The organism is Bradyrhizobium sp. 31Argb (genome assembly GCF_043638955.1).
Classification (GTDB): domain Bacteria; phylum Pseudomonadota; class Alphaproteobacteria; order Rhizobiales; family Xanthobacteraceae; genus Bradyrhizobium.
This window is the reverse complement of the sequence record NZ_JBEGDB010000023.1, coordinates 1-54,585: the sequence shown is the minus strand read 5'-3', so window position 1 is coordinate 54,585 and position 54,585 is coordinate 1. Positions and strand designations below refer to the sequence as shown.

The window sequence follows — 54,585 nt, the reverse complement described above, 5'->3', positions numbered from 1 at the left end:
GGTCACTTTGGCGTAGAGCTCACCAGGCCGCCGCCCAGCGCGCGCACTTCAAAACAAAAAGACAACTGTAATGCTAGCGCAGGATCATGCGCCCTTGGGCGCGACAGCCAGCCGCAGGAAGCTCATTGCACTTCCGAGCACGGCAAATCCGGCGCCCAGCGCTAGCGCGTAGGTTGCGCCTTCGTGGCCGGCGATGGCAAAGCAGAAGGCCGCGAGCGCGGCGCCGATGGTTTGCCCGGTGAGGCGCGCAGTGGCGACGATGCCGCTGGCGCTGCCGCTGCGATGCGGCGGCGCGCTGCTCATCAGTGCCTTCATATTGGGCGTCTGGAAAAAGCCGAACCCGATTCCGCAGATCACCATGCGCCAGACGATATCGGGAATGCTGGGCGAGGCGGGCAGTGTCGCCAAGAGTGTCATGCCGAGGCCGAGCAGGATTAACCCGATACCGCCGAGAATGCCGACCGGGTAGCGGTCAGACAATCGGCCGCCGATCGGTGCCATGATTCCGACAACCAGAGGCCAGGGCGTCATGAAGAATCCGGTCTCGACCTGCGACCGCATCAGCACGGCTTCGAAATAGAACGGCAGCGAAACGAAGGCGAGGCCCTGGATCGCGAACGAGCAGACCGCGGTTGCCGCGGACAAGGCGAACATCGGCCGGCGGAACAGGTCGATCGGCAGCATCGGCGCCGGATGATCCCGATGCCGATGCATCAGCAGCCAACCCAGCACAACCGCGCCGACCAACTCAACCAACACCAATACCGGCGACGTCTTGTGCGCGGCGCTGCCGATGCCGATGATGAAGAGGCCGAGGCAGCCTGAGGCCAGCACTGCGCCGGGGAAGTCGAAGGCGTGCACGGCGCGCGGCGTTGGCGGCAGCGTCTTCATCCCGATGAACAACGCGATCAGGCCGAACGGGATATTGATCGCAAACAGCCACGGCCAGGTTCCGAACGCCAGGATGCCCGAGGCGATCGTCGGCCCGAGGGTAAAGGCAGTCGCGACGACCAGCGCGTTGTGGCCGAAGCCGCGGCCATGCATCCTGCTTGGGTAGACGTAGCGGACCAGCGCGGTGTTGACGCTCATCAGCCCGCTGGCGCCCAGCCCCTGCAGCGCTCGTGCAATGAGAAGGCTATCGAGCGACCATGCGAGCGCGCAGCCGAGCGAGGCGAGCGTAAACAACAGGAGGCCGCCGAGATAGATGCGCTCATGGCCGACGATTTCCCCGAGCGCGCCAAGCGGCAGCAAGGTCGCGACCAGTGCGATCTGGTAGACGTTGACGACCCAGACGACATCCGCCGGGCTGACCTGGAGATCGGTCGCGATCGCCGGCAGGGCGATATTGGCAATCGCTGTGTCGAGCGAAGCCATTGCGAGCGCGGTGAAGATCGCGGCAACGGCCCAGCGCCGCTTCTCCGGCGGCAAGCCGTCCATGACCGGCGCAACTGGCGCCCTCGCCACGAGCATGTCCATTGTGGTCAGATTCCCCAGAAGGGCGGGATCCCGCTCCGACCCATGTACTACGCGCGCGTGGGTTGCCACAGGCGTGCGGTTGCATGATGCGTATGCGCAATTCTGCCTTCCGGCCCCGCGTCAGCCGTGCAGGCGCGACAGATCAGGCGTTGGTGCTGAGCCCGAGCCGAGCATAGATGCGCCGGGCGTAGGCGCCGAATTCATCGGTGGTCTTGATCGGCAGCGCACGGGGCAGCGGCAATTCGATCGGGAAATATTCCGCCATCCGAGCGGGACCGGCGGTGAGCACGGCGCAATGGGAGCCCAGGAAGACGGCTTCCTGGATGCTGTGGGTGACGAAGATGATGGTCTTGCCGCTTTCGCGCCAGATCCTGAGCATCTCAAGATTCATCTGCTCGCGCGTCAGCGCGTCCAGCGCGCCGAACGGCTCGTCCATCAGGATCAGCTTTGGATCGTGGATGAAAGCGCGGGCGATTGCGGTGCGCTGCTGCATGCCACCGGAAAGCTGCTGCGGATATTTGTCCTCATAACCGGCGAGGCCAACCATTTTGAGCAGATCGCGGGCGCGCTCCCGTGCCGCCCTGATCGGCAGGCCGACGATCTCGGCCGGCAGCAACACATTGTCGAGGATGGTGCGCCATTTCAACAGCAGCGCCTGCTGGAACACCATGCCGATATCGCGCGCCGGATCGAACGGCGTCTTTGCGTTGCCGATCTTGATCGTGCCGCCGTCGGCGCCGTGCAGGCCGGCAAGAATCTTCAGTACTGTGGTCTTGCCGCAGCCGGATGGTCCAACCAATGCCACCAGCTCGCCCTCAGCGATGTCCATGGTGACGTCGGAGACGGCAAGGAATTCGGCTCCCTTGGACCGATAGACCTTGCGGACGTTACGCAAGCTGATGAAAGGCTCGGCTGTCATGCCAGCCATTTCTGCAGGTTCGCGGCGACGAAAGCATCGTCCGAGAGATCGGCGTGCTCGCGGCAGACGCGGTCGATCTGCTGCATCTGGCCCGGGCTGAGGCCTTCGTTGGGATCGAGGCACCCGATGCCCTCCATCAAGCCCTGGCGGCGGAGGATCTCGTGACAGCCGGCGATGCAGCCATGGAAATTGTTGGCAACGTCGAAGAACGCGCTGTTGCAATCGGTGACGCGGGCATCGAGCGCGAGCAGATCGGCGGGCACTGCATCCTTGTAGCGCGCGTCCCTGCACATCTCGAACTGCCGGATCGCCGTCTGCGTCCACACCGACCAGTGGCCGAGCAGGCCGCCCTTGAAGTAAGTGCGGGTGGTGACGCCGTTCTGGCGCAGGTCGAACGGCAAGGTGAGGTCGAGCAGGATGTGATCATCATTGCCGGTATAGAGCGCGACGCGGTCGAGGGCTCCGGCCGCGGTGACGCCGCGCAGCACATCGAGGGTGCGATAGCGGTTGAACGGTGCGATCTTGATCGCGATTACATTGTCGATCGCGGCAAAGCGCCGCCAGAAATCCGCGCTCAACACGACTCCGCCGACCGCCGGCTGCAGGTAGAAGCCGACCAGCGGGATTTCGCGCGCCACCGCCTGGCAATGCGCGATGATGTCATCTTCCGACGCGGTCGTCATCGCGGCGAGGCTGAGCAGGCCGGCGTGGTAGCCGATATCGCGCGCCGTGCGCGCTTCCGAGATAGCCTGCTGCGTCGGACCGGCGAGGCCTGCGACCAGCGCCAGTGGCCGCTTGGTCCAGTTCGCGGCCGTCTCGGCGGTGAGCTCCAGCACCGGTCGATAGAGACCAACCTCGCGGATTGCGAACTGCGTGGTGTGGACCCCGACTGCCAGGCCGCCGGCGCCGGCGTCGATGTAATAGCGGGTCAGGGCGCGCTGATGCCTCTTGTCGAGCGCGCGATTGGCGTCGAGCGCGAGCGGATGTGCGGGCAGCACGGTGCCGTCGGCGATCAGCTTGCGTATGTCGGATTTGATCTCGCTGTGGTGCATGGCCAATCCTATCCAAATTCTGGGCCGGCGACCGCGAAGGGAAGCTCTTCGCTTTGGGTGGTGGCGCGACCGAACCGCATGCGCTGGAACGGCCGCTCGATGTTCCAGCCGGCGCCGGCCAACCCGGCGATGAATGGTTCCTGCGACGCGATCGCGTCGATCAGGAGCGGACCGCTTTCGGTTCGGCTGATCGCATCGACCAGCACCAGCGCGTCAGCAGCGTTATCCGCGAAAAGTGGTCCGATGTGGCGCGCGGTGCGGCCGTCGCGCACGAGCGCCATCGCGTCGCCGTACGACAGAATGCGCGAGTTCGTGCGCGCGGCGAATTCGGTGAGCAGGGCGTTGCGCTCAAATCCCATGGCGCGCCGGTCGCGTGCGCTGAACGTATCGATATCGAAGGCCGCCAGCATCGCGGGCGCCTCCTGCGTCGGATGTTCGAGCCGCAAGCGCCGGAGCTGCAATGTCGGCGTGAAGCCGAGCGGGCCGTACACCGTGGCGCCTGCCGGCGTCGCGTCGAGCCAGGTGGTGAGCCCGCGCTGTCTTGCCGCGTCGAGACAGGCGTCGACGAGCCGGGTCGCGAGCCCGCGGCGGCGCCAGAGCTCCGTCACCAGCACCATGCTGATCCAGGCATTGCCGGCGGAATACGGCAGCAGCGCCGCGGTCGCGACCAAGTGCGTTCCGTCGCGGACGCCGAACACGATGCCGTTGGTCAGGAAGAAGCGCCAGTCGGCCTCGTTCTGGTTCCAGCGCGCTTCGGTCGACAGCGCAAGCCCGGCCGGTGCGTCGTCGACGCCGAGTTCGACGATGGCGACGGGCTCAGTATCGGCCATCGCGCACCTCATATTTGGTCGGCTTGCCGAGGCTCGGCATCGCGCGCGCCACCCAATCCGCGGTCCAGGCGATCAACTGCTCGGTGTCGACGACCGGCAGGCCAAACAGCTTGACCGCTTGCGATGTGTCGGTCAGCCACGCCGTCGGCTCTTCCTTGCCGACGATCACAGGCTCGCGGCCGAACCGCGCGCCGAACTTAGCGGCGAGATCGCGCACCGCGAGGATTTCATCGCCGCTGACATTGATCGGCGAAGTCGGCGTCGTGCAATGCGCCAGGCACCGCAACGCCTGTGAGGCGGCATCGCCCTGCCAGATGAAATTGACATGGCCGAGGCTGACGTCGATCGGCGTGCCCGAAAGCACCTTGGTCGCGATGTCGTGCAGCACGCCGTAGCGCATGTCGATCGCGTAGTTCAGGCGGAACAAGCGGCCGGGCGTCGAGAATTTCCTGGAGAAGTACTCGAACATGCGTTCGCGCCCGACGCAGGATTGCGCGTATTCGCCGGGCGGATTCGGCGCTATGTCTTCATTGGAGCCTTTGCCGTCGACCGGCACGAACGGATAGACGCAACCAGTCGAGAAGGCCACGATCCGTGAAGCGGGGAAGGCCTGCGCGACCAGTGCGGGAACATGCGCATTCATCGCCCAGGTCAGCGACAGGTCACCCTCGGCGCCGAATTTGCGGCCGGCCATGAAGATGATATTCGGCGCCTTTGGCAGTGTCTTGATCGCGGCCTCGTCCAGGAGGTCGCAATTGATGGTCTCGATGCCGCGCTGATCGAGCCAGTCCTTCACCGCGGGATCGCTGAAGCGGGCGACGCCGATGACGCGGCGGTCCGGTGCGGCGGCCTTGGCAAGTCCGGCCAGCGTCGGTCCCATCTTGCCGGCGACGCCGAGGATCATGATGTCGCCGTCGACCCTGCTGATATCGTCGATCAAGGCCTGGCTCGGCCGGCACAGCAAGTCGTCGAGCGCTGCGATATCCGGGATCGTCTTTGGCAAAGTCTCGCGCGTAAGCAGCATGGCTCTTCCCCTGGTTTCTTATTGCAGCCGTATGTCGGAGACCACGAACAGCCGTTCAAGGCCGAGCACCAGGCCGTAAAGCGCGACGCCGAGCAGCGTCAGCAGCACGACCGCCATCACCATGGCCGGCGTATCGAGCGAGGACTGTACCTGGATCATGAGGTAGCCGAGCCCGCGCTCCGAGGCGATGAATTCGCCGACGATGGCGCCGGCAACCGCGAGGATAGCGCCGACCTTCATGCCCGAAAACACGTAAGGTAGCGATCCCGGCAACTGGATCTTCCGGAACAGCGTCCAGCGCGAGCCGCGCAGCGATTTGACGAGGTCGAGCAGGTCGGGCTCGACCTCGCGCAGGCCGCGTGCGGTCGTCAGCAGGATCGGAAAGAAGCAGATGCTGAAGGCGATCAGGATGTTCGGAATGATGCCGTAGGAAAACCACACGATGATCAGCGGTCCCATCGCCACTTTCGGGATCATGTTCAGCGTCACGAACAGCGGCAGCAGCAACAAGCTCACCAGTGGCGACCAACTGAAGATGACGGCGAGCGCGACGCCGACCAGCGCGCCGAGGCAGAAGCCGCCGAGGATCTCGGCTGCGGTGACGAGCAGGTTCGACAGCCAGGCATATTTGGCGGAGCTGAGCGTGGCGACGGTTGCGAGCGGCGAGGGCAGGATGAACTTCGGCACCTGGAAGGCGTCGACCAGGACTTGCCAGAGCACGATCACGGCAAGATGCACGATCAGGATGATCGCGATGGACCGCGTGGATCGCCCGCCGTCACTGAACACCAATTGCTCCTTCCAAACGCCGGCCGCTCTCGGCGGCCGCCATCAGCCTAGCCCGCCTGCATCCATCTTTCAACCATCTGGTTGATTGGAGTGCCAGGACCCAGCCTCCGTCATTGCGAGCGCAGCGAAGCAATCCACGCCTCCACACGCGCGGAGAGAAATGGATTGCTTCGCTGCGCTCGCAATGACGGCTGTGGTAGCGGCTAACGCCGCAGCGACTGTAGCACCAGATCGGTCACGTGCCGCCGGCGGGCCCGCCGCGCGGTCGGGCTCGACAGGTCCTTGCCGAAGATCGCCGACAGCGTCGGCGTGTTGGAAAAGAAGAAGTAGCTCAGGGCCGCTATCGAGATATAGAGGTGCACCGGATCGATGCCGCGCCGGAACACGCCGGCGCGTACGCCTTCATTGAGGATCTTCGAGACCATGCTGACGAGCGGCGAGTGCATGGCCTCCAGCCGGCGGGAGCCGCGGACGTGCCGGGCGCCGCCGCGGTTCTCGTCGTTCAGGAGCACGATGAAGTCCGGGTGGGCGGCCAGATGGTCGAACGAGGCTTCGATCAGCTTCTTGATTGCCTGTTCGGGCGGCAGTCCCTCTAGGTTGAGCTTGCGCTCCTGCTCCCGGATCTCCTCATAGACCCATTCGAGCACGGCGAGGTAGAGCGCGTCCTTGTCCCCGAAATAGTGATAGACGAGCTGCTTGTTGACGCCGGCTCTGGCCGCGATCTCGTCGACCCTGGCGCCGGCAAGTCCGTTCTGCGCGAATTCGCGCCGTGCCGCGGTCAGGAGCTTCCGTTGCGTGGCGACCGGATCGCGCCGCTGCGGCTTTGTGTCGTCGGATCGTCGCTTCAGCATTTTCAACCAAACAGTTGACAACTACACCTGTCCCCTGTTGCATTGGTAACGTCACAAACGAGGTGCGACAAGGCCGGGTTGCACACGAGGAGAGTAGCGATGAAGGGTTTGAGGCTTGCGGCCTTGGCGCTGGGGTTGGCTCCGGCCTTGGCGTTTGCGCCGGCCGCATCGGTTGCGCCGGCGCGCGCTGCCGAATCCGTCAATCTGATCCTGAACTGGACGCCGACGGCTGATCATTCACCGTTCTATTACGCCAAGGCGCAGGGCTGGTACGAGAAGGCCGGCATCGATCTCACGATCGAGACCGGCAAGGGCTCCGGCGTCTCAGCGCTGAAGGTCGGCTCCGGTGGCTCGCCGTTCGGCATCGCCGACCTCGCGACCATGCTGGTGGCCAAGAGCAAGGGCGCCGACGTGGTGGCGCTGATGAGCATCTACGCCAATACCGGGCAGACCTTCTATTGGCTGAAGAGCTACAGCGTGAACGGGGTGAAGGATTTCCCCGGCCACAAGGTCGGCAATCCGCCGGGCGATGCCTCGCGCGTGATGTGGCCGGCTTTCGCCAAGGCGGCCGGGATCGCGCCTGACTCCGTCACTTTCGTCAATGTCGGCCCGACCGCGAAGATCGCGGCGCTGAAGAGCCACACGGTCGACATCATCAGCGACTTCTACAACGAGCACGATCTCAAGGCGATCGAGTTCGGCGCCGATCTCGGCTATGTCAACTGGAAGGACATCGGGCTCAATCCTTACGGCAATTCGCTGGTCGTCAATGGCGCATTCCTTCAGAAGAATCCGAAGCTGGTCGAGGAGTTCGTGCGGATCACGCAGAAGGCCTACGCCGCCTGCGTCGCCGACGTCGCGCCCTGCCTGAAGGCGCTGCTGGACCAGGTCTCCGGGCTCGACCGCGAGAACCAGGAGCGGCAGTGGGAGCGCATCAAGTTCCTGATGACGGACGAGTTCACCACGACCAAGGCGCTCGGCTGGATCGACGCCGAGCGGATGAAGAAGGATTACGATCTGGTGCACACCTATCTCGGCATGGAAAAGCCGTTCGACGTGAACACGGCGTTTTCGACCAAGATGTTGGATACCAGCATCAAGATGGACGCGAGCAAGGTGAAGAAGTAGCGACTCGTCGTCTGCTTCGTCATGGCCGGGACAAGCCCGGCCATGACGAGCATTTGACGACTGGAGCTATGCTCTCATAATCCCTCTCCATAGCCGCGGCCGGATCGGCCGGGCGGGGAGGGACCAGACATGACTGAGACAATCGCAGGCGAAGCTCCCAAGGACGCTTCGCCCTCCGTGCTAGCGCAGCACGCGGCGATGCTGGATGCATTGCCATTCTCCGACACCGCCGATTTCGACGACGCTGCGCGCGGCTTCCTTGGCACCATCGAAAACGCGCATATCACCACTGCACAAGGCAGGGTGGTCTGGAGCCTTGAACCTTATCGCTTCCTGACCTCGGAAGACGCTCCGCCCACGGTCAATCCCAGCCTGTGGCGGCAGTCGCGATTGAACATGCATCACGGCCTGTTCGAGGTGGTGCCCGGGGTCTACCAGGTGCGCGGGCTCGATATCGCCAACATGACGCTGATCGAGGGCGATAGCGGCGTGATCGTGGTTGATACGCTGACCTCGATCGAGGGCGCGCGTGCTGCGATGGAGCTCTATTTCAGGCATCGTGGCAAGCGTCCGGTCATGGCCGTGATCTTCACCCACACTCACACCGATCATTGGGGTGGCGCCCGCGGGGTGCTCGACGATGAGACATTGTCGAGCGGGCGGGTGCCGATCATCGCGCCTGACATGTTCATGGAGCACGCCGTCTCCGAGAACAGCATCGCCGGCCCGGCGATGCTGCGGCGCGCGCAATATCAGTTCGGGCCGTTCCTGGCGAAGGGGGCGCGCGGGCAGGTCGATTGCGGGCTCGGCAAGTCGATGGCGGCCGGATCGGTGGCGCTGCTGCGGCCGACCGATCTGATCATTGCGTCCGGCGACAGGCGCGTGATCGACGGCGTCGAGTTCGAATTCCAGATGGCGCCGAACAGCGAGGCGCCGGCGGAGATGCACTTCTACCTGCCGCGCTACAAGCTGCTGAACCTCGCGGAGAATTGCACCCACAATTTCCACAACCTGCTGCCGTTCCGCGGCGCCGACGTGCGCGACGCGCTGGCGTGGTCGAAATATCTCGGCGAAGCGCTCAAGATGTGGGGCGGCAAGGCGGAGGCGATGTGCGGTCAGCATCATTGGCCGGTGTGGGGGCGGGAGCGGATCGACACTATGATCCGGCAGCAGCGCGATCTCTACAAGTTCGCGCATGACCAGACCATCCGCCTGATGAACCATGGGCTGACCCCGAGCGAAATCGCGGAGACCATTCGCCTGCCGAAAAGCCTGGAAGGTGCCTGGCACGGGCGCGGCTATTACGGCCATATCAGGCACAATGTGAAGGCGATCTACCAGAAATATCTCGGCTGGTACGACGCCAACCCCGTCAATCTCGATCCGATGCCGCCGGTCGAGTCGGGCAGGAAATATGTCGAGTATATGGGCGGCGCGGATGCGATCCTGGAACGGGCGCGGAAAGATTTCGCCAACGGCGAATTCCGTTTCGTCGCGCAGGCGCTAAGCCATCTGGTATTCGCCGAACCGGAGAATCAGGCGGCCCGCGCGCTGCTGGCCGATACGTTCGAGCAGCTCGGCTATGCCGCGGAAAGCGCGACCTGGCGCAACAGCTATCTGTTCGGCGCGCAGGAACTGCGGCAGGGCATGCCGAAGGCGCCGGCGCGGCCGGCGATGCCGCGCGAAACGCTCGCCGCGCTGCGCACCGAACAGCTCTGGGACGTGCTCGGCATTCGCCTCAACGGCCCCAAGGCCGAGGGCAAGCGCATCGTCTTGAACTGGAAGTTCACCGACACCAACGAGGCCTTCATCCTTAACCTGGAGAATTGCGCGCTGACCTATGTCGCCGGTGCGCAAGCTGGGGACGCCGATGCAAGTTTCACGCTGGTGCGCAGCACGCTCGATGAAGTCATTGCGAAGTTGACCACGTTTCCGGAAGCGGTCGGCAGCGGCAAGATCAGCGTCACCGGCGATGCAATGCGGCTCACTGAGCTGATGACGCTGATGGACGAGTTTCCGCGAATGTTCGAGATCGTCGAGCCGAAGCGAACAGCGGTGAGTTGACTGGCGCGTAGGGTGGGCAAAGCGACGTCTTGCACCGTCGCTCGAACAAACGCGGGCGGAAGCGTGCCCACCATCACGGGCGGAGCGCGGAGAGGTGGGCACGGCGCTTGCGCGCCTTTGCCCACCCTACGGCACCTACGGCACGTTACTCCGCGCTTGCGACCAGCTTGATGCGCGGCTCGGCCGCTTCCATCAGGTCGCGATAGCAGTTGAGATAATCGAGCGCCATGCGGCGCGCAGTGAAGCGGGTCTCGAACCGCTTGCGGATCGTCTGCCGGCTCAGCGACGGAAGCCGGCCGACCGCACCGACGGCGCTGGTCTCATCCTCGACGATGAAGCCGGTCAGGCCATCCTCGATGATTTCCCGCACCGAGCCGCGGTTGAAGGCGATGACCGGCGTGCCGCAGGCCATGGCCTCGATCATCACCAGGCCAAACGGCTCCGGCCAGTCGATCGGCAGCAACAGCGCAATGGCACCGCTGAGGAACTCCGGCTTCTCGCGGTCACTGATTTCGCCGATGAAATCCACCAGCGGATTGTCCACGATCAGCGGACGCATGACCGCCTCGTAATATTCCTGGTCGGCGCGGTCAACCTTTGCCGCCATTTTCAAGGGGATGCCGCAGCGCATCGCGATCTTGATGGCACTGTCGACGCCCTTTTCCGGCGCGATGCGGCCGAGCACCGCCAGGTATGACGGATTGACCGCCTGCGGCGTCAGCAGGTTCTCCGGCAGGCCGTGATGGATCGTCCTCACCCAATTCGCCTGCGGCACCGGACGGCGCTGGGCGTTGGAGATCGAGATCACCGGCACCTCCGGGAAGGTGTCGAACACCGGCTGGTGCTCGGGAAGGTCCAGCCTGCCGTGCAGGGTGGTCACGAACGGCGTCGGCTGCCGCTGGAACAGCGACCACGGATAATAATCCAGATGGAAGTGAAGGAAGTCGAACTCCTCCTGATCGCATTTCTGTCGGACGCGCTCGAGCAGCACCATGTGCAGCGCGTTGGGATCGCGGACCGATCCGTCCAGGCGCAATGCTTTCGGCCAGGTCGCCTCCAGCTTGCCTGAGGTTTGCGAGTCCCCGCTGGCGAACAGGGTGACGTCGTGGCCTAGCGTGACCAGTTCTTCAGTCAGCCAGTGCACGACCCGTTCCGTCCCGCCATAGAGCTTCGGGGGAACAGCCTCCGTCAGTGGCGCAACCTGCGCGATGCGCATGCTTTCGTCTCCTCTGTGTGATGTGGGATAATCAAGCCCAACCCCATTTGTCCGGCACCGGCATGCCGTAACGGGAACGTTCCCGCACGTGCGAAGTTCCTTTGCTGTGCGGGTCGTTCTTTCTTCCTTCACAGTGTGGTCTTGCTGATGCCATCTGCCACGAACAAATTTTCGCAACTATCGGTGCTGCAGAATTGTTGCGCAGTGATGGCCTCGCCATACGAAACATCGATCGCTGTCCCTCACGGAATCGTGTGCGGGACGGTGCGCTAAGAAAATTCACCTTACTGCTCAACAGGTTTGCAGGCGCTCATGGACAATCTTTCAGGATACGCGCACCGCCCCTTTCCCTTTGTGCTGCGCTATCTGCGGCGGCGGCCCGCATCACACGCCGTAATATTGGGGTGCGTTCTGGGTGCGGTTGCCTGCTCGGTAGGCACGCAGTACGGGGTGAAGAGCCTCGTCGACAGCCTGTCGGGCGGTCCGGCCAAGGCCAGTGGCGTATGGCTGGCATTCGTTCTGCTCATGTTGCTGATCGCGGCAGATAATTTTCTGTGGCGGATCGCAAGCTGGATCGCGAGCTACGCCTTCGTCGGCGTCACCGGCGACCTCCGGCGCGATATGTTCCGTCACCTCACCGGCCATGCGCCGAGCTATTTCACCGATCGCCTGCCGGGCATGCTGACCAGCCGGATCACCGCGACCTCGAACGCGGTCTATACGGTCGAGAACATGTTCGTCTGGAATGTGCTGCCGCCGTGCGTTGCGACCTTCGCGGCGATCGCGCTGATAGGGACCGTGAGCATGACGATGTCAGCGGTGCTGATCGTCATTGCGGGAACCATGGTGTTCGCGATGTTCCGGATGGCGGCCGCCGGCCGCCCCCTGCACGATGATTATGCCGACAAGGCGGCCGCCGTGGATGGTGAGATGGTTGACGTCATCAACAACATGCCGCTGGTGCGGGCGTTCTGCGGATTGAGCTTCGAGCACGCCCGGTTCGATGCGACCGTGAACCGGGAACTGACCGCCCGGGGCCGCAGCCTGCGCTACCTCGAAAAGCTGCGGCTCACCCATGCGGCGGTGACGGTGGTTCTGACCATCTGCATGCTGGCGTGGGCGGTCAACCTTTGGCAGCAGGGCGCCGCCACCACCGGCGACGTGGTGCTGGTCTGCACGCTGGGGATCTGCATCCTGAGCGCGACGCGCGATCTGGCCGTGGCGCTCGTCGATGCCACCCAGCATGTCGCCCGCCTGATGGAGGCGCTGGCGACGCTGCTGACACCGCACGAATTGAAGGATCACCCGGAGGCGGAGCCGCTGATCAAGAGCGGGGCCGCGATCGCCTTCAACAACATCTCGTTCCAATACCCCGGCGGCATCCAGGTGTTCGACAAGTTCAACCTGCGTATCCAGGCCGGCCAACGGGTCGGGCTGGTCGGGCAATCCGGCGGCGGCAAATCGACGCTGTTCACGCTGCTGCAGCGCTTCTACGACGTGGAGCGCGGCAGCATCACCATCGACGGCCAGGATATTTCGCGGGTCACCCAGCAGAGCCTGCGCGAGGCGATCTCGGTGGTGCCGCAGGACATTTCGCTGTTCCACCGCTCGATCCTGGAAAACATCCGCTACGGACGGCCGAACGCCACCGATGACGAGGTGCTGCGCGCGGCGATCGCGGCGCGCTGCGACTTCATCGAGAATTTACCCGAGGGCATGGACACCATCGTCGGCGATCGCGGCATCAAGGTGTCAGGCGGCCAGCGCCAGCGCATCGCGATCGCGCGTGCGTTCCTGAAAGATGCGCCGATCCTTCTGCTCGATGAAGCGACCGCGGCGCTTGACAGCGAGTCCGAGGAGGCCATACGTGAAGCGCTGTCGCGCCTGATGCGCGGGCGCACCGTGGTTGCGATCGCCCATCGCCTGGCCACGCTGCGCAGCTTCGATCGCGTGGTCGTTCTGCAGGGCGGCCGCATCGTCGAGGACGGGCCGCCCGATATCCTCGTGCAGGGCAGGGGGCCATACCGCGAACTGGTCGCGCGCGAAGTGGGCCGCCTCACCACCCAGGCTGCCTGATCCACAGTAGTTGCGTATAATCAGCGTCCATCGCAAACCCGAGAGAGAAGCGCTCGAGGTCTAAATGGCAGCGGAGATCGTTACGCAGATTTCGACCATGCGCGTTGTCGAGCAAATCGCGGAATCGCCCTTCTACATCCCGATGACCGGTCCCGCCGCGAGGCCGCGGCGGTCGCTCAAGCATGACGACACGTTCATCGTGCTCGACAGCCATGGCGACATCGGCGCTTCCGCCGGCGGACCCGATGGCCTGTTCAACGCCGACACGCGCTATCTCGCGCGGCTGGAAATGGTGCTCGACGACGTGCAGCCGCTGTTGCTCGGCTCGAACCTGCGCGACGACAATTCGGCGCTGACCGTCGATCTCACCAATTCCGATGTCTATCGGGGCGGCCGGCTGATGCTGCAGAAGGACACGCTGCACATCGTGCGCTCGATCTTCCTGTGGCGCGGCACCGCCTATCAGCGCATCGGTCTGCAAAATCATGGCGATCGGCTCGCGAGCTTCGATCTCACCTTGCTGTTCGACAATGATTTCGCCGATCTGTTCGAAGTGCGCGGCGAGCGCCGGCCGCGGCGCGGCATCGGCTCGAGCAGGTTGCTCGGCCCGACCGACGTCGTGCTCGAATACGTCGGACTGGACGAACAGTCACGGATCACGGCGCTGCATTTCGATCCCAAGCCGACGCGGCTGGCGGTCAATGCCGCGACCTATCATTTCGAACTGGAGCCCAAAGCGGTCACCTCGCTGTTCATCGCGGTGTCCTGCAACAAGCCGATCATGCACAAGCCGGTGCCGTTCTTCCGCGGGCTGCTTGCGCATCGCCGCGAGATGCGGCGCTCGACGGCGGGTGCAGCCAGCATCGAGACCTCGAACAACATCTTCAACGAGGTGCTGTGCCAGGCGATGGCCGACCTCAACATGCTGATGACGGAGACGCCGCAGGGCCGCTATCCCTATGCCGGCATCCCCTGGTACTCCACGACTTTCGGCCGCGATGGATTGATCACCGCGTTGCAGATGCTGTGGATCGATCCGCGCATCGCGAAAGGCGTCTTGAAGCGGCTTGCGTTCTTCCAGGCCAAGAGCGTCGATCCGCTTTCCGATGCGGAGCCCGGAAAGATCCTGCATGAGATGCGCGGCGGCGAGATGGCGGCGCTGCGCGAGGTGCCGTTCGCGCAATATTACGGCAGCGTCGATTCGACGCCGCTGTTCGTGCTGCTGGCCGGCCATTATTTCGAGCGCACCGGCGACGAGGCGACGCTTGCGGAACTCTGGCCCTCGATAGAGGCGGCGCTGCAATGGATCGACGGCCCCGGCGATCCCGATGGCGATGGTTTCATCGAATATCAGCGTGCGACCGAGCAGGGCCTCGCCAACCAGGGCTGGAAGGATTCCTTTGACGCCATCTTCCATGCCGATGGCAGGCTGGCGGAGGGCTATATCGCGCTCTGCGAGGTGCAGGGCTATGTGTTCGCGGCCAAGCGGCTGCTGGCCAGGGTGGCGCGCCGGCTCGGCTATGCCGATAGGGCGGAAAAGCTCGATAAGGAGGCCGAGACGCTGCGCCAGCGCTTCGAGGACGCCTTCTGGTGCGAGGAACTCGGCACCTATGCGCTGGCGCTCGACGGCAAGAAGGAACCGTGCCGCGTGCGGACCTCGAATGCCGGCCAGCTCCTGTTCACCGGCATCGTGCGGGAAGACCGCGCGCGGCTGGTCGCAGCCGACCTGATGAGCCAGAGCTTCTTCTCGGGCTGGGGCATCCGCACGGTTGGCAGGAATGAGGTCCGTTACAACCCGATGTCCTATCACGACGGCTCGATCTGGCCGCACGACAATGCGCTGATCGCGCTCGGCTTTGCGCGCTACGGGCTGAAGCGCTCCGTGGCGCATCTGTTCAAGGGCCTGTTCGACGCCGCAAGCTACATGGATCTGCGGCGGCTGCCCGAATTGTTCTGTGGGTTCCAGCGCGAAAGGCGGCGAGGACCCGTGCTCTATCCGGTAGCCTGCGCGCCACAGGCTTGGGCGAGTGCGACCCCATTCACGCTGCTGGAAGCGGCGCTCGGGCTCGAATTCGATGCCGTGCGCGGCGAGATCAGGCTGCGCGATCCGCGCTTGCCGGAATTCCTAAATGAGGCGATCCTGCGCGACCTGCAGCTCGGCGCCTCCAGCGTCGATCTGAGAGTCCGCCGCCATGATGGCGAAGTGTCGCTGGAAGTGTTGCGTACACGCGGTCAAATCCAGGTGTCGATCGTGCTGACGCATTAGAATGTCGGCCAGAATGTCTAGCTTTATTCCTGGATTGGAGGCCCCCGATGTGGGCGAGCATGGTGATGACAATTATTGCCGCGGCCTTTGCCGCTACTGTGGCCGCGCAAGCGGCCGATGATCCGGCGGCACCGCCGCCGGCCAAACCCCCGGCTGCGCAAAAGGAACCGGCGCCTCCACCCTCGGTGACGGTGATCGGCGCGAGGGATGCGCATGGCATCCTCGGGCGCGACGTGCGCAGCGCCGCCAATGAGAACATGGGACGGATCGTCGACGTGATCGTCGATCGCGAAGGCACCGTGCGCGCCGCCGTGATCGACTTCGGCGGCTTCCTCGGTGTCGGCAGCCGCAAGATCGTCGTCGACTGGAACGCACTGCATTTCGGCCAGGTCGCCAACAAGAGCGACAGCATCACGCTCGAACTGAACAAGGAGCAGGTGAGCGCGGCGCCGGAATACAAGGAGGACACGCCCCTCATCGTGCTCGGCGCTGCCGGCAGTTTGCGTCCATGGCAATATGACCATTAAAGTCGGAGATACATTGATCGCTCGTCCCTCCTCTTTAACGGACAGGATTGGCGGCGATCGCAGGCGGTCGACGGCGGACGATCACGGTGCGCCATTGGTTCCGGAGTTGCCGGCACCAGAGCCGTCGCGCCAGCCTTCATCCCAGAGCCAGCGCGGACTAGACTGGTTCATCTTCTTCCTGGCCGATGTGCAGACCGGGTTCGGCCCGTTCGTGGCGGTCTACCTGACCACGCAGAAATGGACCCAGGTCGAGATCGGCTTCGTGCTGTCGATCGGCGGCATCGTCGCCTTGCTGGGACAGATGCCGGGCGGCGCTATCGTTGACGCGGCGCGCTCCGAAAAAATGGTCGCCGGGGCCGCGGTCGCGACCATCGGCTGCGCCGCGCTGGCCTATGCGGTGTGGCCGATCTTCCCGGTCGTGGTGGCGGCGGCGACCCTGCACGCGCTCGCAAGCTGCGTGCTCGGCCCCGCGATCGCGGCGATCAGCCTCGGCCTGGTCGGGCCGTTCGCGATCGGCGAGCGGCTGGGGCGCAATGCCCGTTTCGCCTCGCTCGGCAACGGTTCGGCGGCAGCGCTGATGGGCGCCGCCGGTTACCTGATCTCGAGCCGTTCCGTGTTCCTGGTCACCTTCATCCTGGCGATACCGACCTTGATCGCGCTGTCGCGGATCCGCGAGAAGGAGATCGATATCGCGCAGGCCCATGGCGCCGTTGTCCGCGAGGTGCCCGACAAGAAAGCGACCAGCGTGTTCGCGCTGTGCAGCAAGCGGGCATTGCTGATCTTCGCCGTCAGCATGCTCCTGTTCCAGCTCGCGAACGCGGCGATGCTGCCGCTGATGGCGGGCGTGGTGACGATGCGATCCAGCCAGTGGGCGCCGGTGCTGATCGCGGCTTGCATCATTGTGCCGCAGGCGATCGTGGCGCTGGCCTCGCCTTCGGTCGGGCGCAAGGCGCAGGCCTGGGGCCGGCGGCCGCTGCTCCTGCTCGCCTTCGGCGCGCTCGTGATCCGCGGCGTGCTGTTTGCGACTGTGCACGATCCCTATCTGCTGGTGGCCGTGCAGATCTTCGACGGCATTACCGCGGCGGTGTTCAGCGTCATGGTGCCCCTGATCGTGGCCGACGTCGCCTTCGGCAGCGGGCATTTCAACCTGGCGCAGGGCATCATCGGCACCGCGGTCGGGATCGGCGCATCGCTGAGCACAGTGCTCGCCGGCTATGTCAGCGACAAGTTCGGCAGCAATGTCGCTTTCTTGGGGCTCGCGGGCATCGCCTCGCTCGGCCTCCTGATGATCCTGTTGATCATGCCCGAGACGCGACGAGCCGCGCCGACGTGACTCGCGTAGCCCGGGTGGAGCGCAGCGAAACCCGGGACCGCTGGCGGAATAGGATGCAGGGGCTCCCGGGTTGCGCTGCGCTCCACCCGGGCTACGAGATGGGCTGCGGCAGTGCCAGCTTGCGATAGAGTGCGCCGTAGAGGGCGGCCGAGATGCTCCAGCTAAAGCTCCGCGCCATGGCGCTGCGGCGCATGGCGTCGAGCCGTTCCTTGGCGACGAACGCCTCGAACGCCCGGCGCACGCCGCCGAGGAAGGATTCCGGCGACGGCTGCGGGAACAGAAATCCGGTCTCGCCGTCCTTGATGGTCTCGGCCAGCCCGCCGGTCTGGTGGCCGATCGGCAGTGAGCCGAAGCGCTGCGCATACATCTGGCTCAGGCCGCAGGGCTCGAAGCGTGACGGCATCAGCGTGAAATCGCTGCCGGCAAAGATCCTTCGTGCCTGGGCGTCGTTGAAGCCGATCGCGACCCCGATGGCGTCCGGCCGCCGCCGGTGCGCTTCCACCAGCGCCTGCTCGATTCCCGGCTCGCCGGAGCCGGTGACGACGATCTGCCCGCCGGCCGCGACGATCTCGTCGGCCGCCGACAGCACGAGGTCGACGCCCTTCTGGTGGACCAGCCGGGCGACCAGGCCGAACATCGGTCCGCGGGAGACCGCGAGGCCGAACTGCTTGCGGACGTAATCCGCATTGGCCTGCTTGCCGGCCCAGTCGCCGGCGCCGAACTGCTGCGCAAGCTTGGCGTCGAAGCGCGGGTCCCAGCTCTCGTCGATGCCGTTGAGGATTCCGGTGAGCTGCGCGGCATTGGAGCGGATGCGCAGCAGGCCCTCGAGCCCGCAGCCGAGCTCTGCCGTCGTGATCTCCCTGGCATAGGTCGCGCTGACGGTCGTCAGGTGCGAGGCATAGACGATGCCGCCCTTGAGGAAGGACAGCTTGTCGTAGAATTCGAGCCCGTCGATATGGAAGGAATTTTCCGGCGCGCCAATCCGCCGCAACGAATCCTTCGGGAAGAGTCCCTGATAGGCGAGGTTGTGGATGGTCAGGATCGAGGGGATGCGTGCGCCGCGCCAGGCCAGATAGGCCGGCGCCAGCGCGGCCTGCCAGTCATTGGCGTGGACGAGGTCGGCTGCCCAATTCTTGTCCAGACTGCCTGCGGCGAGTTCTGCCGCGGCGGACGCGAAGCGCCCGAAGCGGATGTCGTTGTCCGGCCAGTCGCATCCACTCTCGTCGCCGTAAGGGTTGCCTGGACGGTCATAGAGCTGTGGGCACAGCACGACGTAGACCGGCATGCCGTCGCGGGTCGCGGCGCGGCCGATCGTGCATGCGGGCATCTCCGCAAGCGGCGCGCATTCGCCAACGATTTCAATATGAGTGAGCTGCTCGATCACGTCCCGATATCCGGGGAGCATGATCCGGACATCGTTCAGGGGACGCAGGGCTCGGGGAAGGGCGGCAGAAACAGCGGCAAGGCCGCCGACGCGGACGAAATCGTCCATTTCAGTGGTGATGAATAAGACCCTCAAAAAAAGCGCCTCGCTCCAACCTGTAAACGACTATGCAAAAATGGGTCCAATTTGCCTTTGACGAAAATCAAAGGGCCCGCCCAGTCCGGTCTGGATCAGACGCTTCCCTGTAGAAGCCGCTCCACCTTCTTGTTTGAGCATGATCCTTTCGGAAAACCGGTTTCCACTTTTCCGGATCAGGCTCTAGGTTGACGCCGCGCCGACAAGAGGTGCGGCCGAGGGAGCTTTGCGAATGACGATAGTCGAGAACGATGAGGGCTATTTGACAAAGAGCCTGGACGGCCTTCGTGTGCTTGATTTTTCGACTACGATCGCCGGCCCTCATTGCACGCGCATGCTTGCCGACCTCGGAGCGGACGTCATCAAGATCGAGCCTGCCGAAGGCGAGATGATGCGTACCCGCCCACCGGTGCGTAAGCTTTGCTCGACTGCGTTCGGCCAGCTCAATGTCGGCAAGAAGAGCCTGACGCTCGACCTGAAGTCGGCGGAAGGGGCGGAGGTGGTACGCCGGCTCGTCGCGACCGCCGACATCCTGGTCGAGAATTTCCGCCCGGGCGTGATGCAGCGCTTGAGGCTCGATTATGCCAGCCTGCGCGGGCTCAACCCGCGGCTGATCTATTGCTCGATCTCCGGCTATGGCCAGACCGGGCCGTCTGCCGGCTTGCCGGCCTATGCTCCGGTCATCCATGCCGCCTCCGGCTACGACATGGCACATCTCGCCTACCAGGCCGGGCGGAGCAGGCCCGACTATTGCGGCATCTACATTGCCGACGTGCTGAGCGGCGTCTATGCGTTCGGTGCGATCGGAGCGGCGCTGCATCAGCGGCACCGCAGCGGGGAGGGCCAGCACATCGACGTCTCCATGCTCGAAGCGATGCTGAGCCTGACCTTGAACGAGGTGCAGTGGGCGCAGTTCAAGGTGCAGCCGACGGCGCGCCCGATGTTCGGCCCTGTCGAAACCTCCGACGGCTACGTGATGGTCGCGATCGCCAGCGAGAAGACGTTTCAGAGCCTGATGCAGGTGATCGGCCGTCCCGAATGGGTGAGCGACCCGCGCTTCGCCAGATATTCCGACCGCCGGGAAAATTGGGCGGCCTTGATGGATGGCGTCGAGGATTGGTCGCGCCGCGTGACGACGGAACAATGTCTCGCCGCGCTGAATGAGGAGGGCGTGCCCTCATCCGCCTATCGCACGGTTGAGCAAGCGCTGGCCGATCCGCAGCTCGCGCATCGCGGCGCTCTGGCCGAGGTCGAGGACGGCGGCGGGACCTTCAAGGTGGTCAATCTGCCGTTCCGGATGTCCGGTGCGAAGGTTGCAGCCGTAAAGCGAGTCTCGACGCTCGGCGAGCACACCCGCGCCTATCTCAAGGAGGCCGGCCTGTCCGAAGCGGAGATTGCCGCGTTCGCCGGCTAGCAGTGATTCGACCAGGTTGAATTGCATCCACGATGGACGTTGCGCTCCCTCTCCCGCTTGCGGGGGAGACGAGCATAGCTCGCTCCGGGAGGGCCGGGGTGGGGATGTCGCCGCGATTCACGCTGTCCAAGCGTGGGGAGAGAGCCCCCAACCCGGCGCTCGCGCGCCGACCTCCCCCGCAAGCGGGAGAGGTGAAGTAAATCCCGCGGCTGTCGCGGTTTGTCTCGCGTCGGCAGACGTGGCAATGTTGCCGCAACAACAAAGAATGTTGGGAGAATAGAGATGAAAAGTTTCCAGGTTGCCGAGTTCAACGCCCCCTTGAAGGAAGTCGACCAGCCGACGCCGGAGCCGACCGGAACGCAGGTGCTGATCAAGGTGAAGGCGGCCGGCATCTGCCACAGCGATCTGCATATCTGGGAAGGCGGCTACGATCTCGGCCACGGGCGCAAGCCGCTGTCGCTGAAGGATCGCGGCGTCTCGCTGCCGCGCACGATGGGGCACGAGACCGTCGGCGAGGTGGTGGCGTTCGGGCCGGACGTGAAGCCGGGCGACAGCGGCGGCCTCAAGGCCGGCGACGTCGCGCTGGTCTATCCCTGGCTCGGCTGCGGCAAATGCCCGACCTGCCTGGCCGGCGACGAGAATATGTGCGCGGTCAAGCCGAACTCGCTCGGCGTCTATTGCGATGGCGGCTATGCCGATCACATGCTGGTGCCGCATCCAAAGTACCTGCTGACCCTCAAGGGGCTCGATCCCGTCACCGCCGCGCCCTATGCCTGCTCGGGCGTGACCACCTACAGCGCGCTGAAGAAGGTCGAGTTCGCCTTCGATTCGCCGATCGTGATCATCGGCGCCGGCGGTCTCGGTCTGATGGCGCTGTCGCTCCTGAAGGCGATGGGCGGCAAGGGGGCTGTTGTCGTCGACATCGACGCGCGCAAGCGCGAGGCGGCGGAAGCGGCCGGCGCGCTCGGCACCGTTGACGGCAAGGCGCCCGATGCGCTGGAGCAATTGGCGAAGAAGGCGGGCGGGCCGATCCGCGCGGTGATCGATCTGGTCGGCAACGCCCAGACCACGCAGCTCGGCTTCGACTGCCTGGCCAAGGGCGGCAAGCTCGTGATCGTCGGCCTGTTCGGCGGTGGCGCGACCTTCGCGCTGCCGCTGATCCCGATCAAGGCGATCACGATCCAGGGCAGCTATGTCGGCAACCTCCGCGAGACGCAGGAACTGCTCGACCTGGTCCGGACCAAGAAGATCGCGCCGATCCCGGTAACGACCGTTCCGCTCGCCAAGGCCTATGATTCCCTGCTCGAATTGCAGAAGGGCAAGCTGGTCGGCCGCGCCGTGCTGACGCCTTAGGCCGCCACGGTACTCCGCCGTCATGCCCGGGCTTGCCCGTCTTCGCTATCGCTTCGCCGGACTGACATTAGAGTGCCCGGCGAAGCCTCGGCGTAGCCGGGTCCCGGGCATCCACGTCTTACTGTCAATCAGCGGGAAGAGCGTGGATGGTCGGGACAGGCCCGGCCATGACGAGTCCAAAACTTCCATTGTCTCGAATGGAAAATCCCATGTCCGCAAACAACGCGCTCCACATTGCCGTGCTCGGCGGCGACGGCATCGGTCCGGAGGTAATGGCGCCGGCACTCGAGGTGTTGCGCAAGATCGAAGCGACGACGGAGCTCAGGTTCCGCTTCACTGAGTCGCCCGCGGGCGCCAACCATTATAGAGAGACCGGCACCTCGATGCCGGAATCGACGGTCCGGCTATGCGAGCAGGCGGATGCGATCCTGTTAGGGGCCTACGGCCTGCCGTCGGTGCGCTACCCTGATAACACCGAGATCGCGCCGCAGATCGAGTTGCGCTTCCATTTCGATCTCTATGCCGGCGTGCGGCCGGCGCGGCTGATCCCGGGCGTGCCAAGCCCGATCGTCGGCGCCGAGCAGCGCGGCATCGATTTCGTCGTGATCAGGGAATCGACCGAAGGCCTGTTCGCCTCGATGGGCAAGGGTGTCGTCACCGAGGACGAGGCGCGCGAGACCATGCTGATCACGCGCAGGACCTCCGAGCGCCTGTTCGAGTTCTCGTTCCGCCTCGCCGAACGCCGCAAGGCACGCGGCCGCGTTGGCGGCGGGCTGACCTGCGTCGACAAGGCGAACGTGTTCAAGGCTTTTGCGTTCTTCCGCGGGATCTTCGACGAGACGGCAAAGCGGCATCCGGACGTCAGGGCCGACCACCTCTATATCGATGCCTGTGCGGCGTTGCTGGTGAAGCGTCCGTGGGATTTCGACGTCATGGTGACGGAGAACATGTTCGGCGACATCCTCTCCGACCTTGCTGCCGGACTGATCGGCGGCATGGGCATGGCGCCGTCAGCCGACATCGGTGACCGCTACGCGGTGTTTCAGCCCTGCCACGGCACCGCACCCGATATCATGGGGCAGGGCAAGGCCAATCCGACCGCCATGATCCTCTCGGTTGCGATGATGCTGGACTGGCTCGCCGACAAGCACGGGCTTGAGAGTGCGGCGGAAGCCGGTGAGCGGATCGAGCGCGCAGTCGACAAGGCCTATGCCGGCGGCATCAAGCCGACCGAATTCGGCGGCAGCAACGGCACCGCCGACATCGCCAAGGTAGTGCTGGCGCTGTTGTAGGTCGAACGCGCCAGCCGCCCCAGGGACGCGGTCACGTCGCCGGCGATCGCGCGACCAATTGTCGCTCCCGGCATCGCTGCTGGAACGAATGCGCGGCTGCGCATCGCATTGAGAGCCGCGATGTCAAAAGCAAAAAGCGCCGCCATCTCGATGGCAGCGCTTCAGCAAAGCCTCGATCCGAACCAACGCATAGCCCGGTGCAGCGTTTTGCCACGGTTCGACGCGCTTGCGCGGATCGATGCGGTCCGCGCCACGAAACGGAGAAGGGCCGACGGCTCAGCCTTCGTTCGCGGCGATCGATTCCATCAAGGACACCAGTTGACGTTGAACCGTCTGGTCCTTGATCTTGCTGTAGGCTCGCAGCAACCTCAGGCTGAAAGCACTGTCCAGGAAAAGGAGGCTTTCGACCTCGCGCGACTTGTTGTCGCCGTCGTAGAAGAATGTGACAGGCACGTCGAGCGCGGAAGCGATCTGCTGAAGGCGAGCAGCGCCGACGCGGTTCACGCCCTTCTCGTACTTCTGGACCTGCTGGAAGCTGACGCCGAGCTTTTCGCCCAGCTCCGCTTGCGAGATCTTTTGCTCCACACGCCGCAGGCGAATCCGCTTGCCCAACTCAATGTCGGGCTTGCCGGCACTGCGTTGCTTCATCTTCTTTGCTGCTGATCTGTTCATTCTGGTTACCCGTCCTTCAAATCGGGAGGCCCTGCGCAGATTGGTCAGGGATTCGTCCATAATTCCGCGTTAACTTTGTCCGGATCGTGAGTTCGTTCGCGAACAACGGTACTCCAAGCAGACTGTCGAATGGTAGCCAAACGCCACGCGCTTTGGAAGTATCCGGATACCGGCGCCGTCAGACTACCTAAAGTCGTCAACGCCCGGGATAACTTGCGATATCCCGCCACGTACATTTGGCAAAATATTGGACAAACCACAACTACTACGGGTTGGATCGACACAGATTTTGAACGCATGCTTACTACCTCGCCTCTGCATACGTAATCCTACACCCCGTACTTGTACGGGACCTGAACGGCTCGGATTTCGCCGAAAAATGACAGCGGACGTAGCCGCGTGGCGCATCCCTCCCGCGCGTTACGCGCATTAGAAGGAAAACAGAGGACCAATCACCCGCTGGACAATTTCGCAAAATTTCTGGATCATCTGCTCATTCACGCGCCCGACCACCCGCAGGCTTTTGTGGAGAGGCTCATGAAGCGAAGAAATGAAACGCCGCGAATCTATCTCGCAAGTTCGGGAGCGGAAGAAATGCCGGTTGCCCATACCGAAGAACGGTTGCTCTCGCTGCTTGCGACGCTTGAGGAGTGCAGGGACTTCCTCACGGACAAGGCAAGTCCGGAAACGGCGCGTTTGCTGTCGCTGGCAATCCTCGAACTCAGGATGGAACTGCATCAGGTGACCGACGCCGAGCTCAAGGCGCTGTGCGATCTGATGACTCCGGAGGAGCGGCCGCCGCAGGAAGTAAGGTCGGTCTCGGGCAGGCCGCTGCCGCCGTATCTGAAACTAGTCAAATAGCGCCCGTTAGCGCGTAGCCCGGATGGAGCGAAGCGCAATCCGGGACCTGGCCAGACGAATCGTGTGGTCCCCCGGATTACGCTGCGCTCCATCCGGGCTACGATTCTCTAGCCCGCCGTCACGTCGACCAGTTCGGCGCCGTCGAGGACGCGCGTGGCCTTCTCGCGGTCGAGATCGCCTTCCCACGCCGCCACCACGACCGTCGCAACGCAGTTGCCGATCAGGTTGCCGACGGCGCGGGCCATGCCGATGAACCAGTCGACCGACAGCACCAGCACGAGGCCGATGGCGGGAATGGTCGGCACCGCGTTCAGCGTCGCCGCCAGGATCACGATCGCCGAGCCCGGCACGCCGTGTGCACCCTTCGAGGTGATCAGGGAGACGCCGAGCACCAGCAACAGATCGCCGAACGACAGCGGCGTGTTGGTCGCCTGTGCGATGAACACCACAGCCAGCGTGAGGTAGATCGAAAAGGCGTCGAGATTGAACGAATAGCCGGTCGGGATCACGAGCCCGACGACGGAGTCCTTGACGCCCAACCGCTCCAGCTTGCGCATGATCTGCGGCAGTACCGCGTCGGAAGAGGCGGTCGCAAGCACGATGGTCAATTCCTCGCGCAGGTAGCTCAGGAATTTGAGGATGTTGATGCCGGCCAGGGCCATGACGCCGCCAAGCACGCCGAACACGAAGATCGCGACCGAGACGTAGAACAGCGCGACCAGCGAGACCAGTTGCTTGAGCGAGCCTACGCCGTATTTGCCGACCGTATAGGCCACCGCGCCGAGCACGCCGAGCGGGGCGGCGCGCACGATCAGCCCCATCGCGCGGAACAGCACCGCCGACACCGCGTCGATCATGGACGTGACCTTCTCGCCCTTTTCGCCGCCAACCAGCGCCAGGCTGACGCCGAAGATCACCGCGAAGAACAAGACCTGCAGCACATCGTTGCGCGACAGCGCATCGAAGGAGGTGGTCGGAATGATGTTCAGGAGGAAAGCGCCGATGCCGCCGCCTTGCAGCTTGTGGGCGTTGTCGGCATAGGTGTTGAGCGCCTTGGCATCGAGCGTTGAGGTGTCGATGTTCATGCCATGGCCGGGCCCGAACAGATAGGCGAGCAGGAGGCCAACGACCAGCGCGATCGTCGTCATCACCTCGAAATAGATCAGCGCCTTGACGCCGACGCGACCGACCTTCTTGAGATCGCCGGCGCCGGCAATGCCGTGCACGACCACGCAGAACACGATCGGCGCCACGATCATCGAGATCAATTTGAGGAATGCGTCGCTGAAGATCTTCAGCCCGATCGCGAAGTCAGGGGCGATCACGCCGAGCGCGATACCGAGCAGCAGCGCGGCAAGCACCTGGACGAAAAGGGATGTGTAGAGCGGCTTGCGAGCTTCGGTGGCGGCCGTTGCTGTCATGGTCGACATGGCGTGTTCCCCATAGGTTTCGTCCATTCGTAGCAACTTGCGTGCCAAAAGGTCGCAGGAGATCGCCGTCTGCCGTGCAGCGCGCGGCTCGAATGGGCGTTCGATCCCTGCCTTGAAATCAGCTTCCATCGCTCCATTCTTTTGCATACGCTTCGAGATCGCTGCCGCTTCGTCGGCGGCACCCACGACCCCGGTTAACAGGGGCGGGGCATCACAGGGAGGGAGACGATGAAGCGAAGATCCGTGCTCGCCGGGCTTGGCGCTACGGCTGTTGTCTGCACATTCGGCGCGCCGTCAATTCTCAGAGGCCAAACGCCTGTCTCGCTGAATGGCGCAGTGCAGTTCAACGACGATCACGCGTTCACCAAGGCGCTGGTGCGATTCCAGGAGCTGGTGCAGAAATACTACGGCAAGCCGGTCAATTTCACGCTGCACAAGAACTCGTCGCTGGGTCTCGAAAAGCAGTATTTCGAATATATGTCGCAGGGCAAGGCCGTCGACTATGCGATCGTCTCGCCGGCCCACATGTCGACCTTCGCCAAAGCCGCGCCCTTCATCGATGCTCCCTTCGTGTTCAAGGGCATCGAGCACATGAACAAGGTCGTTGAACAGAATATCCTGGCGCCGATCGCCGATGAAGTGGCGAAGAAGGCCGAGGTCGTTCTCGTCGGCTACGCAGGCGGCGGCGTCCGCAACATCTTCGCCAACAAGCCGCTGAGGACGCTTGCCGACATCAAGGGTCTCAAAATCCGCGTGCAGGGCGCGCCGATATGGTCGAAGACGTTCGCTGCCGCCGGCATGAGCCCGACCGTGATCGCCTATAACGAGGTCTACAACGCGATCCAGAATGGCGTGATCGCGGCCGGTGAGAACGAGGCGGCAGGGGTCGAGGCGATGAAGTTCTACGAAGTCGCGCCGCACCTCAGCCTGACGCAGCACGCCGTGTCGATCCGGCCGATCTGCTTCTCGGTGAAGACGCTCAAGACCCTGCCCAAGGAGCTGCAGGACGCGATCTTCAAGGCCGGCAAGGAGGCCGGTGATTTCGGCCGACAGCTCGAATCGAGCGAAGAAGTCGTCAAGCTCGATGCGTTGGAGAAGGCAGGCAAGCTCAAGCGCGTCCCGTTCGAGGAGCGCGACGCCATGAAGAAGCTCGCTGATCCCGTGATGGCCACCTACGCGAAGGAAATCGGCGCCGAAGGCATCTTTGAAAAGATCAACGTCGCGTAAGCCGGCAAGCCATTGAATGAGATGTCGGGGCGAGCCTTGTTGCTTGCCGCGGGGACGACTGAGAGCGCGGGGGCCAATGACCGAAATGCCGCTGACAACCAGGCCAAGTTTGTGGCGTCGCGTCACAGCCGGCTACGCGAAACTCCTGGAAATCCTGCTGGCGGCGTGCGTCGGCATCCTGGTCGTCCCCGTCACGCTGCAGGTGATCTCGCGCTACACCCCCTTCATCCCGTCCTACATCTGGACCGAGGAGATGGCGCGGTTCCTGTTCATCTGGACGATCATGATCGGCGCGATGGTCGGTGTCAGGGAGGCGCTGCATTTCGAGGTCGACGTGTGGCCGGACCTCTCGCGGCGGGCCGAGGCCGCGGTGCGGATCCTTGCGCGTCTTGGCATCTTGGGGCTGGCGCTGGTGTTTGTATGGGCGGGACTCGAGTTCACGCAGTTTGCCTGGAACAGGACATCGGAATTGGCGGAGTTGCCGCTCTGGCTCATTCACGTTGCCTGGCCGGTGGCGGGCGTCACCTGGATCGTGTTCGCCGGCGAGCAGATCATCGATGAAGCGCGCATCCTGTTTGGAGCTGCGCAATGAGCGGAAACATCCTTTCCGCCAGACAGGCCGCTCTGATCTTGTTTGGCTGCTTCGTCGCGCTATTGATCGTCCGTGTGCCGGTCGCTTTCGCGCTCGGCCTTGCATGCCTGCCCATCCTTCTGGTCGAACCACATCTGTCGGCGATGACGCTGGCCCAGGAAACCTTCAACGCCTACAATTCATTCATCCTGCTCGCGGTGCCGTTTTTCCTCTTGACCGCGAACCTGATGAGCATCGGCGGCATCACGGATCGGCTGGTTGCGCTGTCCCGCTCGATGGTCGGGCATTGGCCGGGATCGCTGGCGCAGATCAACGTCGTGCTCTCGGTGTTCTTTGCCGGTATCTCGGGTTCTTCGACCGCGGATGCGGCGAGCCAGTCGAAAATCTTCATCGATGCCCAGACCAAGGAGGGGTACGACCTCTCCTTCTCGATTGCGATTACAGCGGTCTCGGCGGTGCTTGCCGTCATCATCCCGCCCTCGATCCTGATGATCGTGTGGGGCGGGCTGATCTCCACCTCGATCGCCGCCATGTATCTGGCGGGCATCGTGCCCGGACTATTGATCGCGGGCGCGCAGATGCTGACCGTGCATGTCTATGCGGTGCGCCGCGGCTATCCGACCTATCCGAAGGACGGCTGGGTGGATTTCGGACGCGCTGTCTGGCGGTCGTTGCCGGCATTGACGACGCCGTTCATCATCGTCGGCGGCATTCTGCTCGGCTGGTTCACGGCAACCGAGTCCGCTTGCGTCGCAGTGCTCTATTCCATGGCGCTGTCGACGTTCTTCTACCGCGAGACTGGCCGGCGGGAACTGTACAAGGCACTGCTCGATACCGGGCGTCTGGCCGCGGTCGCGCTGTTTTGCGTCGGCACCGCCAGCGCATTCGGCTGGCTGCTGGCCTATTACAGGATTCCACAGGAACTGCTGGCCAACGTCTCGACCTGGGGCATGGGGCCGATTGCGGCTGGCTTCTTCATCTCCTTCTGCTTCCTTGTCGTGGGCTGTTTCCTTGACGCGATTCCGGCAATCGTGATCGTCGGCACCGTCCTGGAGCCCCTGGCAAGATCGGTCGATCTGCATCCGGTGCAGTTTGCGATCATCTCGATCGTCTCGCTGGCGTTCGGGCTGGTGACGCCGCCATATGGATTATGCCTGATGATTGCCTGCGCCGTTGCCGGCGTACGGCTGCGCTATGCTCTGAAGGATACTGCGATCATGCTGGTGCCGATGCTGATCGTGCTGGCGTCGCTCATCATCTGGCCGAGCGTGTCGCTGTTTCTGCCGCGCCTGATCGTTCCGGAGATGCTGAAATAGCTTTGAGCCATTCCGCGGCGCCGAAAATCTGCGCCGCGGAATCTTTGGGCGTCAGAGATTGCTGTCGGTGATCGCGGCGTAGACCATGGTGCGCAGCTCGCGCCGGAGCGGGTAGCGCTGGAGGGAAGCACTTGGGTCATGAAGATCGCGATCAATTCTTCCGCCGGGTCGATCCAGAACGACGTGGTTGCGGCGCCGCCCCAATTGTATTCGCCGGGGCTGCCGGCGAGCAGCGTCTGCGCCGGGTTCATCGTCACGGCAAAGCCGAGACCGAAGCCGATGCCGTTATAGGCCGCCTCCGAGAACAGCGAGCGCGACAGTGCCGGCAGGTCGACGCCGCCGGGCAGGTGGTTCGATGTCATCAGCTTCAACGTCTTCGGCCCGATCAGCCGCACGCCGCCGACCTCGCCGCCATTGAGCAGCGCGCGGCAGAAGGTGAGATAGTCGGCGGCTGTCGAGCACAATCCGCCGCCGCCGGAGATCAGCGAAGGCGGCGACAGGAACGAACTGGTGGCCGGGTCATCCTGCAGCGTCAGCCCGCCCTTGCGCTCGGCGGCGTGGAACGTCATGCCGCCTTGTGGGTCGGCGGAATAGCAGGCCGCCAGGCGATGAGCCTTGTCTGCGGGCACGAAGAAATCGGTATCGTTCATGCCCAGTGGGTTGAAGATGCGCTCCTTCAGGAACTGCTCGAACGGGATGCCGCTGATCTTGCCGACGAGATAGCCGATCACGTCGGTGGCAACTGAATAATTCCAGGCCTCGCCAGGCGAGAATTCCAGCGGGATCTTGGCGAGATCATCGATCATGCTGTCGAGCGTGCCGGCCTTGACGACTTCGCCGATCTTGTTCTCGCGATAGGCGGCATCGACATTGGAGCGCTGCTGGAAGCCGTAGGTGAGCCCCGAGGTGTGCCGGAGCAGGTCGACGATCAGCATCGGCCGCGACGGCGGCTTGGTCAGGAACGCTGGCGCGGTGCCGGCTTGGAACACGCCGAGGTTCTTCCATTCCGGGATATATTTGTGGACGGGCTCGTCGAGCGCCACGAGGCCTCGCTCGACCAGCATCATGAAGGCGACCGAGGTGATCGGCTTGGTCATGGAATAGATGCGGAAGATCGTGTCGTCCTTGACCGGCACCTTGCGCTCGACATCGGCAAAGCCCTGCACGGTCGAATGCACGATCTTGCCGCGGCGATAGATCAGGAGCTGGGTGCCCGGAAACCGGCCGGCCTCGATGTAGCGCCGCTTCAGATGGTCTTCGAGGCGGTCGAGCGCCGCTTGCGACATGCCGGCGGATTCGGGGGAAGCGGGGGTGGGAGCTAGCATCGCTCTTCTCCGGTTGTGAGGCAGGCCTTGATAGCCGAAAAGTGTCCTGTGTTCCAATCACCTGGCGCTTACGCCGCCGTGGGCCGTCGTGTAGGCTGAAGCCAGGCGATACCGATTTCGCAGGGATGGAAGCAATGCCGCAATTCAACGACACTGAGCTGACTGCCGCCGTCATCCAGAGTTTCGAGGAAACGCCGAATCCGCGGGCAAAATTCCTGCTTCAGGAATTGGTGAAGTCGCTGCACGACTATGTCCGCCGCACCGACCTCACCTTCGCGGAGTGGGAATATGCGATCGATTTCCTGACCCGCACTGGCCACAAATGCACCGATATCCGCCAGGAGTTCATCCTGCTCTCCGATGTGCTCGGCGTCTCCATGCTGGTCGATGCGGTCAATCACCGCGACCGCGACGGCGCCACCGAGACCACGGTGCTCGGTCCGTTCTATGTCGGCGAGCACAAGGTGACACCTGATGGCACCGATATCTCGGCGACGCTGCCCGGCGAGCGCATGTATGTGCAGGCGCGCGTCACTGATCTCGACGGCAAGCCGGTCGCGGGCGCGCCTGTTGACGTCTGGCATGCCGATGACGATGGCTTCTACGATTCACAGAAGCCGAGCTATGCGACGCAGGGTCCGTCGTCGCGGGCGCGCTTCATCACCGGCGATGACGGCCGTTTCCATTTCCGCACTATTCTGCCCTGCAGCTATCCGATCCCGACCGACGGCCCGGTCGGCGAGATGATCATGCAGACGCGGCGTCATCCGATGCGTCCTGCACACATCCATTTCCTGGTCGCGGCGAAGGGCTATGAGCCGCTGATCACCCACGTCTTCATGGAGGGCGACAAATATCTCGACTCCGACGTGGTGTTCGGCGTCAAGGACGAACTGGTCGCGAAGATCGAGAAGCGCACCGATCCTGTGATGCCCGACGGTACGAAAACGAGCGAGCCGTGGCACCTGATGACCTACGACTTCCGCATCAAGCCGGCGAGGGAACGCCGCCGGCGCCGCTCGGCGTGAAGGCGGAAAAGGTTGGCGAAGAGGCGTAGGGCACGCGCAGCCCGGGTAGAGCGCCAGCGTAACCCGGGGTCGCTCGTAACCACGCGCGCAGATGTCCCGGGTTGCGCTGCGCTCCACCCGGGCTACGGGTCCGAACATGATCTGCTCAAATTTTGTGCGGCGCACAAGGATTGAGCGAATCGCAAATTTTGGCGGCGGAACCGGACGAGCCGCGCCGTCCTGCGCGACCCCCAACCCGTTACATTCCTTAGAATTTTTCCAACGTCGCGGCTTGGCACGAAGCTTGAATGGCTATGTTGCGACGCCATTGAAGCCGTCCCTCGAAACCAATCATCCGAATTGTGACACCGCCAGACTGGGGCCTCCCCAGCACGCGACCCCGTGCGCTTTAGCGCGGCGCCACAAGCGGACGGGCATTCAGACGCAAAGGACATTTGCACGCATGACGAAGCTGACCAACGAGACCTCCCGCCATGGCGTCAGCCGCCGCCAGCTTCTGAAGGCGGCAAGCGGAACGGCCGCATTGCTCGCCGCGGCGAAACTGAATTTCCCGGCTGGCGCGTTCGCGCAAGGCGCGGGCCCCGAGGTGAAGGGCGCCAAGCTCGGCTTCATCGCGCTCAGCGACGCCGGTCCGCTGTTCGTCGCCAAGGACAAGGGCATCTTCACCAAATACGGCATGCCCGATGTCGATGTGCAGAAGCAGGCCTCATGGGGCACGACGCGCGACAATCTCGTGCTCGGCTCGGAAGGCAACGGCATCGACGGCGCGCATATCCTCACGCCGATGCCTTACCTGATCTCCGCCGGCAAGGTGACGCAGAACAACCAGCCGACGCCGATGTACATCCTGGCGCGGCTCAACCTCGACAGTCAGTGCATCTCGGTCGCCGGCGAATACGCCGATCTCAAACTCGGCGTCGACGCCACGCCGTTCAAGGCGGCGCTGGAAAAGAAGAAGGCCTCCGGCAAGGCCGTGAAGGCGGCCATGACCTTCCCGGGCGGCACCCATGATCTCTGGCTCCGCTATTGGCTCGCGGCCGGCGGCATCGATCCCGACAAGGACATCGAGACCATCGTGGTGCCGCCGCCGCAGATGGTCGCCAACATGAAGGTCGGCACCATGGATTGCTTCTGCGTCGGCGAGCCCTGGAATCTGCAGTTGATCCACCAGCGCATCGGCTACACCGCTGTCACCACCGGCGAAATATGGAACAAGCATCCGGAAAAGTCGTTCGGCATGCGCGCCGCTTTCGTCGACAAATATCCGAAAGCCGCCAAGGCGCTGCTGATGGCGGTGATGGAAGCCCAGCAATGGTCCGACAAGGCGGAGAACAAGCAGGAACTCGCTTCGATCATGGGCAAGCGGCAATGGATGAATTGCCCGGTCGAGGACGTCTATGACCGCACCGCCGGCAAGTTCGACTACGGCATCCCCGGTAAGGTGGTCGAGAACTCGCCGCACGTCATGAAGTATTGGCGCGATTTCGCGTCCTATCCGTTCCAGAGCCACGATCTCTGGTTCCTCACGGAAGACATCCGCTGGGGCAAGTATGAAGCGGGCTTCGACACCAAGGCGCTGATCGCCAAGGTCAATCGCGAAGATATGTGGCGCGAGGCGGCCAAGGAAATGGGCGTGCCCGCATCCGAAATTCCGACCTCGACCTCGCGCGGCAAGGAGACCTTCTTCGACGGCAAGGTGTTCGATCCCGAGAATCCGTCGGCCTACCTGAAGTCGCTGTCCATCAAGCGTGTTGACGTCTGATCCGCGCAAGGCCGCGCGCATGTGTGCGTGGCCCGGCACCTGAACACGGAGAGAGATTTTCGATGTCTATGCCTGCAGTGAAAACCGACGCCGCGACGACGGCGCTTCCGGTCGCCTCCGCGCCGGTCGTGACCATGACGCCGAAGCGTGCGCCGCAGTCCGAGAAATACGCCAAGATGGCGAAGGAAGCCGCGGCGCGCGTGGTGCCGCCGCTGATCGTCGTCGCGCTCCTGCTCGTGGTCTGGGAGCTGATCTGCCGGCGCGCCGGCTCGGCACTGCCGCCGCCCTCGCGTGTGTTCAGCGACACCAAGGAACTGATCTTCGATCCGTTCTTCGACCATGGCGGCATCGACAAGGGCCTGTTCTGGCACCTGTCGGCGAGCCTGCAGCGCGTCGCCTATGGCTATTCGATCGCGGCGATCGTCGGAGTTGCGCTCGGCACGCTGGTCGGTCAATCGGTCTGGGCGATGCGCGGGCTTGATCCCTTGTTCCAGGTCCTGCGCACGATCCCGCCGCTCGCCTGGTTGCCGCTGTCGCTCGCGGCCTTCCGCGACGGCCATCCGTCGGCAATCTTCGTGATCTTCATCACCTCGGTGTGGCCGATCATCATCAACACCGCGGTCGGCATCCGGAATATCCCGCAGGATTACCGCAACGTCGCCGCGGTCGTGCAGCTCAATCCGCTCGAGTTCTTCTCCAAGATCATGATTCCGGCGGCGGCGCCCTACATCTTCACTGGCTTGCGCATCGGTATCGGGCTGTCCTGGCTCGCGATCGTCGCAGCCGAAATGCTGATCGGCGGCGTCGGTATCGGCTTCTTCATCTGGGATGCCTGGAATTCCTCGCACATCAGCGAAATTATCCTGGCGCTGTTCTATGTCGGCATCATCGGCTTCGTGCTCGACCGCCTGATCGCAGGGCTGGCGAAGTTCGTGACCCACGGCACCGCCGTGAACTGAAGGGAAATGTCATGCACGCCTATCTGAAGCTCGATCACATCGACAAGACCTTCACCCGCGGCAATGCCACGACCGAAGTCCTGAAGGACATCAACCTGACGATCGAGAAGGGCGAGTACGTCTCGATCATCGGCCATTCCGGGTGCGGCAAGTCCACGCTGCTCAACATCGTCGCCGGGCTCACCGGCGCCACCCACGGCGGCGTGCTGCTGGAGAACCGCGAGGTCAACTCGCCGGGTCCGGATCGCGCGGTGGTGTTCCAGAACCACAGCCTGCTACCCTGGCTGACGGTCTACGAGAACGTCAAGCTCGGCGTCGACAAAGTGTTCGCCAAGACCAAGACGCGGGCCGAGCGCGACGCCTGGGTGATGCACAATCTCAACCTCGTGCAGATGGCGCATGCCAAGGACAAGCGCCCCAACGAAATCTCCGGCGGCATGAAGCAACGCGTCGGCATCGCGCGGGCGCTCGCCATGGAGCCGAAGGTGCTCTTGCTCGATGAACCCTTCGGCGCGCTCGATGCGCTGACCCGCGCGCATCTGCAAGATTCCGTGATGGCTCTGCACCAGAAGCTCGGCAACACCATCTTGATGATCACCCATGACGTCGACGAGGCGGTGCTGTTGTCGGACCGCATCGTGATGATGACCAACGGTCCGAGCGCACGGATCGGTGAAGTGCTGGAAGTGCCGCTGGCGCGGCCGCGCAAGCGGCTCGAGCTCGCCACCAACTCCAGCTACCTCAAGTGCCGGCAGCGCGTGCTCGAATTCCTCTACGAGCGGCATCGCTTCGTCGAGGCGGCGTAGGTTCCAACGACGGAGCGCAGCATGACACCGGAGCAAGTCAAGCTCGTGCAAGAGAGTTTCTCCAAGGTCGCGCCGATTTCCGAGCAGGCGGCGACCCTCTTCTATGATCGCTTGTTCGAGGTCGCGCCGGCGGTGAGGTCGATGTTTCCGGACGACATGACCGAACAGCGCAAGAAACTGATGGCGGTGCTGGCTGTGGTGGTGAATGGGCTCAGCAATCTGCAATCCGTGCTGCCTGCCGCAAGCGCGCTCGCCAAGCGGCATGTGAGCTACGGGACCAAGCCGGAGCATTATCCCGTTGTCGGCGGCGCGCTGTTGTGGACCTTGGAGAAAGGTCTCGGCGAAGCCTGGACGTCCGAAGTTGCCGATGCCTGGACTGCGGCCTACGGTACGCTGTCCGGCTACATGATTTCGGAAGCTTACGGCAGCACCTGAGCTGCCGAATAGGGAATGCGCCGTGAGCGAACCTCTGGTCATTGTTGGCAACGGGATGGCGGCTGCGCGCCTGGTCGACGAGTTGTCGAAGGTGGCGCTCGGGCGCTACGCCATCGCGGTGATCGGCAGCGAGCCGCGGCTCGCCTATAACCGCGTGCTATTGTCCTCCGTTCTTGCCGGCGAGACCACGTCGGAGGATATCGAGCTGCAGCCGGCATCATGGTGGCGCGACCGCGGCGTCACGCTGAAATATGGCTGCGTCGCCACCGAGATCGATGTCGGCCGCCGCGAACTGAAGATCGAAGGCGAGGAGAGCATCGTCTTCTCGAAGCTGGTCTTGACCACCGGCTCGTCGGCGCTGCGCTTGAACGTGCCGGGCGCCGATCTCGCCGGCGTGCACACGTTTCGCGACAGCCGCGACGTCGACCTGTTGCTCGCGCTCGCAGCACGCAAGACGCGCGTGGTCGTGATCGGCGGTGGACTGCTCGGGCTTGAAGCGGCCTATGGGCTTGCGAAGGCCGGCGCGCCGGTGACGCTGGTGCACCTGATGGACCGGTTGATGGAGCGCCAGCTCGACGCACCGGCAGGCGCGCTCCTGAAATCGCTGGTCGAGCAGAAGGGCATCGAGATCCTGCTCGAGGCCAGCACCGCGCGCATCCATGGCGAAGGCCGCGTTGAAGGCATCGAGCTTGCGGATGGACGCCTGATCAAGGCGGACGCGGTGATCTTCGCCGCCGGCATCCGGCCGAACATCGCGTTGGCAAAGGAAGCCGGCATTGCCGTCAATCGCGGCATCGTGGTTGACGATTGCTTACAGACCGCTGCGGAAGGCGTGTTCGCGATCGGCGAATGCGCCGAGCATCGCGGCATCTGCTACGGCTTGGTCGAGCCGGCCTATGAGCAGGCGCGCGTGCTGGCGCGGCATCTCGCCGGGCAGGATGTCGCCTATGCCGGCAGCATCGTGGCAACCAATTTGAAAGTGTCCGGTGTCAGCGTGTTCTCCGCCGGCGACTTCATGGGCGCCGAGGGCAGCGAGAGCATCGTGTTCAGCGACGTCAACCACGGGACCTACAAGAAGCTCGTGATTGCAGACGGGCGCCTGACCGGCGCGGTTCTGATCGGCGACACGCCAGATGCACTCTGGTATCTCGACCTGATCCGCAGCGCGAGGCCCGTTACGAAGATTCGCGGCGACATGATGTTCGGCCGTTCGATGGCGGAGGCGGCATGAGCGCCGATCCCGCTCTCCGGATCGTCAAGACCACCTGCGCCTATTGCGGCGTCGGCTGCGGCGTGCTGGCGACGCCTGACGGCAAGGGCGGCGCCGCGATCGCGGGTGATCCCGACCATCCCGCTAATTTCGGACGCCTGTGCTCGAAGGGCTCCGCCCTCGGCGAGACGCTCGGGTTATCGAACCGGCTGCTCTATCCGATGATCCGCTGCGACAACGGGATGGAGCGCATCGCCTGGAGCGACGCGCTCGACCATGTCGCACACCGCTTCAAGCACATCATCGCGCGCGACGGCCCCGGTGCGGTCGCGTTCTATCTCTCCGGTCAGTTGCTGACGGAGGATTACTACGTCGCCAACAAGCTGATGAAGGGTTTCATCGGCAGCGCCAATGTCGACACCAATTCGCGGCTGTGCATGTCGTCCTCGGTCGCAGGCCACCGCCGCGCCTTCGGCGCCGACACCGTGCCCGGCTGTTACGAGGATCTCGAACAGGCCGACCTCTTGGTGCTGGTCGGCTCCAACGCCGCGTGGTGCCATCCGGTGCTGTTCCAGCGCATGCTCGCCAACAAGCAGCAGCGCGGCGCGCGTATCGTGGTGATCGATCCGCGGCGCACCGATACGACTGAGGATGCCGATCTCTTCCTGGGCTTGAAGCCCGGCACCGACACCGCATTGTTCTGCGGCTTGCTGGTGCATCTTGCTGACAGCGGCGCGCTCGACCACACCTATATCGCCAGCTATACGGCCGGTTTCGACGAGGCGCTGGCGCGCGCCCGCGGCATGGCCGGCAGCGTCGGCGCGACGGCGCTCGCGACCGGCCTCTCCGAGCAGGACGTCGCGACGTTCTTCAAGATGTTCGCCAACACGCCGCGCGTCGTCACCTTGTATTCGCAGGGTGTCAATCAGTCGGCGCAGGGCACCGACAAGGTCAACGCCATCCTCAACTGCCACCTCGCCACGGGCCGCATCGGCAAGGTCGGCGCGTCGCCGTTCTCGCTGACCGGACAGCCGAACGCGATGGGCGGGCGCGAAGTCGGCGGGCTCGCCAACCAGCTCGCCGCCCACATGGCGTTCACGCCGCCGGATATCGACCGCGTCCGCAGGTTCTGGAAGGCGCCGCGCATCGCCACCCATGAGGGCCTGAAAGCGGTGCAGATGTTCGAGGCGATCGGGCGCGGCGAGATCAAGGCGTTGTGGGTGATGGGCACCAACCCGGCGGTATCGCTGCCGGATGCCGACGCCGCGCGCGAAGCGCTGAAGAAGTTGGAGCTGTTCGTGGTGTCGGAGAATGTCCGCTCCAACGACACCGTCGATGCCGGAGCGCATGTGCTGTTGCCGGCGCAGGCCTGGGGCGAGAAATCCGGCACGGTGACCAATTCCGAGCGCCGCATCTCGCGGCAGCGCACGTTCCTGGAGTCTCCTGGCGAAGCGCAGCCGGACTGGTGGATCCTGTGCGAGGTCGCAAGGCGCCTCGGCTTTGGTGCGGCGTTCGACTTCAAATCCGCGGCTGACATCTTCCGCGAGCACGCGGCGCTGTCGGCGTTCGAAAACAACGGCATCAGAGATTTCGATATCGGCGCGCTGACGTCGCTGTCGGACGAGGCTTTTGACGTGATGGCGCCGGTGCAATGGCCGGTGCGGCAGGATGCATCGCCGCAGCCGCGCTTCTTCGCGGAAGGCGGCTTCTTCGCCAACGACCGCAAGGCGCGCTTCGTCGCGCCGGAGATTCCGTCGCTGCGGACCGAGACGACGCCGGCGCGGCCGTTGCGGCTCAACACCGGCCGGATCCGCGACCAGTGGCACACGATGACGCGCACCGGCGCGAGCCCGAGGCTCGGCCAGCATCTGCCCGAGCCGTTCGTGGAGGTTCATCCTGATGATGCGCTGCGCTACGGCGTGAGCGACGGCAGCTTTGCCCGCGTCACCACCGACTACGGGCAATGCACGCTCCGCGTCGTCGTCAGCGAGCGCCAGCAGCGCGGCATGCTGTTCGCGCCGATCCACTGGAGCGAGGCCACCGCGACCGGCGCCCGCGTCGGTTCGCTGGTTGCGCCCTTCACCGATCCGTTCTCCGGCCAGCCCGAGAACAAGGCGACGCCGGCCTCGATCGCGCCCTATGAATATGTGTTCCGCGGCTTTGCCTTGTCGCGCCAGCCGCTGCAATTGCCTGTTCATGCCTGGGTCGCGCGCGTCGCGGTCAATGGCGGCCACGGCTACCTGTTCGCAGACAATGCCGACCTGTTGGGCTGGCAGCTCTGGCTCAGGATGAACACCGAGGGCGATCTCGCCGAATACAAGGATTTCGGCGGCGGCATCTACCGCGGCGCCTCGTTCAATAACGGCCGCATCGAGACCTGCCTGTTTCTCGGCCCCGCTGATGATGCCGGCGACTGGAACGTGGTGAAAGGCTTGTTCGCCGCCGATGCGCTCAGCGACGGGCAGCGGCGCATGCTGCTATCAGGCAAATCGGCAGACGGCCTCGCCAACGCCGGCCCGATCGTCTGCGCCTGCTTCGGCGTCGGCCGCGCCACAATCTGCGATGCGATCGCCGCCGGCGCGAGCTCTCCGGCCGAGATCGGTGCAAAGCTCAAGGCCGGCACCAATTGCGGCTCCTGCATCCCGGAATTGAAGCGGCTCATCGCGCAGACGGGGGCGCGAGATTCTGAACAACCACCATTGGCTGCGGCCAATTAGGTCTCTCCCCACGTCATTGCGAGCGCAGCGAAGCAATCCATCTCGCCGCTTGTGGAGGCATTGATTGCTTCGTCGCAAGGGCTCCTCGCAATGACGGTGGGGAGCCAATCGACGTCGCCTTCGATGTCCTCTATGGTGCCGCCCGTTCCGCTAACGGGTGAACCAAGAAATGCTGTACCTGGAAACGCCGCCGAAACTGATCGAGACCGCGATCTTCTCAGCCATGCCGGACGAATTCCGGCGCAAGCAGTCAACCGAATGGGCAGATGCCAATCGCCCGGGTCAGCCAACCGATTGCTTCATCGAAGGTCCGTCCTTCGACGCGGATGGCAATCTCTACATCGTAGATATCCCCTTCGGTCGCATCTTCAGGATTTCGCCGGATAAGAAATGGTCGCTGGCCGTCGAGTATCAGGGATGGCCGAACGGGCTGAAGATCGATTCCAAAGGCCGCATCCTTGTCGCCGACTACCGGCACGGCATCATGGAGCTCGATGCACGGGCAGGGCGGATGCTTCCGGTATTGACCTCGCGCAATTCGGAATCGTTCCGCGGCTGCAACGATCTGCACATCGCCTCCAAGGGCGATATCTATTTCACCGACCAGGGCCAGACCGGCCTGCACGATCCGAGCGGTCGGGTCTATCGCCTGCGGGCAAGCGGCCAGCTCGATTGCCTGATCCAGACCGGCGTCAGCCCCAACGGGCTGGTGCTCGATCCGCACGAGGCCGTGCTGTTCGTCGCGATGACCCGCGACAACGCGGTGTGGCGCGCGCCGTTCATGAAGGACGGCAGCGTGTCGAAGGTCGGCCGCTTCTGCACGATGTTCGGCCCTGGCGGGCCTGACGGGATCACGATGGACAAAGCCGGCCGGCTGTTCGTCGCCCATGTCTCGCTTGGCCACGTCTTCGTGTTCGCGCCGTCAGGCGAGCTGATCGCCCGCATCAAGTCCTGCGCCGGCAATGCCGTCACCAATGTCGCGATCGGCGGCGAGAACCGCGATCGGCTCTACATTACGGAATCTGCGACGGGCAGCGTGCTGGTCGCTGATATCAGCGTGCTTGATAAGTAGCGCCGTCATTGCGAGGAGCGAAGCGACGAAGCAATCCATGTCTCCGCAAGTGGAGAGGTGGATTGCTTCGCTTCGCTCGCAATGACGGACGGTGAAATTTGCCTCACGACTTCCTGTTCTTCGCATTCACCGCGATCGCCGCTGCCGCGGTGCGGTTCTCCACCCCGAGCTTGGAGTAGATCTGCTCGAGATGCTTGTCGACCGTGCGCGGGCTGAGCCCCAGGATCTGCGCGATGTCGCGGTTGGTCTTGCCCTTGGAGAGCCATGACAGCACCTCGCCCTCGCGCGTGGTGAGGCCGAGCTCGCTGGAGAATTCCGCGGGCATATCGGCGCTGGTGTCTTTCGCCAGCCGCAGCAGGAATTCGTTGGCGCCAAGCTTGCCCATATATTGCAGCCGCAATTGCTCGTTGCCGGGAAACGAGGCCATGGTCGTGGTCTTCGCTGCCGTCTTGCCTTTCTGCGCCTGCTCCAGCCATTGCGGGATCGGATCGGGCAGCACGACGTCATCGCCGTCTTCCGCCAGCGTGTCCGATAGCAGCCTCTGCGCCTGCGGCGTGGCCCACAGAATCTTGCCGGCGGCGTTGACCGCGAGCAGATAGCGGCCGGAGACGTCGAGCGCGGCGCGCGCGCTCTGCGTCAGCCGCGCATTGGCGAGATGTACGCGGATGCGCGCCAGCATCTCCTGCACCACGATCGGTTTTGTCACATAGTCGACGCCGCCGGCCTCCAATCCGCGCACGATGTGCTCCGTCTCGGCGAGGCCGGTCATGAAGATGATCGGCACATTGTCGAGCCCGGCATCGCGCTTCAGCCGGCGGCAGGTCTCGAAACCGTCCATGCCGGGCATGACCGCGTCGAGCAGCACGATGTCGGGCGTGATCTGGTCCACGATCCGCATCGCGGAGGCGCCGTCGAGCGCCACCATCACGGTCATGCCGGCGCCGTCGAGCGCGTCGGTCAGGAGCCGCAGCGTCTCCGGCGAGTCGTCGACGACGAGCGCGACGTCGCGCTTCTTGCTTTCAATGGTCATAACTGTGCAGCGCCTTCAGGGTCGCCATGTACTGATCGAGGTCGAAACGATCGACCAGTGAGCGCATCTGCGCGACGAAGTCGGCATGTTCAGGATATTCAGTTCCGATTTCGTCGAGCTTGAGCTGGATCGCCCGGATATAGCCCAATTGCCCGAGGCCGATCAGTTCCTCGATATATTTCACCGGCGGCCGCGAGCCGCTCTCCGGCTGCCACTGCGGCACGGCCACCTCGTCGGCGTCATGCTGCCAGTCGAGCTTGAGCAGCAGGCGGATGGTCTCGAGCAGGCGCGGAATATCGATCGGCTTCATCAGGTAACCGTCGTGGAACGGCTGCGCCAGCGGGGCGCCATGCGCCTCCAGCGCGCTCGCCGAGATCATCAGGATGCGTGCCTGGTGATGGCCGGCCGAGCGCAGCGCTTCCGCGACCGTCCAGCCGTCCATGCCCGGCATGGAGATGTCGAGCAGGAACAGGTCGGGCCGGCAATGCTGCGCCAGCGCTAAGCAGCCGGGACCATCGGGCGCGCTGAGCAGGATGAAGCCGAGCGGCGCGAGCACCTCGCGCAGGAGATCGCGGTGCGTCGGATCATCGTCGGTGATCAGGATCGTCTTGCGCGTGCCGTGATAGCCATAGACGGGTGCATCGGTCGGCGCGCTGCGCCGCGGATTGGTCACTTCCGAGAGCAATATCTTGACGCGGAAGGTGCTGCCGGCGCCGACGGCGCTGGTCACCTTGATGTCGCCGCCCATCACGCCCGCCAGCAGCCGGCTGATGGTCAGCCCGAGGCCGGTGCCGGTCTGCGGCTGGGAGACGCCGAGCGCGCCGCGCTCGAATGGCGCGAAGATGCGTTCGAGATCGTCCGGCTGGATGCCGGGGCCAGTGTCGATCACCTCGAATTCGGCGACCGGGCTGCGGTAGTGCACGACGAATTGCACATGCCCGGCTTGCGTGAACTTGATCGCGTTCGACAGCAGGTTGATCAGGATCTGCCGCAGCCGCTTCTCGTCGGCATAGACCACGACCGGCAGCACGGCCGGCCGCTTGAAGATGAATTCGACGCCTTTCGCCGCCGCCTGCAGGCGGAACATGCCGACGAGCTGGTCGAGGAAATCATTCAGGCGAACCTCGTCGCGGGAGAGATACAGCCGGCCGGCCTCGATCTTGGAGATGTCCAGAATGCCGTCGATCAATCCGGAGAGATGGTCGGCGCTACGGCGAACAACGCGCACCTGTTCGCGCGGTCGCGTCTGCAGGCTGTTGTCCTGCTCCAGCAATTGCGCATAGCCGGAGATCGCGTTCAGCGGCGAGCGGAGCTCGTGGCTCAGGCCGACGACATAGCGGCTCTTGGCGAGGTTGGCGGATTCGGCGACTTCCTTGGCGCGCTGCAATTCGGCGTCGGTGCGCTTGTGGGCGTCGATTTCCTGGATCAGGAGCGCGGTCTGCCGCCGGGTCTCTTCCTCCGCCGCGCGTCGGCTCTGCTGCGCCAGCACGAACAGCCAGGCGACCACGCCGATGATGATGGTCAGCCCGAAAAATACCTTCCACAGCACGTCCGACAATAGGTCGCCGGCTTCAACAGTCGCCGAGGTCTGCAGATAGATCAGGCCGAGCACCAGCCCGACCAGGCCAGCGGAGACCGCGAATACACCGAGATAATGCCCGAGCTGCGAATTGATGCGGGCATAGATCGGCTGCGGCAGCAATTTGCCCAGAGTCTCCGACACCTGCGCCTGGATCCGCGCATGCGGCTTGCAGAGGTCATGGCAGCGCGCATCCAGCGAGCAGCACAAGGAGCAGATCGGGCCGGCATAGGCAGGGCAGGCGGCCATATCCTCAGGCTCGAACGAATGTTCACAGATGCAGCACTGGATCTGATCGAGGTTCTGCCAGCTCCGCTTCGGCTTGCGCGCGATGTAGTATTTGCCGTCGGTGGCCCAGGCGATCAGTGGCGCAGTGACGAAGGCCACGGCCAGCGCGACGAAGGCGGAGAGCGCTTTCGCTGTCGGTCCGAACACGCCATAGAAAGCACTGATCGAGACGATCGTCGCAATCAGCATCGCGCCGACGCCGACCGGGTTGATGTCGCAGAGATGGGCGCGCTTGAATTCGATGTGTTGCGGTCGGAGGCCCAGTGGCTTGTTGACGACGAGGTCGGCCACGAGAGCACCGACCCAGGCGATCGCGACATTGGAATAGAGCGCGAGCGTCTGCTCCAGCGCCTTGTAGACGCCGATCTCCATCAACAAGAGTGCGACGATCACGTTGAAGACCAGCCAGACCACGCGGCCGGGATGGCTGTGGGTGAGGCGGGAGAAGAAGTTCGACCAGGCGATCGAGCCGGCATAGGCGTTGGTGACGTTGATCTTCACCTGCGACAGGATCACGAATGTCCCGGTCAGCGCCAGCGCCAGATCCGGCTGCGACAGCACGTAGCGATACGCTTCCAGATACATCTTGGCAGGCTCGGCGGCGTGCTCGTAGGAAACGCCGTGGCTCAGCGCGAAGAAGGCGAGGAACGATCCGGCCAGCAATTTCAGCGCGCCCAGCACGATCCACCCTGGTCCGGCGCTGAGCAGCGCGATCCACCATGCCCGCCGCGACGTCCGCCGGTCGCGCGGCAGGAAGCGGAGGAAGTCGACCTGCTCGCCGATCTGCGCCACCAGCGAGAACACCACGGACGCCGCTGTGCCGAACAGCAGCAAGTCGATCTGGCCGGAGGGGTCGCCATGCTCGCCGGCAAAATTGCGCCACTCGATGAAGGAGCGCGGATGGGCGTAGGCGATCGCGGCAAAAGGCAGGATGTGCAGCACGATCCAGATCGGCTGCGTCCACAACTGAAAGCGGCTGATCAGGGTGATGCCGTAGACCACCAGCGGGATGATCACGACGGCGCTGATGACATAGCCGATCGGCCGCGGGATGCCGAAGCACATCTCGAGCGCGGTCGCCAGGATCACCGCCTCGATCGCAAAGAAGATGAAGGTGAAGGAGGCGTAGATCAGCGAGGTGATGGTCGAGCCGATATAGCCGAAGCCGGCGCCGCGCGTTAGAAGGTCGATATCGATGCCGAACTTGGCGGCGTTATAGGCAATCGGCAGTCCACAGCAGAAGATGATGGCGCTGACCACGAGGATGGCGGCGGTCGCGTTCATCGCGCCATAGTTCAGCGTGATGGTGCCGCCGATCGCTTCCAGCGCCAGGAACGAGATCGCGCCCAGCGCGGTGTTGGCAACGCGGGCGGCGGACCAGCGGCGCGCGCTCTTTGCGGTGAAGCGCAGCGCGTAGTCCTCCAGCGTCTGGTTGGCAACCCACTGATTATACTGGCGCCTGACGCGGTCTATCCGCTGCCGCCCTGCCAATTCCCCACCTCCTGAGCCGACGTCGGTCTCGCCCGTTGGCTCGCAAATCCCGTACCAGAACCTACGTCGCTATTTTGCGGTGCAGTATACGCAATCTTGCGTATCAGTGCGCTGCACAAATCTGGGCAATCCTCGCCTGACCATTAAGCGCGTTCTCGAACCAGTTGGGGTGCTCATGTCAGACGAAAAGAAACCGGGCCTGCGGTCGCCGCTTCGGCGCAAGCTCCTGATGGGAATGGCGGCGCTGCCGGCCATCTCGATGCTTCCACGCGCCTCGTTTGCGGAAGCTCCGCCAACGTCCGCGGTCAACACCACCGGCCTTGCCGTCACCGATAGCGAAGTGACCGTCGGCATCCTGCACTCCGTCACCGGCACCATGGCAATCTCCGAGACCGGGTCGGTCGAAGCGGAAAAACTGGCAATTGAGCAGATCAATGCGGAAGGCGGCGTGCTCGGCCGCAAGATCAAGTTCATCCAGGAGGACGGCGCCAGCGACTGGCCGACCTTCGCCGAGAAGGCGAAGAAGCTCCTCGTCAACGACAAATGCGCGGCCGTGATGGGCTGCTGGACTTCCGCCTCGCGGAAGGCGGTGCTGCCGGTGTTCGAGCAGTACAACGGCATGCTCTACTACCCGACCTTCTACGAAGGCCTCGAGCAGTCCAAGAACGTCATCTACACCGGCCAGGAAGCCACCCAGCAGATCATCGCTGGCCTCGACTGGGTCAACAAGACCAAGGGCGCCAAGACCTTCTATCTGCTCGGCTCCGACTACATCTGGCCGCGCACCTCCAACAAGATCGCGCGCAAGCACATCGAGGGCCATCTGCAGGGCGCCAAGGTCGTTGGCGAGGAATACTTCCCGCTCGGCCACACCCAGTTCAACTCGGTCATCAACAAGATCAAACTGACCAAGCCCGACGTGATCTACGCCATCATCGTCGGCGGCTCCAACGTCGCCTTCTACAAGCAGCTCAAGGCGGCCGGCATCGATCTGTCCAAGCAGACGCTGCTCACGATCTCGGTGACCGAAGACGAAATCGACGGCATCGGCGGTGAAAACATCGCGGGCGCCTATGCCTGCATGAAATATTTCCAGTCGCTCGACAATCCCAACAACAAGGCTTTCGTCTCCGCCTTCAAGAAGATGTGGGGCGAGAAAACCGTGATCGGCGACGTCACCCAGGCCGCCTATCTCGGCCCGTGGCTGTGGAAGTTGACGGTGGAGAAGGCGGGCTCCTTCGACATCGACAAGATCGCGGCGGCATCGCCCGGCGCCGAGTTCAAGGGCGCGCCCGAAGGCTATGTCCGCATCCACGAGAACCATCACCTCTGGTCCAAGACGCGCGTCGGCCGCGCCAAGGCCGACGGCCAGTACGAACTGATCTACGAGACCGCCGATCTCGTCGAGCCCGATCCGTTCCCGAAGGGCTACCAGTGAGAACGCGCCTCGCCTGAGGCCGCGTCTCAACTCTCATGACGTCGGCGTGGGCCGCAGGGCCCGCGCCACCCAAAACGCACGCGCCGTGCGCGCGCGTAAAGCTGCCCCATGCAGAGGACGGATCATGTTCGGTGACTATTCGCTCAGCGATCTCGGCGCCATCTTCGCCATGCAAGGCTTTGCCGGACTGATCCTGTTCTCGGTCTACGTTCTGATGGCGCTGGGGCTCGCCATCATCTTCGGCCAGATGGGCGTCATCAACATGGCCCATGGCGAGTTCATGATCCTGGGCGCCTACGTCACCTGGATGACGTCGAACGGCTTCCAGCAATATCTGCCGTCGCTGTTCCCTGGCTACTTCTTCCTCGCGATGATCCTGGCGTTCATCGCCTCCGGCGCGCTCGGGATGCTGGTCGAATGGGCGCTGATACGCCATCTCTACAAGCGCCCGCTGGATACGCTGCTGGCAACCTGGGGATTGAGCCTGATCCTGCAGCAAGCCTATCGCTCGCTGTTCGGCGCGCGCGAGGTCGGCGTCGAACTGCCGGAATGGATGATGGGCTCCTGGCAGGCGACCGACGCGATCCAGATCCCGATCAACGGCATGTTCGTGATGGGACTCACCGTGCTGATTACCATCGTCGTCGCCTATGTGCTGTTCTGGTCGCGCTGGGGCCGCCAGGTCCGCGCCGTCGTGCAGAACCGCGTGATGGCGGGCGCCGTCGGCATCAACACCGAGAAGGTCGACCGCTACACCTTCGGCCTCGGCTGCGGCATCGCAGGGATCGCGGGAAGCGCCTTCACCATGATCGGCTCGACGGGGCCGACCGCCGGCCAGCTTTACATTGTCGACACTTTCCTCGTCGTCGTGTTCGGCGGCGCGGCCTCGCTGGTCGGCACCATCGCTTCCGCCTTCACCATCTCGCAGGCGCAGTCGACCATGGAGTTCTTCCTGTCGGGCTCGATGGCGAAGGTGCTCACCCTATTGGCTATCGTCGCGATCCTGATGATGCGGCCGCAGGGACTGTTTGCACTCAAGGTCCGCAAGTAAGAACAAGCAGGCAAAGGTCATGATCATCAACTCGCGCTTTTTCAACCGCACCGAGCTGATCGGCTTCATCGCGCTCGCGCTCCTGCTCTTCGTCATCCTGCCGCTGTCGCTCGATATCTTCCGCCTCAACCTGGTCGCCAAATATCTGACCTACGCGTTCGTCGGCATTGGTCTGGTGCTGTGCTGGGGCTATGGCGGCATCTTGAGCCTGGGGCAGGGCGTGTTCTTCGGTCTCGGCGGCTACTGCATGGCGATGTACCTGAAGCTCGAGGCCTCCAGCGTCGAGAACACCAAGATTCAGTCGACTCCAGGCATTCCCGATTTCATGGACTGGAACCAGCTCACGCAGCTTCCCTTTTTCTGGAAGCCGTTCCACAGCTTCCCGATCACCCTGATCGCCATCATGCTGGTGCCGGGAATCTTCGCCTTCATCATCGGCGCGGCGATGTTCAAGCGGCGCGTCGGCGGCGTCTATTTCGCGATCATCACGCAGGCGATCGCTGCGATCATGACCATCCTGATCGTCGGACAGCAGGGCTACACCGGCGGCATCAACGGCATCACCGATCTCCGCACGCTGCACGGCTGGGACATCCGCACCGATCATGCCAAGTTCATCCTCTATTTCGTCGAGGTCGTGCTGCTGTTTGCCTGCATCATCGCCGCGCAGTTCATCCGACTGACGAAGCTTGGTCGCATCCTGGTGGCAATGCGCGAGCAGGAGGACCGCGTTCGCTTCTCCGGCTACAGCGTCGCCAATTTCAAGATCTTCGCCTTCTGCGCTGCCGCGATCTTTGCCGCGATCGGCGGCGCCATGTTCACGCTCGAAGTCGGCTTCATGTCGCCATCTTTCGTCGGCATCGTGCCGTCGATCGAGATGGTGATCTACACCGCGGTCGGCGGCCGGATGTCGATCTTCGGCGCGGTCTGGGGTTCATTGCTGGTCAATTTCGCCAAGACCAGCCTGTCGGAATCCTTTCCGCAACTCTGGCTGTTCGGCCTGGGCGCGCTCTTCATCGCGGTCGTGCTGGCATTCCCGAACGGGCTCTCAGGGATCTGGCAGGACTACGTCCAGCCGCACATCGATCGCCTGCTGGCCTCGCGTAAGTCGAAACCCGGTAACGGCTTCCCCGTCGCCGACGGCGCACCGGCAGAGTAGGGGAGAGGGTCATGCTCATCGGTCATCAGCCCAAGGATTTCCTGCTCGCGGTCTCCGGCCTCACCGTCTCCTTCGACGGCTTCAAGGCGGTCAACGATCTCTCCTTCTATGTCGAGGATAACGAGATCCGCGTCATCATCGGCCCCAACGGCGCCGGCAAGACCACCGTCCTTGACCTGATCTGCGGCAAGACCAAAGCCACCTCGGGCTCGATCCAGTTCCGCGGCCAGGAGCTGACGAAGCTGCGCGAGAACGAGATTGTGCAGGCCGGTGTCGGCCGCAAGTTCCAGACGCCCTCGGTGTTCGAAGACCTCACCGTGTTCGAGAACCTGGAGATTTCCTTCCCGCGCGGCCGGACCGTGTTCGGCTCGCTCACGTTCCAGCGCGACGCTACGGTGAAAGAGCGCGTCGAGGAAGTCGCCGAGATGATCTTCCTCAAAGATCGCCTCCACACCTATGCGGACCAGTTGAGCCACGGGCAGAAGCAATGGCTCGAGATCGGCATGCTGCTGATCCAGGACCCGGACCTCCTGATGCTGGACGAGCCCGTCGCCGGCATGAGCGTGTCCGAGCGCGCCAAGACCGCCGAACTGCTCAACCGCATCATCAAGGGCCGCTCCGTGCTCGTGATCGAGCACGATATGAAATTCGTCGAGGACATCGCCCACAAGGTCACCGTGCTGCATCAGGGGCAGATTTTGTCCGAGGGAACGATGGAGCACGTCAAGAACGACCCGAAAGTCATCGAAGTCTATCTCGGGCACTAGCGCATGATCCCGGAAAGTGGCGTCCGGTTTCCGGACAAGATCATGCGCAAGAAATAAGGAACACGTCGATGCTCGCAATCTCCGATCTTCACGTCGCCTATGGCCAGAGCGAGGTGCTGCACGGGCTCAACGTGTCAGTCGCGCCCAACGAAATCGTGGCGATCATGGGCCGCAACGGCATGGGCAAGACCACGCTGATGAAGTCGCTGATGGGCATCCTGCCGACCAAGAGCGGCTCGGTGACCATGGACGGCGCGGAGCTCAACAAGCTCGAAAGCTATGAGCGCGTGGCCAAGGGCCTCGCCTATGTGCCGCAAGGCCGCATGATCTTCTCCACCATGACGGTGAAGGAGAACATCGAGACCGGCCTCGTCGTGCACGGCGAGTCCGAAGTGCCCGGGGATATCTACGAACTATTCCCGGTGCTCTTGGAGATGAAGAACCGCCGCGGTGGCAATCTGTCCGGCGGCCAGCAGCAGCAACTCGCGATTGCGCGGGCGCTCGCGACCAAGCCGAAAGTGCTGCTGCTGGATGAGCCGACCGAGGGCATCCAGCCCTCGATCATCAAGGAGATGGCGCGCACCTTGAGGCGCATCCGTGACGAGCGCGGTCTCTCGATCGTGGTCTCCGAGCAGGTGCTGAGCTTCGCGCTCGACATCGCCGACCGTGTGCTTGTCATCGAGAACGGCGAGATCGTCCGCGACGATCCGCGTGATGCTGTCGATGCCGCGCAGATCTCGAAATATCTGTCCGTCTAACCAAGGCAAGTAAAAAGGGGAGCTTTTGATGCCAGAGACACTCATCAAGGTCGATCTCACCAAATCGGCTTACGACAACGACATGGTGCATAACCGCTGGCACCCGGACATCCCGATCGTGGCGTGGGTCAATCCCGGCGACGACTTCATCATCGAGACCTATGACTGGACCGGTGGTTTCATCAAGAACAACGATTCCGCCGATGACGTGCGCGACATTGATCTGTCGATCGTGCACTTCCTGTCCGGCCCGATCGGCGTCAAGGGCGCCGAGCCTGGCGATCTCCTGGTCGTCGATCTCCTCGACGTCGGCCCGCTCAAGGAGAGCCTGTGGGGCTTCAACGGTTTCTTCTCCAAGCAGAACGGCGGCGGCTTCCTCACCGATCATTTCCCGCTGGCGCAGAAGTCGATCTGGGATATCAAGGGCCTCTACACCTCGTCGCGCCACGTTCCCGGTGTCAACTTCGCCGGCCTGATCCATCCCGGCCTGATCGGCTGCCCGCCCGATCCAAAACTGCTGTCGACCTGGAACGCGCGCGAGGCCGAACTGATCGCGACCAATCCGACCCGCGTTCCTGGGCTCGCCAATCCGCCGTTCGCGCCGACCGCGCATGCCGGCCGCGCCAAGGACGACGTCAAGGCCAAGATCGGCGCGGAAGGCGCGCGTACCGTGCCGCCGCGCGAGCATGGCGGTAATTGCGACATCAAGGATCTCTCGCGCGGCTCGAAGATCTACTTCCCGGTCTATGTGCCCGGCGGCGGGCTCTCGATGGGCGATTTGCACTTCAGCCAGGGCGACGGCGAGATCACCTTCTGCGGCGCGATCGAGATGGCCGGCTGGCTGCACATCAAGGTCGATGTCATCAAGGATGGCGTGGCGAAATACGGCATCAAGAATCCGATCTTCAAGCCGTCGCCGATCACGCCGAACTACAAGGACTTCCTGATCTTCGAAGGCATCTCGGTCGACGAAGCCGGCAAGCAGCATTACCTCGACGTTCACATCGCCTATCGCCAGGCCTGTTTGAACGCGATCGAATATCTGAAGAAGTTCGGCTACTCCGGCGCGCAGGCCTATTCGATCCTCGGCACCGCGCCGTGCCAGGGCCACATCTCCGGGGTCGTCGACGTGCCCAATGCCTGCGCCACGCTATGGCTGCCGACGGAGATATTCGACTTCGACGTGATGCCGTCGTCGGCCGGGCCGATCAAGCACATCACGGGCGACATCCAGATGCCGATCTCGCCGGACAAGTAACTCCCTGCGCAACGAGGTGCGGGACGGCGCGTATTTGCCGCCCCGCATCCGCCGCGAGTTTTCAAGTTTGATCGCGCAAGGAGGAAAAATGCCTGTCTACGAATATCTCTGCAACGAGTGCGGTCCGTTCAAGGACATGCGGCCGATGTCCGAATGCGACCTGCCGCAAGACTGCCCGCAATGCGAAGCGCAATCGCCGCGCGTCATCCTGACCGCCCCGAGCTTCTTCTGCATGCCCTCCGACAAGCGCAAGGCCCACGCCACCAATGAGCGCAGCGCGCATGCACCGAAAACGCTCGACCAGTACAAGGCCTCACACGGCCCCGGCTGCGGCTGCTGCACCGGCAAAAAGCCGGCGCGCCTGATGACCAAGAGCAAGACCGGCGCCAAGGGCTTTCCAACCGCGCGCCCCTGGATGATCAGCCATTAGAACTCAGTTAGTGGCGCGTAGCGCGCAGCTCCAGTGTCGGTTGGGTGATCCTGGCGACGAACCCTTCGAAGCCCACCACTCTCTGCCTGGCCAGTTCGCCGTGGAGTTTGCGGATCTTCTCCGACTCGGCGACGAAGGTCTCGAAAGCATGCTTCGCGAATTCCGTCTGAAGCTCAAACATCTTGTCGAGCGAGCGGACGGCCGCGAGCTTCTCCAGGAAGGATAAGGTTTGGTTCAGCGATTTCCTGGTGTAGTCGCTGTAGGCATCGGCGATCGTTGCTACGCTGACGGCGACGGGCTCGGCCGCTACGATGGGGAGGGCGGGGACGGTATCAGTCGCGGAAGCCTCAACCGAAGCGCTTTCGATCGACGCGACCGGTGTGCTGATCGGCTCGTTGAACTGAATCTCCTCGCTGATCTGCTCAGGTTCATTGATTTGTTGTTGGGCGCCCTCCAGTTGGACCGCCACGGGCGCCGGCTCGGGAACTTGTTGTGCGCGGGCTTCCTTGCTCGGCACAGTCTTCTTGCGCTGCTGTCCTGTCTTCCCCTTGCGCTGGCTGGATTTTCCGACCGGCTTATTCCCATCCGCACTCAACATTGGAATCGCTCCGGATATCAAATATCAATTGATCAGCAAGCCTCCGTCGTGTTTGCGCTGGATTCGCGGTTGGGCTTTGTTCTTCGCGTGGCAGTCATGTGGTGACATTTGGAAGGAGGGGCGCCGGCGGCCATCTCGTGCCCATTTCCGGCTGCGTTGGGGCACGGGAAGGTTTGTTCTCTTAAGCACGGCTCATATACTGGGCAGCCATCGCGGCGCCGTCACCGGAGCCCAAGCCCAATAAGAGGTCGCGCGAGTTCTCCGTGGGTCAATGGTCCAGTAGGGGAGTTGGTAATGCGGGGATTGAGGGGTCGGCGAAGGTTCAAATCTTTGACGATGCTGGCGGTTGAGGCCAATCATGTGATTGCGCTGCGGCTGATGAAGCTGATGTTGGGTGGCAGAGGAGCCCGGCGCGAGGCCGAACTCATGATCAGCGAAAAGATCGATGCGGCCGTCGAAGCCGGCACAAGGTTAATGTCTGGAGCTTCGGGAGATGAAATAGTTCGTCGTTATCGACGGCGCGTAGCAGCGAATGCGAAGCGTCTCAGCAAATCGAACTTGGGTCCCCTAAAGCGAACACGGCGCCGACGAAAGTAGCCTCGGCACCGACCAATCGCCGCCATGCGCGTCTGCGCCGGCCGCTGCTGTGAAGGGTTTCGGATGCCGGCCGCCGAGCACGCGGCGCCGTCCTTCACGCGGCCGGCATCCGAAACCCTTCACAAAGTGCGACTTGGCGGAAGGCAGCTCGTGGCGCAAACCGGATTTCGCAAACCGACCCACTGCTGCAAGGGCTGAAAGCGATGTTACAGTTACGATAGCGTTGTGCGGTCGCGCCGCGCTACGATCCGCCGATGGACTGATGGTAGTCAGCAGTTGGGAACGTCAGGAGCGGGAGCATGAAGGCAATTGCACTGGCGGCCGTCCTGCTCACTGCTTCACTTGCGCCGGAAATCGTACGCACTACGGCCGAGCAAGTCGCGAGCTGGCAAATGTCGCACTTTCATGAAGTGCCCCAGGCGCCTGAAACAGATTGGACACGCGCCACCTTCTATATCGGTCTCGCAAGATGGGCCGCGACACCAGGTCAGATGAAATACTTCGATACGATCCGAGAGCTTGGAGAACGCACCGGCTGGCAGGTCGGCAACAGCGACTGGGCGCCCCCGATCTACCTTGCGGACGATCATGCCATCGGGCAGGTCTACATCGCCGCTTATGATCATTTCGGTGATCGACGCATGATCGAGCCGACCGTGCAGCGGCTGGAATATATCCTGCAGCACCCACCACAGGTCTCGCTCGAATTCGACAACGCAGAATGCCTGCAGCGATGGTGCTGGTCTGACGCCATCTTCATGGGGCCGGCGACATGGTTCGGCATTGCGCGCATCCAGAAGGACCAGCGCTTCCGCGATTATGCCGACAGGGAATTCTGGGCCACGAAGGACTTCCTATTCGATAGCCAGGAGCACCTGTTCTACCGCGACAGCCGCTTCATCGGGAAAACTGGCGCACATGGCGAAAAGATATTGTGGGGCCGCGGTAATGGCTGGGTGCTCGCTGGGCTTGCCAACATCCTGCGAGAGCTTCGTCCCGGCGACCCGCTGCGCGAGAAATACGTCAACCTGTTCGTCGAGATCGCAGATCGCGTAGCGAGCCTGCAGCGCCCGGATGGCTTCTGGTCCACATCGTTGCTCGCTCCGCCCGAGGTAGGCACCCCGGAATCCAGTTGCACTGGATTGCTGACCTACGGCCTTGCCGCCGGGGTGCGGATGGGACTTCTCGACGCAAAGCGGTTTAGTCCAGTAATTGAACAAGGCTGGCGGGCTCTGGCATCGGCGACGGTCAACGGCCGGCTCGGCCGCGTGCAGCAGATTGGCGACAGGCCGGACGCCGTTCAGATCACGGACACCCAACTCTACGGGTCTGGCGCTCTCTTGTTGGCTGCATCTGAACTAGTCCACTAACGTCACATCATCGCGCGCACGACTTGCGGCCGCTGCATCATGCCGGCGATACCCAGGCAGCAAAAGCGAATCTCGCAAGTTCGGAGTCATGACTTAGCTTGCAAAGATGCGGGCCGCACCTGGCGCTAAGCGGACCAGGTCTCCCCTTTCAGTGTAGGGCTATCGCATATGGGCGAGGGCGCGGAGAAGGAAGTCGTTGTTCCATCTGGCCTGGAGCATTTTGTGGCTGA

42 protein-coding genes and 2 pseudogenes are annotated in these 54,585 nt (G+C 63.5%); 29 read left to right on the top strand and 15 right to left on the bottom strand.

The window, feature by feature from the left end:
• Positions 1-84: 84 nt before the first annotated feature.
• The 7 genes from AAFX91_RS07100 to AAFX91_RS07070 all read right to left on the bottom strand — a co-directional run bounded on the left by AAFX91_RS07100 (position 85) and on the right by AAFX91_RS07070 (position 6,941).
• Positions 85-1,476, bottom strand: coding sequence for an MFS transporter (locus AAFX91_RS07100; RefSeq protein ID WP_394565973.1), 1,392 nt, complete (start codon positions 1,474-1,476; stop codon positions 85-87).
• Positions 1,477-1,618: 142 nt separating this feature from the next.
• Positions 1,619-2,404, bottom strand: coding sequence for an ABC transporter ATP-binding protein (locus tag AAFX91_RS07095; protein WP_130580240.1), 786 nt, complete (start codon positions 2,402-2,404; stop codon positions 1,619-1,621).
• Positions 2,392-3,447 carry a dihydrodipicolinate synthase family protein gene (locus AAFX91_RS07090; RefSeq protein ID WP_394565972.1) on the bottom strand — a complete coding sequence of 352 codons (1,056 nt, stop codon included), beginning with the start codon at positions 3,445-3,447 and terminating at the stop codon, positions 2,392-2,394. Before AAFX91_RS07090 ends, AAFX91_RS07095 begins: the two co-directional genes overlap by 13 nt.
• A gap of 8 nt (positions 3,448-3,455) precedes the next feature.
• Positions 3,456-4,277 carry a GNAT family N-acetyltransferase gene (locus AAFX91_RS07085; RefSeq protein WP_394565971.1) on the bottom strand — a complete coding sequence of 274 codons (822 nt, stop codon included), beginning with the start codon at positions 4,275-4,277 and terminating at the stop codon, positions 3,456-3,458.
• Positions 4,264-5,301, bottom strand: a complete 1,038-nt coding sequence (locus AAFX91_RS07080; protein ID WP_130580238.1) for an NAD(P)-dependent oxidoreductase — start codon at positions 5,299-5,301, stop codon at positions 4,264-4,266. Before AAFX91_RS07080 ends, AAFX91_RS07085 begins: the two co-directional genes overlap by 14 nt.
• 18 nt (positions 5,302-5,319) lie before the next feature.
• The gene (locus AAFX91_RS07075) at positions 5,320-6,090 is read right to left on the bottom strand and encodes an ABC transporter permease (RefSeq protein WP_130580237.1); all 771 of its coding nucleotides are present in this window, start codon (positions 6,088-6,090) and stop codon (positions 5,320-5,322) included.
• Positions 6,091-6,293: 203 nt separating this feature from the next.
• Positions 6,294-6,941 (bottom strand): TetR/AcrR family transcriptional regulator, encoded by a 648-nt coding sequence (locus AAFX91_RS07070; RefSeq protein WP_130580236.1) that lies wholly within the window; start codon positions 6,939-6,941, stop codon positions 6,294-6,296.
• Positions 6,942-7,040: 99 nt separating this feature from the next.
• Here AAFX91_RS07070 and AAFX91_RS07065 point away from each other — a divergent pair, with 99 nt between their 5' ends.
• Positions 7,041-8,069: an ABC transporter substrate-binding protein gene (locus AAFX91_RS07065; RefSeq protein WP_130580235.1), complete on the top strand. Its 1,029-nt coding sequence runs from the start codon at positions 7,041-7,043 to the stop codon at positions 8,067-8,069.
• A 129-nt stretch (positions 8,070-8,198) separates the two neighbouring features.
• Positions 8,199-10,133, top strand: a complete 1,935-nt coding sequence (locus tag AAFX91_RS07060) for an alkyl/aryl-sulfatase (protein ID WP_394565970.1) — start codon at positions 8,199-8,201, stop codon at positions 10,131-10,133.
• Between the two features lie 145 nt (positions 10,134-10,278).
• Here AAFX91_RS07060 and AAFX91_RS07055 read toward each other — a convergent pair whose 3' ends face one another.
• Positions 10,279-11,349: a glycosyltransferase family 4 protein gene (locus AAFX91_RS07055; protein ID WP_394565969.1), complete on the bottom strand. Its 1,071-nt coding sequence runs from the start codon at positions 11,347-11,349 to the stop codon at positions 10,279-10,281.
• A 312-nt stretch (positions 11,350-11,661) separates the two neighbouring features.
• On the opposite strand from AAFX91_RS07055, the gene AAFX91_RS07050 reads away from it, so the two are divergent.
• The 4 genes from AAFX91_RS07050 (at position 11,662) to AAFX91_RS07035 (ending at position 17,551) form a co-directional block, all read left to right on the top strand.
• On the top strand, positions 11,662-13,425 hold the full coding sequence (locus AAFX91_RS07050) for an ABC transporter ATP-binding protein (protein ID WP_394565968.1): 1,764 nt from the start codon (positions 11,662-11,664) through the stop codon (positions 13,423-13,425).
• Positions 13,426-13,489: 64 nt separating this feature from the next.
• Entirely contained in the window at positions 13,490-15,691 is a 2,202-nt protein-coding gene (locus AAFX91_RS07045; RefSeq protein ID WP_394565967.1) for a glycogen debranching N-terminal domain-containing protein, read from the top strand.
• 65 nt (positions 15,692-15,756) lie between these two features.
• Positions 15,757-16,218, top strand: coding sequence for a PRC-barrel domain-containing protein (locus tag AAFX91_RS07040; protein ID WP_394565966.1), 462 nt, complete (start codon positions 15,757-15,759; stop codon positions 16,216-16,218).
• Entirely contained in the window at positions 16,208-17,551 is a 1,344-nt protein-coding gene (locus AAFX91_RS07035; RefSeq protein WP_394565965.1) for an MFS transporter, read from the top strand. Before AAFX91_RS07040 ends, AAFX91_RS07035 begins: the two co-directional genes overlap by 11 nt.
• A 91-nt stretch (positions 17,552-17,642) precedes the next feature.
• Here the strand turns inward: AAFX91_RS07035 and glgA are convergent, their stop codons facing one another.
• Entirely contained in the window at positions 17,643-19,070 is a 1,428-nt protein-coding gene (gene glgA, locus AAFX91_RS07030; RefSeq protein ID WP_130581959.1) for a glycogen synthase GlgA, read from the bottom strand.
• Between the two features lie 232 nt (positions 19,071-19,302).
• On the opposite strand from glgA, the gene AAFX91_RS07025 reads away from it, so the two are divergent.
• The 3 genes from AAFX91_RS07025 to AAFX91_RS07015 all read left to right on the top strand — a co-directional run bounded on the left by AAFX91_RS07025 (position 19,303) and on the right by AAFX91_RS07015 (position 23,129).
• A complete protein-coding gene (locus AAFX91_RS07025; protein WP_394565964.1) occupies positions 19,303-20,484 on the top strand; it encodes a CaiB/BaiF CoA transferase family protein in 1,182 nt (393 codons plus the stop codon).
• 282 nt (positions 20,485-20,766) lie between these two features.
• Entirely contained in the window at positions 20,767-21,837 is a 1,071-nt protein-coding gene (locus AAFX91_RS07020) for an alcohol dehydrogenase (protein WP_130581958.1), read from the top strand.
• A 209-nt stretch (positions 21,838-22,046) separates the two neighbouring features.
• Positions 22,047-23,129, top strand: a complete 1,083-nt coding sequence (locus AAFX91_RS07015) for an isocitrate/isopropylmalate dehydrogenase family protein (RefSeq protein WP_394565963.1) — start codon at positions 22,047-22,049, stop codon at positions 23,127-23,129.
• 276 nt (positions 23,130-23,405) lie between these two features.
• Here AAFX91_RS07015 and AAFX91_RS07010 read toward each other — a convergent pair whose 3' ends face one another.
• Positions 23,406-23,801, bottom strand: a complete 396-nt coding sequence (locus AAFX91_RS07010; RefSeq protein ID WP_130581961.1) for a helix-turn-helix domain-containing protein — start codon at positions 23,799-23,801, stop codon at positions 23,406-23,408.
• Between the two features lie 399 nt (positions 23,802-24,200).
• Between AAFX91_RS07010 and AAFX91_RS07005 the strand changes: the two genes are divergently transcribed.
• Positions 24,201-24,662 carry a hypothetical protein gene (locus tag AAFX91_RS07005; RefSeq protein WP_130581956.1) on the top strand — a complete coding sequence of 154 codons (462 nt, stop codon included), beginning with the start codon at positions 24,201-24,203 and terminating at the stop codon, positions 24,660-24,662.
• Positions 24,663-24,769: 107 nt separating this feature from the next.
• Here the strand turns inward: AAFX91_RS07005 and AAFX91_RS07000 are convergent, their stop codons facing one another.
• Positions 24,770-26,092, bottom strand: a complete 1,323-nt coding sequence (locus tag AAFX91_RS07000; RefSeq protein ID WP_394565962.1) for a dicarboxylate/amino acid:cation symporter — start codon at positions 26,090-26,092, stop codon at positions 24,770-24,772.
• A 228-nt stretch (positions 26,093-26,320) separates the two neighbouring features.
• On the opposite strand from AAFX91_RS07000, the gene AAFX91_RS06995 reads away from it, so the two are divergent.
• The 3 genes from AAFX91_RS06995 to AAFX91_RS06985 all read left to right on the top strand — a co-directional run bounded on the left by AAFX91_RS06995 (position 26,321) and on the right by AAFX91_RS06985 (position 29,227).
• The gene (locus tag AAFX91_RS06995; RefSeq protein WP_282527539.1) at positions 26,321-27,319 is read left to right on the top strand and encodes a TRAP transporter substrate-binding protein; all 999 of its coding nucleotides are present in this window, start codon (positions 26,321-26,323) and stop codon (positions 27,317-27,319) included.
• A gap of 76 nt (positions 27,320-27,395) precedes the next feature.
• The gene (locus AAFX91_RS06990) at positions 27,396-27,911 is read left to right on the top strand and encodes a TRAP transporter small permease (protein ID WP_130581953.1); all 516 of its coding nucleotides are present in this window, start codon (positions 27,396-27,398) and stop codon (positions 27,909-27,911) included.
• The gene (locus AAFX91_RS06985) at positions 27,908-29,227 is read left to right on the top strand and encodes a TRAP transporter large permease (RefSeq protein ID WP_282527540.1); all 1,320 of its coding nucleotides are present in this window, start codon (positions 27,908-27,910) and stop codon (positions 29,225-29,227) included. The genes AAFX91_RS06990 and AAFX91_RS06985 overlap by 4 nt, the downstream gene beginning before the upstream one ends.
• 51 nt (positions 29,228-29,278) lie before the next feature.
• On the opposite strand, the pseudogene AAFX91_RS06980 reads toward AAFX91_RS06985, so the two are convergent.
• Positions 29,279-30,552 (bottom strand): annotated as a pseudogene (locus AAFX91_RS06980) (serine hydrolase domain-containing protein).
• A 134-nt stretch (positions 30,553-30,686) separates the two neighbouring features.
• Between AAFX91_RS06980 and AAFX91_RS06975 the strand changes: the two are divergent.
• The 8 genes and pseudogenes from AAFX91_RS06975 to AAFX91_RS06940 all read left to right on the top strand — a co-directional run bounded on the left by AAFX91_RS06975 (position 30,687) and on the right by AAFX91_RS06940 (position 40,541).
• Positions 30,687-31,609, top strand: a pseudogene (locus tag AAFX91_RS06975) (intradiol ring-cleavage dioxygenase).
• A gap of 413 nt (positions 31,610-32,022) precedes the next feature.
• Entirely contained in the window at positions 32,023-33,342 is a 1,320-nt protein-coding gene (locus AAFX91_RS06970) for a CmpA/NrtA family ABC transporter substrate-binding protein (RefSeq protein WP_394565961.1), read from the top strand.
• A gap of 62 nt (positions 33,343-33,404) precedes the next feature.
• Complete coding sequence (gene ntrB / locus AAFX91_RS06965; protein WP_282527544.1) at positions 33,405-34,301, top strand: nitrate ABC transporter permease; 897 nt, start codon at positions 33,405-33,407, stop codon at positions 34,299-34,301.
• Between the two features lie 11 nt (positions 34,302-34,312).
• Positions 34,313-35,107, top strand: a complete 795-nt coding sequence (locus tag AAFX91_RS06960; RefSeq protein ID WP_394565960.1) for an ABC transporter ATP-binding protein — start codon at positions 34,313-34,315, stop codon at positions 35,105-35,107.
• Positions 35,108-35,128: 21 nt separating this feature from the next.
• Complete coding sequence (locus AAFX91_RS06955; RefSeq protein ID WP_394565959.1) at positions 35,129-35,542, top strand: globin family protein; 414 nt, start codon at positions 35,129-35,131, stop codon at positions 35,540-35,542.
• A gap of 22 nt (positions 35,543-35,564) precedes the next feature.
• Complete coding sequence (locus AAFX91_RS06950; protein WP_394565958.1) at positions 35,565-36,773, top strand: NAD(P)/FAD-dependent oxidoreductase; 1,209 nt, start codon at positions 35,565-35,567, stop codon at positions 36,771-36,773.
• The gene (locus AAFX91_RS06945; RefSeq protein ID WP_394565957.1) at positions 36,770-39,469 is read left to right on the top strand and encodes a molybdopterin-dependent oxidoreductase; all 2,700 of its coding nucleotides are present in this window, start codon (positions 36,770-36,772) and stop codon (positions 39,467-39,469) included. Before AAFX91_RS06950 ends, AAFX91_RS06945 begins: the two co-directional genes overlap by 4 nt.
• 169 nt (positions 39,470-39,638) lie before the next feature.
• A complete protein-coding gene (locus tag AAFX91_RS06940) occupies positions 39,639-40,541 on the top strand; it encodes an SMP-30/gluconolactonase/LRE family protein (protein WP_394565956.1) in 903 nt (300 codons plus the stop codon).
• A gap of 103 nt (positions 40,542-40,644) precedes the next feature.
• Here AAFX91_RS06940 and AAFX91_RS06935 read toward each other — a convergent pair whose 3' ends face one another.
• Both AAFX91_RS06935 and AAFX91_RS06930 read right to left on the bottom strand, forming a co-directional pair.
• On the bottom strand, positions 40,645-41,571 hold the full coding sequence (locus tag AAFX91_RS06935) for a response regulator (protein ID WP_394565955.1): 927 nt from the start codon (positions 41,569-41,571) through the stop codon (positions 40,645-40,647).
• Entirely contained in the window at positions 41,561-44,929 is a 3,369-nt protein-coding gene (locus AAFX91_RS06930) for an ATP-binding protein (RefSeq protein WP_394565954.1), read from the bottom strand. The genes AAFX91_RS06935 and AAFX91_RS06930 overlap by 11 nt, the downstream gene beginning before the upstream one ends.
• 175 nt (positions 44,930-45,104) lie before the next feature.
• Here AAFX91_RS06930 and urtA point away from each other — a divergent pair, with 175 nt between their 5' ends.
• The 7 genes from urtA to AAFX91_RS06895 all read left to right on the top strand — a co-directional run bounded on the left by urtA (position 45,105) and on the right by AAFX91_RS06895 (position 51,790).
• Positions 45,105-46,367, top strand: coding sequence for an urea ABC transporter substrate-binding protein (gene urtA / locus AAFX91_RS06925; protein ID WP_394565953.1), 1,263 nt, complete (start codon positions 45,105-45,107; stop codon positions 46,365-46,367).
• A 124-nt stretch (positions 46,368-46,491) separates the two neighbouring features.
• Positions 46,492-47,418, top strand: coding sequence for an urea ABC transporter permease subunit UrtB (urtB, locus tag AAFX91_RS06920; protein WP_394565952.1), 927 nt, complete (start codon positions 46,492-46,494; stop codon positions 47,416-47,418).
• A 19-nt stretch (positions 47,419-47,437) separates the two neighbouring features.
• Complete coding sequence (urtC, locus tag AAFX91_RS06915) at positions 47,438-48,577, top strand: urea ABC transporter permease subunit UrtC (protein WP_394565951.1); 1,140 nt, start codon at positions 47,438-47,440, stop codon at positions 48,575-48,577.
• A gap of 11 nt (positions 48,578-48,588) precedes the next feature.
• On the top strand, positions 48,589-49,344 hold the full coding sequence (gene urtD / locus AAFX91_RS06910) for an urea ABC transporter ATP-binding protein UrtD (protein WP_130580551.1): 756 nt from the start codon (positions 48,589-48,591) through the stop codon (positions 49,342-49,344).
• Positions 49,345-49,412: 68 nt separating this feature from the next.
• Positions 49,413-50,102: an urea ABC transporter ATP-binding subunit UrtE gene (gene urtE, locus AAFX91_RS06905; protein WP_394565950.1), complete on the top strand. Its 690-nt coding sequence runs from the start codon at positions 49,413-49,415 to the stop codon at positions 50,100-50,102.
• A 28-nt stretch (positions 50,103-50,130) separates the two neighbouring features.
• Positions 50,131-51,360, top strand: coding sequence for a formamidase (gene fmdA, locus AAFX91_RS06900; RefSeq protein WP_394565949.1), 1,230 nt, complete (start codon positions 50,131-50,133; stop codon positions 51,358-51,360).
• Between the two features lie 88 nt (positions 51,361-51,448).
• Positions 51,449-51,790, top strand: a complete 342-nt coding sequence (locus AAFX91_RS06895) for a zinc ribbon domain-containing protein (RefSeq protein ID WP_394565948.1) — start codon at positions 51,449-51,451, stop codon at positions 51,788-51,790.
• A 7-nt stretch (positions 51,791-51,797) separates the two neighbouring features.
• On the opposite strand, the gene AAFX91_RS06890 is transcribed toward AAFX91_RS06895, so the two are convergent.
• Positions 51,798-52,388: a phasin family protein gene (locus AAFX91_RS06890; RefSeq protein WP_394565947.1), complete on the bottom strand. Its 591-nt coding sequence runs from the start codon at positions 52,386-52,388 to the stop codon at positions 51,798-51,800.
• 896 nt (positions 52,389-53,284) lie between these two features.
• Between AAFX91_RS06890 and AAFX91_RS06885 the strand changes: the two genes are divergently transcribed.
• Positions 53,285-54,355 (top strand): glycoside hydrolase family 105 protein, encoded by a 1,071-nt coding sequence (locus tag AAFX91_RS06885; RefSeq protein WP_394565946.1) that lies wholly within the window; start codon positions 53,285-53,287, stop codon positions 54,353-54,355.
• Positions 54,356-54,585 lie beyond the last annotated feature (230 nt).

Coding starts and splice junctions, on each gene's coding strand:
- AAFX91_RS06935 (WP_394565955.1), bottom strand. CDS start 41,571: ATGACCATTGAAAGCAAGAAGCGCGACGTCGCGCTCGTCGTCGACGAC.
- AAFX91_RS06885 (WP_394565946.1), top strand. CDS start 53,285: ATGAAGGCAATTGCACTGGCGGCCGTCCTGCTCACTGCTTCACTTGCG.
- AAFX91_RS07015 (WP_394565963.1), top strand. CDS start 22,047: ATGTCCGCAAACAACGCGCTCCACATTGCCGTGCTCGGCGGCGACGGC.
- AAFX91_RS07045 (WP_394565967.1), top strand. CDS start 13,490: ATGGCAGCGGAGATCGTTACGCAGATTTCGACCATGCGCGTTGTCGAG.
- AAFX91_RS07050 (WP_394565968.1), top strand. CDS start 11,662: ATGGACAATCTTTCAGGATACGCGCACCGCCCCTTTCCCTTTGTGCTG.
- fmdA (WP_394565949.1), top strand. CDS start 50,131: ATGCCAGAGACACTCATCAAGGTCGATCTCACCAAATCGGCTTACGAC.
- ntrB (WP_282527544.1), top strand. CDS start 33,405: ATGTCTATGCCTGCAGTGAAAACCGACGCCGCGACGACGGCGCTTCCG.
- AAFX91_RS07000 (WP_394565962.1), bottom strand. CDS start 26,092: ATGTCGACCATGACAGCAACGGCCGCCACCGAAGCTCGCAAGCCGCTC.
- AAFX91_RS07035 (WP_394565965.1), top strand. CDS start 16,208: ATGACCATTAAAGTCGGAGATACATTGATCGCTCGTCCCTCCTCTTTA.
- AAFX91_RS07055 (WP_394565969.1), bottom strand. CDS start 11,349: ATGCGCATCGCGCAGGTTGCGCCACTGACGGAGGCTGTTCCCCCGAAG.
- urtD (WP_130580551.1), top strand. CDS start 48,589: ATGCTCATCGGTCATCAGCCCAAGGATTTCCTGCTCGCGGTCTCCGGC.
- urtC (WP_394565951.1), top strand. CDS start 47,438: ATGATCATCAACTCGCGCTTTTTCAACCGCACCGAGCTGATCGGCTTC.
- AAFX91_RS06985 (WP_282527540.1), top strand. CDS start 27,908: ATGAGCGGAAACATCCTTTCCGCCAGACAGGCCGCTCTGATCTTGTTT.
- AAFX91_RS07060 (WP_394565970.1), top strand. CDS start 8,199: ATGACTGAGACAATCGCAGGCGAAGCTCCCAAGGACGCTTCGCCCTCC.
- AAFX91_RS07095 (WP_130580240.1), bottom strand. CDS start 2,404: ATGGCTGGCATGACAGCCGAGCCTTTCATCAGCTTGCGTAACGTCCGC.
- AAFX91_RS07085 (WP_394565971.1), bottom strand. CDS start 4,277: ATGGCCGATACTGAGCCCGTCGCCATCGTCGAACTCGGCGTCGACGAC.
- urtB (WP_394565952.1), top strand. CDS start 46,492: ATGTTCGGTGACTATTCGCTCAGCGATCTCGGCGCCATCTTCGCCATG.
- AAFX91_RS06895 (WP_394565948.1), top strand. CDS start 51,449: ATGCCTGTCTACGAATATCTCTGCAACGAGTGCGGTCCGTTCAAGGAC.
- urtA (WP_394565953.1), top strand. CDS start 45,105: ATGTCAGACGAAAAGAAACCGGGCCTGCGGTCGCCGCTTCGGCGCAAG.
- AAFX91_RS06995 (WP_282527539.1), top strand. CDS start 26,321: ATGAAGCGAAGATCCGTGCTCGCCGGGCTTGGCGCTACGGCTGTTGTC.
- AAFX91_RS07080 (WP_130580238.1), bottom strand. CDS start 5,301: ATGCTGCTTACGCGCGAGACTTTGCCAAAGACGATCCCGGATATCGCA.
- AAFX91_RS06990 (WP_130581953.1), top strand. CDS start 27,396: ATGACCGAAATGCCGCTGACAACCAGGCCAAGTTTGTGGCGTCGCGTC.
- AAFX91_RS07010 (WP_130581961.1), bottom strand. CDS start 23,801: ATGAACAGATCAGCAGCAAAGAAGATGAAGCAACGCAGTGCCGGCAAG.
- AAFX91_RS06890 (WP_394565947.1), bottom strand. CDS start 52,388: ATGTTGAGTGCGGATGGGAATAAGCCGGTCGGAAAATCCAGCCAGCGC.
- AAFX91_RS06945 (WP_394565957.1), top strand. CDS start 36,770: ATGAGCGCCGATCCCGCTCTCCGGATCGTCAAGACCACCTGCGCCTAT.
- AAFX91_RS06940 (WP_394565956.1), top strand. CDS start 39,639: ATGCTGTACCTGGAAACGCCGCCGAAACTGATCGAGACCGCGATCTTC.
- AAFX91_RS07020 (WP_130581958.1), top strand. CDS start 20,767: ATGAAAAGTTTCCAGGTTGCCGAGTTCAACGCCCCCTTGAAGGAAGTC.
- AAFX91_RS06960 (WP_394565960.1), top strand. CDS start 34,313: ATGCACGCCTATCTGAAGCTCGATCACATCGACAAGACCTTCACCCGC.
- AAFX91_RS06970 (WP_394565961.1), top strand. CDS start 32,023: ATGACGAAGCTGACCAACGAGACCTCCCGCCATGGCGTCAGCCGCCGC.
- AAFX91_RS06955 (WP_394565959.1), top strand. CDS start 35,129: ATGACACCGGAGCAAGTCAAGCTCGTGCAAGAGAGTTTCTCCAAGGTC.
- AAFX91_RS07070 (WP_130580236.1), bottom strand. CDS start 6,941: ATGCTGAAGCGACGATCCGACGACACAAAGCCGCAGCGGCGCGATCCG.
- AAFX91_RS07025 (WP_394565964.1), top strand. CDS start 19,303: ATGACGATAGTCGAGAACGATGAGGGCTATTTGACAAAGAGCCTGGAC.
- AAFX91_RS07040 (WP_394565966.1), top strand. CDS start 15,757: ATGACAATTATTGCCGCGGCCTTTGCCGCTACTGTGGCCGCGCAAGCG.
- AAFX91_RS07065 (WP_130580235.1), top strand. CDS start 7,041: ATGAAGGGTTTGAGGCTTGCGGCCTTGGCGCTGGGGTTGGCTCCGGCC.
- urtE (WP_394565950.1), top strand. CDS start 49,413: ATGCTCGCAATCTCCGATCTTCACGTCGCCTATGGCCAGAGCGAGGTG.
- AAFX91_RS07090 (WP_394565972.1), bottom strand. CDS start 3,447: ATGCACCACAGCGAGATCAAATCCGACATACGCAAGCTGATCGCCGAC.
- AAFX91_RS07100 (WP_394565973.1), bottom strand. CDS start 1,476: ATGGACATGCTCGTGGCGAGGGCGCCAGTTGCGCCGGTCATGGACGGC.